The sequence below is a fragment of the Flavobacterium sasangense DSM 21067 genome, from assembly GCF_000686885.1.
GTDB classification, from domain to species: domain Bacteria; phylum Bacteroidota; class Bacteroidia; order Flavobacteriales; family Flavobacteriaceae; genus Flavobacterium; species Flavobacterium sasangense.
Genome location: NZ_JMLU01000008.1, coordinates 1 through 54,249, shown reverse-complemented (window position 1 = coordinate 54,249; position 54,249 = coordinate 1). Strand labels below are relative to the sequence as shown.

The 54,249-nt window shown below is 33.0% G+C and carries 70 protein-coding genes and 2 pseudogenes (1 of these 72 only partly in view); 32 read left to right on the top strand and 40 right to left on the bottom strand.

From position 1 onward, the window contains the following. The 5 genes from BP92_RS0107725 to BP92_RS15955 all read left to right on the top strand — a co-directional run. Positions 1-406 carry the 3' portion of a phage protein Gp36 family protein gene (locus BP92_RS0107725; protein WP_026725541.1) on the top strand. Its footprint begins 17 nt before the window's first position, so the window shows 406 of its 423 coding nt (coding positions 18-423); the start codon falls outside the window, past its left edge; it ends in the stop codon at positions 404-406. Further along, entirely contained in the window at positions 406-1,683 is a 1,278-nt protein-coding gene (locus tag BP92_RS0107720) for a phage portal protein family protein (RefSeq protein ID WP_026725540.1), read from the top strand. Before BP92_RS0107725 ends, BP92_RS0107720 begins: the two co-directional genes overlap by 1 nt. A gap of 269 nt (positions 1,684-1,952) precedes the next feature. Beyond that, positions 1,953-2,963 carry a phage minor head protein gene (locus BP92_RS0107715; RefSeq protein ID WP_084329691.1) on the top strand — a complete coding sequence of 337 codons (1,011 nt, stop codon included), beginning with the start codon at positions 1,953-1,955 and terminating at the stop codon, positions 2,961-2,963. Between the two features lie 112 nt (positions 2,964-3,075). Beyond that, the gene (locus BP92_RS0107710) at positions 3,076-3,600 is read left to right on the top strand and encodes a phage virion morphogenesis protein (RefSeq protein WP_026725538.1); all 525 of its coding nucleotides are present in this window, start codon (positions 3,076-3,078) and stop codon (positions 3,598-3,600) included. A 1-nt stretch (position 3,601) separates the two neighbouring features. Continuing rightward, positions 3,602-4,117: a hypothetical protein gene (locus BP92_RS15955; protein WP_035693102.1), complete on the top strand. Its 516-nt coding sequence runs from the start codon at positions 3,602-3,604 to the stop codon at positions 4,115-4,117. Here BP92_RS15955 and BP92_RS0107700 read toward each other — a convergent pair. The 23 genes from BP92_RS0107700 to BP92_RS0107580 form a co-directional block, all read right to left on the bottom strand. After that, positions 4,101-4,328: a hypothetical protein gene (locus BP92_RS0107700; RefSeq protein WP_026725537.1), complete on the bottom strand. Its 228-nt coding sequence runs from the start codon at positions 4,326-4,328 to the stop codon at positions 4,101-4,103. The two genes, BP92_RS15955 and BP92_RS0107700, sit on opposite strands and share 17 nt — an antisense overlap. Positions 4,329-4,424: 96 nt before the next feature. Beyond that, on the bottom strand, positions 4,425-4,976 hold the full coding sequence (locus BP92_RS0107695) for a hypothetical protein (RefSeq protein WP_150111891.1): 552 nt from the start codon (positions 4,974-4,976) through the stop codon (positions 4,425-4,427). Between the two features lie 4 nt (positions 4,977-4,980). Further along, the gene (locus BP92_RS0107690) at positions 4,981-5,178 is read right to left on the bottom strand and encodes a hypothetical protein (RefSeq protein ID WP_026725535.1); all 198 of its coding nucleotides are present in this window, start codon (positions 5,176-5,178) and stop codon (positions 4,981-4,983) included. Further along, positions 5,175-5,495 (bottom strand): hypothetical protein, encoded by a 321-nt coding sequence (locus BP92_RS0107685; protein WP_026725534.1) that lies wholly within the window; start codon positions 5,493-5,495, stop codon positions 5,175-5,177. Before BP92_RS0107685 ends, BP92_RS0107690 begins: the two co-directional genes overlap by 4 nt. Continuing rightward, positions 5,485-5,691: a hypothetical protein gene (locus tag BP92_RS0107680; RefSeq protein WP_026725533.1), complete on the bottom strand. Its 207-nt coding sequence runs from the start codon at positions 5,689-5,691 to the stop codon at positions 5,485-5,487. Before BP92_RS0107680 ends, BP92_RS0107685 begins: the two co-directional genes overlap by 11 nt. Before the next feature lie 78 nt (positions 5,692-5,769). Continuing rightward, positions 5,770-6,303, bottom strand: a complete 534-nt coding sequence (locus BP92_RS16730) for a hypothetical protein (protein WP_051604420.1) — start codon at positions 6,301-6,303, stop codon at positions 5,770-5,772. Beyond that, entirely contained in the window at positions 6,300-6,578 is a 279-nt protein-coding gene (locus BP92_RS0107670; protein ID WP_026725532.1) for a hypothetical protein, read from the bottom strand. Before BP92_RS0107670 ends, BP92_RS16730 begins: the two co-directional genes overlap by 4 nt. Positions 6,579-6,745: 167 nt before the next feature. After that, on the bottom strand, positions 6,746-6,976 hold the full coding sequence (locus BP92_RS0107660) for a hypothetical protein (RefSeq protein WP_150111890.1): 231 nt from the start codon (positions 6,974-6,976) through the stop codon (positions 6,746-6,748). A 10-nt stretch (positions 6,977-6,986) separates the two neighbouring features. Continuing rightward, positions 6,987-7,502 carry a hypothetical protein gene (locus BP92_RS0107655; RefSeq protein ID WP_026725529.1) on the bottom strand — a complete coding sequence of 172 codons (516 nt, stop codon included), beginning with the start codon at positions 7,500-7,502 and terminating at the stop codon, positions 6,987-6,989. 1 nt (position 7,503) lies between these two features. After that, positions 7,504-7,782: a hypothetical protein gene (locus BP92_RS0107650; RefSeq protein WP_026725528.1), complete on the bottom strand. Its 279-nt coding sequence runs from the start codon at positions 7,780-7,782 to the stop codon at positions 7,504-7,506. Next, positions 7,782-8,117 (bottom strand): hypothetical protein, encoded by a 336-nt coding sequence (locus tag BP92_RS0107645; RefSeq protein WP_026725527.1) that lies wholly within the window; start codon positions 8,115-8,117, stop codon positions 7,782-7,784. Before BP92_RS0107645 ends, BP92_RS0107650 begins: the two co-directional genes overlap by 1 nt. Further along, complete coding sequence (locus BP92_RS0107640) at positions 8,117-8,413, bottom strand: hypothetical protein (RefSeq protein ID WP_150111889.1); 297 nt, start codon at positions 8,411-8,413, stop codon at positions 8,117-8,119. The genes BP92_RS0107645 and BP92_RS0107640 overlap by 1 nt, the downstream gene beginning before the upstream one ends. Positions 8,414-8,699: 286 nt before the next feature. Beyond that, on the bottom strand, positions 8,700-9,170 hold the full coding sequence (locus tag BP92_RS0107630) for a hypothetical protein (protein ID WP_026725524.1): 471 nt from the start codon (positions 9,168-9,170) through the stop codon (positions 8,700-8,702). Further along, positions 9,157-9,456, bottom strand: coding sequence for a hypothetical protein (locus BP92_RS0107625; RefSeq protein WP_026725523.1), 300 nt, complete (start codon positions 9,454-9,456; stop codon positions 9,157-9,159). Before BP92_RS0107625 ends, BP92_RS0107630 begins: the two co-directional genes overlap by 14 nt. Positions 9,457-9,536: 80 nt before the next feature. Further along, positions 9,537-9,737, bottom strand: a complete 201-nt coding sequence (locus BP92_RS0107620; RefSeq protein WP_026725522.1) for a hypothetical protein — start codon at positions 9,735-9,737, stop codon at positions 9,537-9,539. A gap of 3 nt (positions 9,738-9,740) precedes the next feature. Next, positions 9,741-10,388 (bottom strand): DUF3164 family protein, encoded by a 648-nt coding sequence (locus BP92_RS0107615; RefSeq protein ID WP_026725521.1) that lies wholly within the window; start codon positions 10,386-10,388, stop codon positions 9,741-9,743. A gap of 2 nt (positions 10,389-10,390) precedes the next feature. Next, entirely contained in the window at positions 10,391-10,606 is a 216-nt protein-coding gene (locus tag BP92_RS0107610; RefSeq protein ID WP_026725520.1) for a hypothetical protein, read from the bottom strand. A gap of 140 nt (positions 10,607-10,746) precedes the next feature. Further along, on the bottom strand, positions 10,747-11,121 hold the full coding sequence (locus tag BP92_RS0107600; RefSeq protein WP_026725519.1) for a hypothetical protein: 375 nt from the start codon (positions 11,119-11,121) through the stop codon (positions 10,747-10,749). 3 nt (positions 11,122-11,124) lie between these two features. After that, positions 11,125-11,766, bottom strand: coding sequence for a P-loop NTPase family protein (locus tag BP92_RS0107595; RefSeq protein ID WP_026725518.1), 642 nt, complete (start codon positions 11,764-11,766; stop codon positions 11,125-11,127). Continuing rightward, complete coding sequence (locus BP92_RS15945) at positions 11,767-12,603, bottom strand: AAA family ATPase (protein ID WP_051604419.1); 837 nt, start codon at positions 12,601-12,603, stop codon at positions 11,767-11,769. Positions 12,604-12,619: 16 nt separating this feature from the next. Further along, positions 12,620-14,587 carry a hypothetical protein gene (locus BP92_RS15940; RefSeq protein WP_051604418.1) on the bottom strand — a complete coding sequence of 656 codons (1,968 nt, stop codon included), beginning with the start codon at positions 14,585-14,587 and terminating at the stop codon, positions 12,620-12,622. Between the two features lie 66 nt (positions 14,588-14,653). Then, positions 14,654-14,779 (bottom strand): hypothetical protein, encoded by a 126-nt coding sequence (locus BP92_RS17415; RefSeq protein WP_262486604.1) that lies wholly within the window; start codon positions 14,777-14,779, stop codon positions 14,654-14,656. Next, entirely contained in the window at positions 14,776-14,982 is a 207-nt protein-coding gene (locus BP92_RS0107580; protein WP_026725517.1) for a hypothetical protein, read from the bottom strand. Before BP92_RS0107580 ends, BP92_RS17415 begins: the two co-directional genes overlap by 4 nt. A 64-nt stretch (positions 14,983-15,046) precedes the next feature. Between BP92_RS0107580 and BP92_RS0107575 the strand changes: the two genes are divergently transcribed. Further along, on the top strand, positions 15,047-15,724 hold the full coding sequence (locus BP92_RS0107575; RefSeq protein ID WP_035693095.1) for a S24 family peptidase: 678 nt from the start codon (positions 15,047-15,049) through the stop codon (positions 15,722-15,724). A 583-nt stretch (positions 15,725-16,307) separates the two neighbouring features. Here the strand turns inward: BP92_RS0107575 and BP92_RS0107570 are convergent. Both BP92_RS0107570 and BP92_RS0107565 read right to left on the bottom strand, forming a co-directional pair. After that, positions 16,308-16,718 carry a BrxA/BrxB family bacilliredoxin gene (locus tag BP92_RS0107570; protein WP_026725515.1) on the bottom strand — a complete coding sequence of 137 codons (411 nt, stop codon included), beginning with the start codon at positions 16,716-16,718 and terminating at the stop codon, positions 16,308-16,310. A 102-nt stretch (positions 16,719-16,820) separates the two neighbouring features. Next, on the bottom strand, positions 16,821-17,960 hold the full coding sequence (locus BP92_RS0107565) for a lycopene cyclase family protein (RefSeq protein WP_026725514.1): 1,140 nt from the start codon (positions 17,958-17,960) through the stop codon (positions 16,821-16,823). 112 nt (positions 17,961-18,072) lie between these two features. Between BP92_RS0107565 and BP92_RS0107560 the strand changes: the two genes are divergently transcribed. After that, positions 18,073-18,720 (top strand): metal-dependent transcriptional regulator, encoded by a 648-nt coding sequence (locus BP92_RS0107560; protein WP_026725513.1) that lies wholly within the window; start codon positions 18,073-18,075, stop codon positions 18,718-18,720. Between the two features lie 2 nt (positions 18,721-18,722). Further along, positions 18,723-19,541, top strand: coding sequence for a ZIP family metal transporter (locus BP92_RS0107555; protein WP_026725512.1), 819 nt, complete (start codon positions 18,723-18,725; stop codon positions 19,539-19,541). Here the strand turns inward: BP92_RS0107555 and BP92_RS17020 are convergent. The 5 genes from BP92_RS17020 to BP92_RS0107530 form a co-directional block, all read right to left on the bottom strand. Then, positions 19,538-19,666: a FeoB-associated Cys-rich membrane protein gene (locus BP92_RS17020; RefSeq protein WP_150111888.1), complete on the bottom strand. Its 129-nt coding sequence runs from the start codon at positions 19,664-19,666 to the stop codon at positions 19,538-19,540. The genes BP92_RS0107555 and BP92_RS17020 overlap by 4 nt on opposite strands. A 3-nt stretch (positions 19,667-19,669) precedes the next feature. Then, a complete protein-coding gene (locus BP92_RS0107545) occupies positions 19,670-20,500 on the bottom strand; it encodes a hypothetical protein (RefSeq protein WP_026725511.1) in 831 nt (276 codons plus the stop codon). A gap of 38 nt (positions 20,501-20,538) precedes the next feature. Next, positions 20,539-22,641, bottom strand: a complete 2,103-nt coding sequence (feoB, locus tag BP92_RS0107540) for a ferrous iron transport protein B (RefSeq protein ID WP_026725510.1) — start codon at positions 22,639-22,641, stop codon at positions 20,539-20,541. A 5-nt stretch (positions 22,642-22,646) separates the two neighbouring features. Beyond that, positions 22,647-22,874, bottom strand: coding sequence for a FeoA family protein (locus tag BP92_RS0107535; RefSeq protein ID WP_026725509.1), 228 nt, complete (start codon positions 22,872-22,874; stop codon positions 22,647-22,649). Positions 22,875-22,953: 79 nt separating this feature from the next. Continuing rightward, positions 22,954-23,667, bottom strand: coding sequence for an SCO family protein (locus BP92_RS0107530; protein WP_026725508.1), 714 nt, complete (start codon positions 23,665-23,667; stop codon positions 22,954-22,956). Positions 23,668-23,798: 131 nt separating this feature from the next. Here BP92_RS0107530 and BP92_RS0107525 point away from each other — a divergent pair, with 131 nt between their 5' ends. Together BP92_RS0107525 and BP92_RS0107520 are read left to right on the top strand one after the other, a co-directional pair. Then, positions 23,799-27,212 (top strand): T9SS type A sorting domain-containing protein, encoded by a 3,414-nt coding sequence (locus BP92_RS0107525; RefSeq protein WP_026725507.1) that lies wholly within the window; start codon positions 23,799-23,801, stop codon positions 27,210-27,212. Positions 27,213-27,214: 2 nt separating this feature from the next. Next, positions 27,215-29,284, top strand: a complete 2,070-nt coding sequence (locus tag BP92_RS0107520; RefSeq protein ID WP_026725506.1) for a M13 family metallopeptidase — start codon at positions 27,215-27,217, stop codon at positions 29,282-29,284. A 131-nt stretch (positions 29,285-29,415) separates the two neighbouring features. Here BP92_RS0107520 and BP92_RS0107515 read toward each other — a convergent pair whose 3' ends face one another. Further along, positions 29,416-30,339 carry a DMT family transporter gene (locus tag BP92_RS0107515; RefSeq protein ID WP_051604417.1) on the bottom strand — a complete coding sequence of 308 codons (924 nt, stop codon included), beginning with the start codon at positions 30,337-30,339 and terminating at the stop codon, positions 29,416-29,418. Between the two features lies 1 nt (position 30,340). Beyond that, entirely contained in the window at positions 30,341-31,189 is an 849-nt protein-coding gene (locus BP92_RS0107510) for an SDR family oxidoreductase (RefSeq protein ID WP_026725504.1), read from the bottom strand. Between the two features lie 167 nt (positions 31,190-31,356). Here BP92_RS0107510 and BP92_RS0107505 point away from each other — a divergent pair, with 167 nt between their 5' ends. After that, the gene (locus tag BP92_RS0107505; RefSeq protein ID WP_026725503.1) at positions 31,357-31,878 is read left to right on the top strand and encodes a hypothetical protein; all 522 of its coding nucleotides are present in this window, start codon (positions 31,357-31,359) and stop codon (positions 31,876-31,878) included. A 1-nt stretch (position 31,879) separates the two neighbouring features. Then, positions 31,880-32,425 (top strand): hypothetical protein, encoded by a 546-nt coding sequence (locus BP92_RS0107500; RefSeq protein ID WP_026725502.1) that lies wholly within the window; start codon positions 31,880-31,882, stop codon positions 32,423-32,425. Between the two features lie 67 nt (positions 32,426-32,492). Here the strand turns inward: BP92_RS0107500 and BP92_RS0107495 are convergent, their stop codons facing one another. Genes BP92_RS0107495 through BP92_RS0107485 form a run of 3 tightly spaced genes read right to left on the bottom strand, consistent with a single transcriptional unit; the run spans position 32,493 to position 33,815 of the window. Then, positions 32,493-32,843, bottom strand: coding sequence for a hypothetical protein (locus BP92_RS0107495; RefSeq protein ID WP_026725501.1), 351 nt, complete (start codon positions 32,841-32,843; stop codon positions 32,493-32,495). A gap of 10 nt (positions 32,844-32,853) precedes the next feature. Further along, positions 32,854-33,315, bottom strand: coding sequence for a hypothetical protein (locus tag BP92_RS16725; RefSeq protein ID WP_026725500.1), 462 nt, complete (start codon positions 33,313-33,315; stop codon positions 32,854-32,856). A gap of 2 nt (positions 33,316-33,317) precedes the next feature. Continuing rightward, complete coding sequence (locus tag BP92_RS0107485; protein WP_026725499.1) at positions 33,318-33,815, bottom strand: DUF6265 family protein; 498 nt, start codon at positions 33,813-33,815, stop codon at positions 33,318-33,320. A 360-nt stretch (positions 33,816-34,175) separates the two neighbouring features. Between BP92_RS0107485 and BP92_RS0107480 the strand changes: the two genes are divergently transcribed. From BP92_RS0107480 to BP92_RS0107470, 3 genes are all read left to right on the top strand, one after another. Continuing rightward, positions 34,176-34,496: a single-stranded DNA-binding protein gene (locus BP92_RS0107480; protein ID WP_026725498.1), complete on the top strand. Its 321-nt coding sequence runs from the start codon at positions 34,176-34,178 to the stop codon at positions 34,494-34,496. Between the two features lie 120 nt (positions 34,497-34,616). After that, positions 34,617-34,940, top strand: a complete 324-nt coding sequence (locus tag BP92_RS0107475; protein ID WP_026725497.1) for a single-stranded DNA-binding protein — start codon at positions 34,617-34,619, stop codon at positions 34,938-34,940. A 7-nt stretch (positions 34,941-34,947) separates the two neighbouring features. Next, positions 34,948-35,385, top strand: a complete 438-nt coding sequence (locus BP92_RS0107470) for an HRDC domain-containing protein (protein WP_026725496.1) — start codon at positions 34,948-34,950, stop codon at positions 35,383-35,385. Positions 35,386-35,413: 28 nt separating this feature from the next. Here the strand turns inward: BP92_RS0107470 and BP92_RS0107465 are convergent, their stop codons facing one another. The 4 genes and pseudogenes from BP92_RS0107465 to BP92_RS15930 all read right to left on the bottom strand — a co-directional run bounded on the left by BP92_RS0107465 (position 35,414) and on the right by BP92_RS15930 (position 39,256). After that, on the bottom strand, positions 35,414-36,037 hold the full coding sequence (locus tag BP92_RS0107465; RefSeq protein ID WP_026725495.1) for a chloramphenicol acetyltransferase: 624 nt from the start codon (positions 36,035-36,037) through the stop codon (positions 35,414-35,416). Continuing rightward, complete coding sequence (locus tag BP92_RS0107460; RefSeq protein ID WP_026725494.1) at positions 36,034-36,720, bottom strand: HAD family hydrolase; 687 nt, start codon at positions 36,718-36,720, stop codon at positions 36,034-36,036. The genes BP92_RS0107465 and BP92_RS0107460 overlap by 4 nt, the downstream gene beginning before the upstream one ends. A 13-nt stretch (positions 36,721-36,733) precedes the next feature. Further along, the gene (gene metG / locus BP92_RS0107455) at positions 36,734-38,791 is read right to left on the bottom strand and encodes a methionine--tRNA ligase (RefSeq protein ID WP_026725493.1); all 2,058 of its coding nucleotides are present in this window, start codon (positions 38,789-38,791) and stop codon (positions 36,734-36,736) included. 87 nt (positions 38,792-38,878) lie between these two features. Further along, positions 38,879-39,256: pseudogene (locus BP92_RS15930) on the bottom strand (GxxExxY protein). 241 nt (positions 39,257-39,497) lie between these two features. Here BP92_RS15930 and BP92_RS0107445 point away from each other — a divergent pair. The 16 genes from BP92_RS0107445 (at position 39,498) to BP92_RS0107365 (ending at position 51,829) form a co-directional block, all read left to right on the top strand. Continuing rightward, positions 39,498-40,394, top strand: a complete 897-nt coding sequence (locus tag BP92_RS0107445) for a S66 peptidase family protein (RefSeq protein WP_245598366.1) — start codon at positions 39,498-39,500, stop codon at positions 40,392-40,394. Positions 40,395-40,407: 13 nt separating this feature from the next. Beyond that, positions 40,408-40,767 carry a YraN family protein gene (locus BP92_RS0107440; protein WP_026725491.1) on the top strand — a complete coding sequence of 120 codons (360 nt, stop codon included), beginning with the start codon at positions 40,408-40,410 and terminating at the stop codon, positions 40,765-40,767. Between the two features lie 62 nt (positions 40,768-40,829). Then, the gene (locus BP92_RS0107435) at positions 40,830-41,495 is read left to right on the top strand and encodes an aspartate kinase (RefSeq protein ID WP_026725490.1); all 666 of its coding nucleotides are present in this window, start codon (positions 40,830-40,832) and stop codon (positions 41,493-41,495) included. A 107-nt stretch (positions 41,496-41,602) separates the two neighbouring features. Next, the gene (gene porW, locus BP92_RS0107430) at positions 41,603-44,227 is read left to right on the top strand and encodes a type IX secretion system periplasmic lipoprotein PorW/SprE (RefSeq protein WP_026725489.1); all 2,625 of its coding nucleotides are present in this window, start codon (positions 41,603-41,605) and stop codon (positions 44,225-44,227) included. A 20-nt stretch (positions 44,228-44,247) separates the two neighbouring features. After that, on the top strand, positions 44,248-44,607 hold the full coding sequence (locus BP92_RS0107425; protein WP_026725488.1) for a bactofilin family protein: 360 nt from the start codon (positions 44,248-44,250) through the stop codon (positions 44,605-44,607). Beyond that, complete coding sequence (locus tag BP92_RS0107420; RefSeq protein ID WP_026725487.1) at positions 44,607-44,834, top strand: AtpZ/AtpI family protein; 228 nt, start codon at positions 44,607-44,609, stop codon at positions 44,832-44,834. Before BP92_RS0107425 ends, BP92_RS0107420 begins: the two co-directional genes overlap by 1 nt. Next, complete coding sequence (locus BP92_RS0107415; RefSeq protein ID WP_150111887.1) at positions 44,831-45,232, top strand: DUF6168 family protein; 402 nt, start codon at positions 44,831-44,833, stop codon at positions 45,230-45,232. The genes BP92_RS0107420 and BP92_RS0107415 overlap by 4 nt, the downstream gene beginning before the upstream one ends. Before the next feature lie 123 nt (positions 45,233-45,355). After that, positions 45,356-46,432, top strand: coding sequence for a F0F1 ATP synthase subunit A (atpB, locus tag BP92_RS0107410; protein ID WP_026725485.1), 1,077 nt, complete (start codon positions 45,356-45,358; stop codon positions 46,430-46,432). A gap of 41 nt (positions 46,433-46,473) precedes the next feature. After that, a complete protein-coding gene (gene atpE, locus BP92_RS0107405; RefSeq protein WP_026717725.1) occupies positions 46,474-46,674 on the top strand; it encodes an ATP synthase F0 subunit C in 201 nt (66 codons plus the stop codon). 73 nt (positions 46,675-46,747) lie between these two features. Further along, positions 46,748-47,239 carry a F0F1 ATP synthase subunit B gene (locus BP92_RS0107400; RefSeq protein WP_026725484.1) on the top strand — a complete coding sequence of 164 codons (492 nt, stop codon included), beginning with the start codon at positions 46,748-46,750 and terminating at the stop codon, positions 47,237-47,239. Positions 47,240-47,243: 4 nt separating this feature from the next. Further along, complete coding sequence (atpH, locus tag BP92_RS0107395) at positions 47,244-47,777, top strand: ATP synthase F1 subunit delta (RefSeq protein ID WP_026725483.1); 534 nt, start codon at positions 47,244-47,246, stop codon at positions 47,775-47,777. Position 47,778: 1 nt separating this feature from the next. Further along, positions 47,779-48,270 (top strand): hypothetical protein, encoded by a 492-nt coding sequence (locus BP92_RS0107390; RefSeq protein WP_026725482.1) that lies wholly within the window; start codon positions 47,779-47,781, stop codon positions 48,268-48,270. Between the two features lie 15 nt (positions 48,271-48,285). Then, a complete protein-coding gene (gene atpA, locus BP92_RS0107385) occupies positions 48,286-49,863 on the top strand; it encodes a F0F1 ATP synthase subunit alpha (protein ID WP_026725481.1) in 1,578 nt (525 codons plus the stop codon). 73 nt (positions 49,864-49,936) lie between these two features. Further along, positions 49,937-50,794 (top strand): ATP synthase F1 subunit gamma, encoded by an 858-nt coding sequence (gene atpG, locus BP92_RS0107380; RefSeq protein WP_026725480.1) that lies wholly within the window; start codon positions 49,937-49,939, stop codon positions 50,792-50,794. Positions 50,795-50,873: 79 nt separating this feature from the next. Next, positions 50,874-51,251, top strand: coding sequence for a hypothetical protein (locus tag BP92_RS0107375; RefSeq protein WP_026725479.1), 378 nt, complete (start codon positions 50,874-50,876; stop codon positions 51,249-51,251). Positions 51,252-51,400: 149 nt separating this feature from the next. Then, positions 51,401-51,829 carry a GNAT family N-acetyltransferase gene (locus BP92_RS0107365; RefSeq protein ID WP_026725478.1) on the top strand — a complete coding sequence of 143 codons (429 nt, stop codon included), beginning with the start codon at positions 51,401-51,403 and terminating at the stop codon, positions 51,827-51,829. On the opposite strand, the gene BP92_RS0107360 is transcribed toward BP92_RS0107365, so the two are convergent. Continuing rightward, positions 51,826-53,847, bottom strand: coding sequence for a prolyl oligopeptidase family serine peptidase (locus tag BP92_RS0107360; protein WP_262486606.1), 2,022 nt, complete (start codon positions 53,845-53,847; stop codon positions 51,826-51,828). The two genes, BP92_RS0107365 and BP92_RS0107360, sit on opposite strands and share 4 nt — an antisense overlap. Before the next feature lie 160 nt (positions 53,848-54,007). On the opposite strand from BP92_RS0107360, the pseudogene BP92_RS0107355 reads away from it, so the two are divergent. Continuing rightward, positions 54,008-54,249 (top strand): annotated as a pseudogene (locus BP92_RS0107355) (IS982 family transposase); the annotation flags it as partial.

Here is a 54,249-nt window from a genome sequence, read left to right as displayed (position 1 = left end):
GGATTATTTAATAAGTCAAGCTCAAGAAAGATTTATTGACGAGAGCTCGCAAAATGATGACGAAATAGTAGACAAAATTGAGTTAACTCAAATTGCTATTATAAAAACTTATCTCGGGACCAGGTATGATGTTAATACCATTTTTGACGAAGATAGTCCAATTGAAAACGAGGTCTTAAAAGAGATTTTGGCAAAATTGGTATTGTATAAACTTATCAGAAGAAATGCGGCTCGTAAAGTGCCAAATGACTATAAAGAGCAATTTGATGAGGCAATGAAAACGCTCAAAGAAATTGCAACGGGTATCATTCGACTTGACGGAGTTCCGCCTGCAGTTGATACTAATGGCTCGGTTGTGAGTAACTCCATTTCGGGCAATTTGTCTAATCCAAACTTTTACATCTAATGGAAAATCCTTTTAAAAAAATATACTCAAAATTTGAGAATAATGTTTTAAGAAATGCCGACCCTCGAAAGTTGAGAGTGTTTGCAGAATCAAAAGCAAGTAAAAATTACTCTGGTCAATTAGAGATGGAATCAGTTACTATGCAGTCTAAAAATCTTGCAGAGTGGAAAACTGCAATACAATTAGCTACTGATCCAGAGAACCCAGACCGCTCAAGTTTGAGAACATTATATGAAAACCTATTACTAGACAATCACCTTGCATCAGTAATCGACTCTCGTATTCTATTTTGTCAACGCTCCACCTTTAAAATTGTAAGTGAAAGCGGAGAAGAAAACGAGGAGTTAACCAAATTATTTGAGCGCACTTGGTTTGAGGAGTTGGTTCGCTTAATTCTTATGGCTCGATTTCAAGGAGCAACATTAATCGAGTTATTCGATGTTGACGAAGTAGGAGAATTAATGGACGTTAACGAGATACCTTTAGGTTATTTCAACCCGCAAAAAGGTATCATTACCAAAACACCTGGAGAAGACAAAGGATGGCCATATAAAGACGGAACAATGGCTAATTATTACCTGCAGGTTGGAAAGGATAGAGATTTAGGAATGTTGGCACAAGTAGCCCCAATTGTTTTAGCCAAAAAATTAGGTATTGGTGCGTGGCTTGACTTTGTTGAAAAATACGGAGTTCCGCCTTTATTCATAACCACAGACCGAGAAGACGACAACCGATTAAATCAACTATTTGAAGCGGCTCAAAGTTTCAAGTCCAATCACTTTATGGTTGGACGTGGAAACGAAAAGTTTGAAGTTCCATCGATAAGCTCCAACAATCCATCGGGCGCATTTGACCCTTTGGTGGAACGTGCTAACTCTGAAATATCAAAACGTTTTTTAGGTGGTACAGGTTTAACCGATGAGAAAGGTTTTGTGGGTTCGGTTGAAATTCAATTCAAGTTAGCAAAAGACCGTTTTGAAAGCGATAAGTTGATGATAAAAAATATAATGAATAAACAAGTATTTCCAAGACTTGTAAAATTATCGTCCATTTACTCCGCTTTGTCAAATCATTACTTTGAGTGGGACAATGCCGAAATTAGAACATCAAAAGAAACTGCAGAGCTTGTGGATATTTTAGGCAATCAATTTGAAATAGATCCCGAGTGGGTAGAGCAACAAACTGGAGTTCCAATTTTGGGACAAAAAACGGCAAATACTACAGTTGATCCTTTGGCATCTGCCGAGGCTAAAAAAAAAAGTCTGAAGCAAAAATAACGGCACTTTTTGAGCGATTAGAAAGCAATTATCACATTTGCAACCATAATCATATACCACAAATTGAAGCCGTTGATTTAAGCGATTATAACGCTATTATTGATAAGATTGCAAAGGATTTACACGATGGTAAAATAACCTCAAAGGATATTAACCAGGATCTAATTAATCAAACTTATAAAGACTTAACTAATGGCGTTTCCAAAGGTTTTGGCACTGATTTTACAAAGTTAGGAAAAGATGCCGGCAACGATACTGCAGTATTAGAAATGCACAAAAATATCTACCGATTTTCTCACGCAAAATCAATGGTTGAACTTCACGAAATTAACAAAGCCCTTTATGATGGAGAGCAAATGCGACAATTTCCAGAGTTCCGAAATGAGGTTGAAAAAATCAATGTTAGGTATAATAAAAATTATCTCGAGACGGAATATACAACGGCACGAAATGCGGCAGAACACGCCCGAAAATGGCAGGAGTACCAAGCAGATAAAAAGCTATTTCCAAACCTTAAATATATGACCGTTGCCGATGATAGGGTTCGAGATGAACACCAAGCATTGCACGGAATAATTAAGCCAATTGATGACGATTTTTGGAATAACTATTTCCCTCCTAATGGTTGGAACTGCCGATGCTATACAGTACAAACGGCGGAGAAAGCGGACGAGGGCAAATATGAGGATAAGACAGTTCCGCAAACCTTTATCGGAAACGTTGGCAAAACAGGGGTTATCTTTTCAAAAGGTCAATCGTTTTTTCAAATTGCTAAGGAGTTGGGGACAAATGAAACCAACAAAGCTTTCGAGCTTTCAAAGTTAGAAGTTCCACTAATTAAGCGATATAAGTCTCCAAGTGGTGCAAAAGTAAATGTTAGCCCTTGGACTGATACAAGACCAGACGAATTGTCCGGCAACTATAAAGTTGCTGTGGTTCTAGCTGATAAGGAAAAGTTAAACGTTGATTTATTGGCTCACTTGGACGGTTGGGTTGTAAAAGGTAAATCGAACCCAGAATATAGAATTAACGGAAAGATTGCAGACCGCAAAGCTCCTGAATCTACAAACTACAAAAAGAGTTTAAGTAGAGCCAATGAGCAAGGATGTGAAATAGTTGTAGTGGATTTATCTAAAAATAAAGACACCATCGAAAATGCAGAGGCAAAAATTGATAATGTGCTAAAATTGGATAATGTTCACACTAATATTAAGGAGGTTTATATTGTTTCTTCAGACAGAAAAACAGTAAAGCATTATAAAAGAAAAAAGCAGTCATAAATGACTGCCTTTCTGTGATGGACGACCAAGGCGTTTAATCCAAGACCTTAATCACATTGCAAATATATAAATATTTTTTAAACATTGATTAATAACGCTTTAAATTTTTACTATGGCAAAAAGGAGTGAAGATGAAGTGCCAGACTTTGTTGGGTTCGCAAAAGAACTCAAAAGGGATGTCGTGAGCTATTCTGCGGTTACTGCATTAAACTTTTTTATTGATAGTTTCCAAAAGCAAGGCTTCACAAATTCGAGTTTTGAACCTTGGCCAAAACGAAATAATGACACTCGCCCTGGAGGAGCTTTATTGGTAAAAAGTACCAACCTTCGAAATAGTTTAAAGATAATGGATAGATCCTCGGCGGCCATACTTTTTGGATCCAATTCTCCGTATGCTAAAATTCATAATGAGGGTGGAACTATAAACGTAACACTAACTAAAAAGGCTCGAAAGTTCTTTTGGTTTATGTATTATGCAACCAACGACTCAAGATACAAATGGATGGCAATTTCAAAAAAAGACCATCTCACAATTAAGATACCAAAACGCCAATTTATAGGGCATAGTGAAACCTTAATGAGTAATTTGGAAACTTGGTTTAAAAATGAAATAGAGCAACGATTTAAAAACATATAATATGAGTACACCGCAAAACTGGACAAAGGCATTATACAAAGAATTAGCCGAAAAAATCACAAATTCAATAGCAGCTATTGAGTGGGTAGATTTGTGGCATAATCAAGTTGGATTTTTAGAAGACGAACATCCGTTTCCAACACCTGCAGTATTTTTGTCTTTTAGATCTAATCAATTAAAAGACCTCTCTCAAAAAGTGCAACAAGTCATTTTACAAGTTGATTTTTACCTATACTTTGAAACGTTTACAGATACTTACAAAGGTTCGTATAATCAGGATGCGGCATTGAGTTTTTTGGATACAATAGACGAGCTTAATAAAATAATGCACGCATCATCTGGAGAGAATTATACAGGTATGAAACGTGTATCTTTTAACCCAGAGGACACAGGAAACGCAGGAAATTTATATCGTATCAGTTACGAATGTTTAAGTAATGACTACACCGCATTCGTGGAATACGAAAACGGAACTTTTGCCGATATGGAAGTTGAAAGGTTTATTGTTGAGCCGTAGCAAAAAGTGCTAATTGGCTAGTTGGGTGTTGTGTTCGGTTGAAAACGATGTTCTCAATAGTCTTTGGAGATTTATAATATTTATCTCCTAATTTGGCAAAAACCCACGGCAAAGAATACTTTTGCACACCAAATTCTTTGACGTTTGAGTACTTCTCAAAGTCACGTTTGATGTCGTTGTATAATTTATCTGTCAAGTCCCTAACTGCCATGTTACAAAACTATTGACTTTATTAATACTTTGCAAGTCGATTTTATGTGACCACAAGGCATAAAAAAACCGCTCAATTTTGAGCGGTTTTACTATTTTATTTTATCTCAAAGAGCATATACTCATACGCTGCCTTGCTGTGCATTATATATTCGTCTTTGCATTCTTTATATTTTTCTTCATCCACATATCCGAGTAGTTTATCTGAATTATCAAAGAAGTAATAATTAGTTACAGTCGCTTTAAAGTCGTTTTGCAACGGGTGTATTGAATATTTATGTTCAAAAATTTTATATGCAATTGCTTTTTTATCTTTCACAGACTGATAAGATTTCAATCGCTCTAATTTAAAGTTAAACAATTTGAATGTTTCCTTGTCATCTTCCTGTTGAGCTTTATCAATAACAAAATTAGTTCTATTTATAGCCTCCTCAATTGGTTCTGGAGTAATTTCTAATTCTTTAAAATAAGAATCCAAAATATCTTGATAAGTTACTTGAGATATTTCTTTTGTAGCAATCGGCTCATATTTTAAATCGTTACCCATTGCATTTTCAGAAATTTTAGCTTCGATTTGTTCCTGCTTTAAATCTTTTTTACTGCAAGAAATAAATAGTATTGCAGTTGATAGTAGTAAAAGTTTTTTCATTTTGTTATTTATTAAAATTATCAATTTGTATTTTTAGTTCGGCACAAAGCTCGTAATTTTCAACTTCTAAAGCATCATCTAATTGCTGTTTTAATTGCTCTATGGTGTAATTATGTTTGTATTTGATTTCAGTTATTCCAGTTATTTGAACACCTCCTATTGATACAATTACATCTTTCCACTGGTTTTTTTTATCACTCATAGTTCAAAAATTTTAGGTTGATCCAATCCCTCGTATAAATCAAATTTGGTGCAATATACTACAATTTCATTTTTGTAGTGTGGATAAACTTCAATATCGAAAAATTTTGCTTCCCGAAATTGCTCCTCTGCAGTTTGAAAATAAGTTGGTCGCCTGTAATAATTTTGCATTATGTATTTAAACGAATCAGGCATTAATACACGCATATCTTCTTTTCTTACATTTAACTCCTCGAATTGATATAAGGAGTGTCTAACAAAATTAAAAATCTGATCTAATTTATCAAATGTTACTTCTTTTAAAATTTTACCTTCCATCTGCTATAAGTTCTTTGATTACTTTTAATAAATATGGTCTTGGATGATATACTTCGTTGTAGCTTTCAACTCCAATATGTTTGGCAATTTCAAGCTCGCGTTTAACTCGATCCATCATAGCCTTTTTTCGGTAGATTGTTTGCGTAACCGAATCCAGTTCTTTAAACGCTTTGGTATTTTCTATTATTTGGTTCATCTTTTACAAATTGTGCATTTACCATTTTTGAATAAACGCATAGTGAAACATTTTTTGCAGTATTTAAACATCGTTTAATTAGTATTTTAAATCCGTCCAATGAATGATTTTACCTTTGAAGTTTTTATTGAAATAGGCAAATATCTCCTCTGGAGTGTCGAAACCATCATTGTTGGCAAAAATTGGAATCGTGTACGAGCTTGAGACAACCGAACCATTAAAAAAGTAAGCATCACCATAAAAACGGTCGTCAATCATAATCGTACAAGTTTTGTCAAAACTTGTGCCTAAACAAGTGAGGTTTTCAGTATTGTCTTTCCAAATGAATTCAATTTTTTGAGTGCTGACCACTGGCAGAACTGGAGCAAAGCGAAGCATATTTTTTTGACGAACATTTATAAAAAAGTCGATATTTATTCCTGGTCTCCATCGCTCTTTTAAATCCTCACGAACGGTGTGTAATTTTGGTTCACAATCCATATAAAATTGATAACTAAAATCTTTTGTTTTATATGGAACTCCTGTTTTTAATACCTCTCTGATTCCTTTGTGAATTCGCTCTACAAAGTATGTAGGTTTCTTTTTGATTTGTGTGCTAAATGGTAGTATCATTTTAATTCAATTTTTTGGTCGTTAAAAATGTAAGTCTTTCCGATTTCATAATTATTACTCATTTCAAAAGGTTCGGTGTCCGTTTGAGTTGTTCCGTCTTGTAACTGCCATCTATAATTATATTTTGCTTTACCATGTCGGTCTGATGTCACATACTTTTCAATCAATTTTTTTTTAACTGGAATATCAGTAATTTTAATGTTTGAATATAAATAATAGCCAATAGCAAAACCCAAAAGCCATAGAATATGTTTAATGCTTATTTGTATTTTCATCTTTCTTATTTATTTGTTTAAAACCGATTTCTTTCTCTCTAATTCGTGACTGGTATCTTTCGCTTTGAATTAATAGATCTAATTCTTTTAACTCATCATCCGAACAATTCTCAAGGAATCGTTCGGGAGTGATTTCGATTGTTATTACTTGAGTGTGTTTGGGCATATTATAAGTCTGAATAATGAATATAAAAGCCAACCTTTGTTTCATCATACCCTAGCTCTTTGAGTTTCTTAATAAGTTCCCACATTGTCTCTGAAACAATTTTATGAGCATTTTGTTGAACTTCATTCGGAGGTAATTTATCTCTAAAATTTACAGTCTCGTGGGTCATAAAGGATTCGTGATTAACATATCCTTTTTTTGGTTTTTTGGTTCTAAAAATTAGTTTTGACATATTCTTTTTTTTATGCTTTACTCCAGTCATCTTCGAAGTAGCGTTGGTTAATAAATGTTGATAGGTGTGCTTTTGCAACTCCTTTTCTCTGTAAGTATTTGTTGTATCCTGGTACTGCTAAAAAACACTTAATTATATCGGCTTCCTTTAGCTTTTTGAATGACTTCTCGGACTCGAATTTTTTTACTTTGTTATCGTACAAGTTCCAAAGTGCCTCAAAAGATAAATTAGCAACCGATTTTTCAATTTCAAATACTTTCAAATACTTTTTATCTTTCATCCAGATGGAGCGCATTATACTTTCATCTGCAGGGAAATTGGTTTGCAATTTTGAGAGTAGTTCTTTAACATCTTGGTATGTGGCATCCTGTGGCAAATAGCCCGTAAAAAGCCACTTTATTTGATTTTGGTTGAGTTCGCCCTCTGCAATTTCAAATAGCTTTAAATTACCTTTTAAATCATATTTAAACAGGAATACAAGCCCTATTTCTTTGCCTTTGGCTCGGTAGGTTGTAAATTGCTCCATATTAACTTCTATTAATAAATTCTAAAACAATACTCACAGTAGTACTGTACTTTTTGATATGCTTTAAAGTCATCACTTCATCGCCTTTAAAACTTAGTCTAACCTCTATATATTCAAAGTTGATAAAGTGGCAGATTATGTCATAATCATTATTTATTTTAATGTGTTTTTCTGGAGTGACTTTAACTTTCCAACTTGGTACTTTTTCCGCAATTTGTTTAAATCCTGACATTAAAAGTTGCCAGTCATTTATTAGTTTGTCTGATAATTCCTTTGCCATTATGCTAGTTTTTGGTTTAAGTCGTCAATTACAAGGTTTACTCTCAATCGAACATAGTGGTTATCGGTGTAAGTGAATAATTCCCTCAAAATGATTTCTAAAGCCCAAGCCTCGTGAAATTTTAAGGTAATTTTATGCTTCTTTTTTGCATCAAACAAAGTGGCTTTTTTAACTAATTGTTTGGCTTTACTATCGAATTTATCGGCTAAATCGTAACCGATGGAGCGATAAACATTTACTTTTTTATCGTTTGACCTTTCCATATCATATATGTAACTTAAAAGTTCATTTACGGCAATTATGGAGTCATTATTTAGTTTGAGTTCTACTTTCATTACATTATTTCAATTAATAGTTTAATATCCTCTTTGGTTAATATTTTGCCTTTTAATTGTTCGCCGTTAAACTCGACATAACCACCTAAACACTTTCCTTCTTTTGTGTATTCATAGGTTATAGTAATGTTACTATCATTTTTATCTAGTTGCCACCATCGGTAATAATCGCCGTTATCCAATGTATCGCCTTTAAGTTCTTTAAATCCAGTATTGGCAAACCATTCTATTGTAAAATATTGTTTCATCTGCAGTCTGTTTTTGGTTCTGTTATAATCTTTCCACAATAGTCGCATTGTAAGGCGGTTTTTTCGCAGTTTACCACGACTTCTATAACAACTACGCTCGTATCTTTATGTTCGCAGTTTTCATGCGTTATATCGGCAAAATCACACTTATAATTTTCGCAGTAAATAGGCCACTCACATTTTAATCGTGGGTTGTGTTTACAAGGTTTTATTATTGGTGTTGGATTGGTTGTAACATCATCAACAATAACTACTCCTTTGCACTCATCGGAGCGGCAATAGTCGTTTTCTAGTCGTAAGCAATAACCATCTTCAGTATGTTTGCACTTTAGCATTATTTAAACCTACTTTTTACGATGCCTCGCAAGGCAACTATTAACTTTTCGACTTCGTGAGTTTCCATATCTTTGAGCTTCTTTTTTACTGGAGACTTTTCGCTCTGTAAAAATTTGCTCAATCTATCCAAGTCGGGAACTTCTCCGTGCTTTTGTGATGGAGTAACCCATTGCATTTGGTAGAGTAGCGAAAGGACTATTTTGTGCTTTGGGTTTTTATTATCAAAAACCGCCCAGTTTTCTGTGGGCTGATTTATTGGAGTAGATCCTTCCTGTGCGCTTATAATTTTAACGGCTTGGTCTTGAGTTATCGACTTCAAGCTCGTGCGGTTCACATCACCCGTTACCCATTGCACCCATTCGTTTTTGGTTTCGACTTGGTAAGAGCAATTTTGCATTATTCTTTTGACTTGAAACGGAGTTATTTCTCCATTTGGGTCGTACTTCGGGATTTTTTTAGTTGCTGTCATAATGAGCCGTTAAAATTTGAAAGGTTAGAAAATGGAAACCGCTAATCATAAAACCATTTTTAGTGTACAAGTCAGAAAATGAAATTTGAAGCGGAGTACAACGACTGTAAACTTTATTAAGCTCGATTGATTTGTCAATTATTTGCTTTTTTAGTTTGTTGATATTTTTGGAGTCTATCAAATCGCCCTCGAGAGATTTTAGGTATTTGTTAAAATCTTCTTGCAGTCTGTTTTTTGTTTGAGTGGCGTGGCCTACATAAACAAAATAATGAGTAACTTTTTTCATACTGATTTATTTTAAAACTTTGCTCCCGGCAAAGACTCGAACTTTGACTGTATGCCATTCGGGAAACCCTCCTAACTAACCTAACCTTTGTATTCTGCTTTGGTGTGCTTTTTAAAGTTCTTATTATCTATAACCGCCTTTCTATAGTTTTGGAAGGCGTTACGTTCCTGCTGTGTAAACTCCTCTCGAGCTATCCAATTTCCGTTACTATCCTTGTAAATTTCTTTGCCGTTTACTTCGTAGAGCTCGTGGTCTGATATTGGGTTGATAACGATACTCATAACCTAGATGTTTGAAAATTGCAGGTTAATTGGTAGCCATTCTCCCTTATCATTTTTAACCTCAAAACCGATGTAGTCTTTTGAGTGAGAGAAAGAATAACTTTCTTTTAGTAACTCAATGCCACGCTTCCAGTTCTCGTCTTGGAATCTGTCCTCCATAGCATAAAGTTTTTGCACCAGGTTAATATCTAATTCGCCTTTTTTACGTTCTAATAAAGACATTACCAAATCTTTAGTATCAACATCATTTTCAAATTTTGAGTTGACAAAATCAATGATATGCTTTTCGGCTTGGTGCGAACGCTCGTCAAACGTTGGCTTTCCTTGACGTTTATAACTCACTCTGTACTTTCCGTGTTCAATTCTAAAGTTACCTTTGCCGTCAGCGTGTCTGGAACTGTACTCTTTTAACATTTCGTATATAGTTTGCATATCTTCAAACGCCTTTAATTTGAAAGCTTTAAGCGTTTCGTTAATTGTTAAAGCGCCAGTACAAAGCGATATAATTGTTTGTTCTTTTAGGTCTTCATACGCTTTGCGTTGGCGTTGCTTTCCCGCAATAATATCGGCGTTTCTTCTATCTAGTTCCGCCTGCAACTCCTCTGGAGATAGTTGCGATAAATCGATTGGTTTTTTTTCTTCTGATTCCATTTTTAAAATTTATTAGTTATTGTATTTTGAATTTTTTGTTCTAGTTGTGGATCTTGTTTGTAATCCTCAATTCCTTGTAAAAGTTTCGACCTTTCTTGATTGATAAAGATGCGCTCCCATTCGTCAAAAATTGGTTGTTTGCCTTTATCCTGTTGAGTACTGCAGGTTTTTAAAACTTCAAAAAGTATAAAGAACCTTTTTGTAATGTAATCACTCATATTTGTTTTTGTTCTTTACGAGTTGGTACTCCTCGAATGCCTTTCTTAAATCGGCTTCAATTTGTGGCCTTGCAATATGTTCCGAATGATTGTCTATTAACCATTGCTTTAGTTCCGCTATTTTATTTTGAAGTTGTTGTTTAGTTCGCATAGTAAATTGGTGTGTTGGTTAGAAAAATATTTGAAAACTCTTTGTTTCGGGTGATGCTATCAATTAGCGGCTGTGGATAAATAGCCATAATTTGAACGGTACAGGCCTTGTAATGGTCTCGCAAAGGCTCAACCTTGTTTGGTACAACTTCCGCCACTTTTAAGAACTGAAGCTCGCACTTTTCATATTCAGTTAAAAACCATTTATTGACTTGTGAGTTTGCCAACAATTGTTGGATTATGCTTGGATACTTACCGTAAATGTGGCACCAGTTCCAAATGGTTTGAAATAGCCTTTGATCGTACTCATCTGATGACCATTGAAGGCAATCCATTACTTGATTTTTTGTTGATACTGATTTCATAGTCTAACCTTTTTGTAATAATTTTAATTGTCGCTCGTTAAATCCTTGTTGCCAAATAACTCGTGAATCATAGGCCTCAAATCTGTTTTTTTCGATGTTTGCCTCAAAGTCTTTTACATTGACAACAATATCTGCATCGTAGTAAATATCCTCGGCTATTTTGCCTCTCGGTTTCTTTCCATCTGCACCACTTACCCAAATGAAAGTGGTATCTTTAAACTGGTTGATAAACTCAAAATAATGTTTGCTTTGCATCCCTCTAAAAAAATACTGAACCGAGTCGATGACTACTATTTTTGCCTGTCGTTTTCGGTTTAACCTTTCCGATAGTTGGCTAAAAGTTTCTTGATGGTAATTGAACCCTGAAACTCCTTTTAAGTTGTTTCGCTTTAGTGCCATTTTGAAAGACTTTTTAAGTCCCTCCTCGGCGGTGTTGTAATGTACTCTTTGACTATTTTGGCAAAGCATTTTAACGATTTGCAAAACGTATGAGGTTTTACCGTGTCCAGAATCTCCGAAAATCAACCAATGACTATTTCCTAATTGTGGTTCGCCTAAATGCGGTTTCCACTCCTCGTTGATTTCAATAGTCTTGAAGATTATCCTATTAATATCTTCGTAACTATATGCTCGTTTTACTGCCATTTATGCCGCTTTTTTTAAGAACTGTTTTTGAACATCTTTTTTAACTCGTCTCATATCATCCTCACAGTTATCGAAAATGCCTTCTATCGTATCCTCGTCAGTTATTCCATTTGCCACACAAATCGCTTTTATATCTTCAAGCGTTGCAGGTTTTAACTTTAACCACTTTCTACCAATACGGCTCCAACATTCGTGGTAACCGCTTCTGTCGTTATTTACACCTCGTTTGAAACGCTTTTCTAGCGCAGGGGTTCCAGACAATAAGAAACCACAATTCGGAAGGTTGTTAAAAAAGTCAATGAATAGATCTAGCGAGGCATCTTTCAATTTGTCTAACTGATCCAATATTAAAAATGGAGCATTTAAACCGCTAACGTGATCCATAAACCTTTCGATTAAATCCTCCGTTGTTCCGAAGTCGTCCAAACCACAAGCCGTATTTAATGCCTTTGCGAAACTCTTTTGTTTCCAAAAAGTCATACACTCAATGTGAATTACATTTGGATATGCTTTTGCAAAATTTTTGTAACATTCCGATTTACCTGCACCCGCTTTATCTGAAATTCCAAAAGACAAACTTTGTTCTTTGGCTTGCATCAAGTGTTTGTGGATGTAATCAAAATTTGTAGTATTAGCCGTGTTCCAGTTCAACTCAATTTTAAGTTTTACTAAAACTTTTTGCCACATTTCGTCTTTAATCAAATTCCAATTTTCGTTTATCATTTGGCTAATTGTCGCCGATGATACGCCAGCTCTAGTGGCTACTTTGTTTTGAGAAGTCAAGCTACATAAGTGTTTGATTTCTTTAACGATTTGGTGTTTTTGTAAATCTGTCATAGTCTTGTTAGTTAGGTTAAAAATCGTATTCGTTTGCTTCCGCTAATGCACGTTCTTTTTTAGTTGCATTGCCTCCCATTTTTATGGTTAATGCTTGGTCTGCTATTAATTGTTCTCTACTGATTCCAGTTCTAGCAACCAAATCGTTATATGCTTTTTGGTCTCTGTCTAATTCTTCTTGTTGTGTTTTGAAGTCTTTCCACCATTGCTCTTTTGCACCTTCCGCCATCAATACTGGTACACTTTCGTGAGCTCGTTTTGGTTCTGCCGCCGCAATGAAAATCATTTGGCCATCATTTGTACGTTCATAAAGTTGAATGTATGCGTCCAAATACTCTGGGTTATAGCGTACAATAAATTTTTTACCGATGTTCACTCGTCTAAACTCTAAATCAATATTTCCATTATAATCGTAAACCTCAAACTTGTATTTATCATCGCCCAGTCTCATTGTAAGGCCCTCACGTTTGTAAGTAATTGGTTTTGTTTCTGCAATCCAAACGGTTGACGCTATCTCAAGAACTGATAACTCCTCACGCATTAGCATTTCGTGTTCATAATAAACTTGGTCTCGGGTTTTACCTTTGAATAATGGATGCTCCGATTCGTTCCATTGCTTAACCGTAATCTCCCAAGCTTTAAGTAAATCCTCTTTTTTCAATAAGTTATCTGTATTCTCAGCGATAAAGTCTGCATTCATTTTATTGCGAGAGCTTCGAACCTTAATACTTTGCTTATCTGACCACCACCACATATTGGCGCATTGTTGCTGTAGGCGGTTGAATAATTGCTCCATTGGATTTGATTTCTGCCCGGCTTTGTGTGAATAATGAGTTCCGCCATTTCGTGCCACTACATTATCGTATAGCTCCTGCATTCTACCCATTTTATGACCTGATTGTTTATCGTAGGTTAAAAGGTACGGTCTAGTTTGGGCAGTGTTAAGAGCCATGTTTAAGGCTTTTATATGGTCAATGTGGCTTTCAGTTTCAGAGTACGACCAACCCAATATTTTTTCACTATACACGTCAACCAATGGGTTAATTTTAAGTTTAGCACCTCGCTTGTTTGAACTTTCGTCATCGTAATGGATCCAGTCTAATTTTGAACCATCAATAGCCCAGTAAACATTTGGAAACCATTTACTCTTATCTCTGTCGATTGAGTTTGCAAACTTGTTTCTCCATGCGTCTTTTCCGTCTCGAGCTAAAATCCATATTCTCATTTGCTCTGGTTCATAAAGCCAATTGTAAACTGCTTGCTCTGTTAAATCGTCCCACTCTTTTACATACTGTGCTTTTTTATACTCGGCCATTAATTGAGGGATTGAGTATTTAATTGGAAGGCTATATTGGGCCAATAAGAAATCGGCAATTTCGCCTTTGATTTTTTGAGCTCTTTTTAATCCTTCCGCTTTGTGAAGGAAAACTTCATAGCCATCTTGGAGATAGTCCTCATATTTCTTTTTTAATCGTCTCCAGTTGCCCGGTAAATCGAAGCTCCATTTTGTAGTATTGATTGCATTTACTGCCTCGCTTATATTTTGCCAAATTGCAGTGGTTTTACGTCCAAACATTTTAACCTGTGCGGATCTATCTTTTAACACCGATTGAATAGCGTTTAAAATCATTGCGTTGGTTGCCTTTTCTCTTTGGTCTTCTAATGATAAAGGCTTTCCATTTGGTTTTCGATGTTCCGCAAAAAACTGAATTGCTTTTGAGTCTGGAACAATATATCCCTCAAGTTGGTTACGAACTGCCACTTCTTTTGGATCCCCTAATTTTTCAACGCAAACCTTTTTTATATCAAATGGCAAATCATAAAAACTAATGTATGCAGTATTGCCCGCTCCTCGTCCTTCTTTAGTTCGTACCAGTTTGCCCCTTTGGCATTGAGTATGGTAAGTCTTATATGCCATCAATCCCCAGTCTTCATAAAGAAGCTTTGCAGGAATTGATAAAACGTTATTTTGATACTCGTACATATTATACTTTTTTTATTGTTCCCGCCGTGATGTCGAAACCACGCAAAGTCGTAGCGGGATGACTTATTAAATCGATTTTAATCTATTGATAACTGAACGTCTGATAACAAAGCCAAAAAGAGTAGTTACTTTTTCGCTGTAGGCAATTCTATCCATTGCCTCATTTAAGTGATGAATAATTTTTGTTTTCATAAATCGTTAATTTTTTCGTTAATAATTTTTTTTGAAGCGGCCTCAAGAGTTTTGTATTCTTCTTGAATTTTTAACGGATAAGTTCCAACACGCTCGCCACGGATGGACTTGTATATATAATCTCTTTTAAATCCATACTTTTCTATTAGAGCTTTAATGATCTCCTCATTGTAGTTTGTCTTTTTTTGTCTAAGTTTGCTCATTGTTAAATTTGTATTTATATAAGTACAAATATATAGATATATTTCTCAACTAAACAAATTTATTATGACAAATTTCTCAACTCAAAAAGAAAGAATACTTCAATTTATTGATTATAAAGGTATTAGTAAAAATAAATTTTATATAGAAAGCGGTATATCCAACGGTGTTTTAGATAAAAAGAGTGGGCTTTCGATGGAAACAGTTGAGAAATTTTACTCAACATTCCCAGAAATTAACCCAGAGTGGCTTTTAACTGGTAATGGATCTATGCTTAAAGAAAAAGAACCAACACGCGTTTATTTGCACGACAATATTGATGATGAGGATAATCCTATTGATAATATAATTCCATTGATACCAATTGGAGCGATGGCGGGTAGTGGCACAGGCGAAATGCAAATCGCAAAAAGAGATATAATTGATGGATATGTAATTCCAGAGTTCACTCAACGTGGAGTGGAATATATAATTCGAGTGAGTGGATCTAGCATGTATCCAAAGTATAGCAGTGGTGATTTATTAGGATGTAAAACGGTAACGGATCTATCTTTTTTCCAATGGGGTAAAATCTATGTTTTGGATACTGATCAAGGCCCAATGGTTAAACGTTTATTTCCAGTTCCTAATAATGATGATTTACTAGAATGTAGATCCGATAATAAAGAGTATCCTCCGTTCCCAATTAGTAAGAGTTCTATATATAAAGTTGCAATAGTTATAGGAGTTTTGAGAATGGAATAAGTTTAAATAATTGATTTAAAGGTTTTTATACTTGTTTTTATTGTTTAATATGTGTCGTTAGACCCCTATTTATAAAGTTATTTTTATCGCTTTAAATTACTTTTTTGTTGTTTTATATACTATTTTGAGTTAAATATTTATAGTTTTTTGAGTACCTAACTGAATACCTAACTGAATACCTAATCCCAATTTTATAAAATTATAAACTTTGGGGTTTGTTTCAAATCAAATACAAAAAAAGCCCTCAAAACGAGAGCTTAAATTGATTGTTTTAGCCAATAAATAGAGGTTCTAACGTTTATTTATTAGTTAATAGTAGTTAGTTGCTTAAATGTAAAATAAAAGGCGTTTTTAATGGAGGTTTAATGGAAGTTAATATAAGTAAAATGCACCTTTTAAATTTTTAAAGTTTTCGACCTTTTTTGGTCTAATTGGTTGATTTTATTGGACTTTTCGACCTTTTTTATATTATTAGTTTATGTACAATTTAATTTAGGGGGCTTACCTATTTGAGCAAAAGTAAGCTATAAAATAAAAAACCACCAATGTTTTGGTGGTTTTTATTGTATGCTAGCATAGTATCTTAGCAAAATTCGTTGTAAGCGTCTTTTAAATTTTCAGCAATTAATTCTGCAGGACGACCTTCAATATGATGACGCTCTAACATGTGAACTAATTCACCATCTTTAAACAAAGCCATACATGGTGAAGATGGTGGAAAAGGGAACATTTCTGCTCTTGCTGCATCTACTGCTTCTTTATCAACTCCAGCAAAAACCGTGATTAAGTTAGCAGGTTTTTTACCGCCTTCTAAACTCATTTTTGCTCCCGGACGTGCATTTCTAGCAGCACAACCACAAACCGAATTAATTACAACTAAAGTTGTGCCTTCAGCTTTGATAGCGTTTTTTACGTCATCTGCTGTATATAAATTTTTGAAACCTGCGTCTGTTAATTCAGCACGCATTGGGTTTACCATTTCTTCTGGATACATAATGTATAGTGTTATAAGTTAACGAGTGACAAAGTTACAAAGTTTTTTGATTGTTACAGAATTGGAATTCATAAAGATTTGTTATGATTTGATAGTTAGTCCTTATTTAAAAATTCTACCAATAAGCGCCTTTACAAAAATCATTTTTGGACATCTCCAAATCACTTGTAAATCTTCTGAAATGGAAGTTTCTTCATCTAAAAATTTGAAAATCATAGTTGAATTTCCACTTTTAAACATCGAGGAAAATATTTTGGAACCCAATTCGTTTTTAGAACCTAAAATATCCAACAGTAATAAATCATAAAACCAAAATTTATCTTTTTTATGGAATTTTGTAAAATCGGATTCTGATTTTAGAAATTGAACTAATGCTTTTGATTTTTTGGATGCGTTTTTAAAAGTATAACCCGTGCTAGCTTTTGTCCAACCGCCAGCCGAACCAATATTAATGATGTTTTTAGTGTTGTGTTTCCAGAAAGGGAAACACGTCATCGGAATATTGCCTTGTTCTTTTTCGATGATTTCGAATTCTGTAATTCCTAAATTTTCAATATATTTTTGAATTTCAGCTTCATATTCTCCTTTAGAAAGTAAGTTTTTTGAAAATAAGGTGTATTCCAATAAAGCTTCATTTTCTGATGTTGGTAAAACATACATAAATCTTGTGTTACCTTTTTGTTCCACCGAAAAATCCATGAAAGTAGCACAATTTGGAGTAAAAACCGCTTCTTTACTTTTGATAAACCAACCGATAAAATGTTGTTGAATTAACGGAAATTTGGTTTGCGATTTTACAACTTCTGGATTGTAAATTGAATTGAAAATTTTGTTACAAGTGAAGGTTTCGTTTTCTGTTTTTACAACGCAATGATTTCCTAATTCTGTAAAATCAACTACTTTTTGATTTAGAAAATGAATGTTTTTATGTTCGGAAATCTTTTTGAAAACCAATTCGTAAAAATCTAAACCATTAATTTTCTTGTATTGATAAGGCGTTAATTCTAAAATTCGATTGAATTTTTCATTAGCAAATATGGCTTGATTCCATTTTTTAGAAACGATTTCATCAAACAAATTGTCTTCGTCCCAAAAACACCAAGTTCTATCGTTTGCTTTTTTGGTATTCTCATCAATTAGCAAAATAGATTTATCATCAAATTTTCCAGATAAAAGCATTTCATAAACGGTCATCAAAGCCGATAATCCTGAACCTGTGAAAATGTAATGATAATGCTGCATTGTTCAAAGATAAATAATTTGTTGTAATAGTTTCAAATCGTTTTTTTTAGCCTTGTCTAAAAAAATATTTTGATATTTAAAAACTTTGTATATTTGTCAAAATAAAATGTTTATGACCATTTCGGAAGAAAATTATATAAAAGTTATTTATCATTTGTCGTTGGTGTCTCCAAAAGGCGTTAATACTAACGCTATAGCAGGAATGCTTGATACCAAAGCGTCATCGGTTACCGACATGATGAAGAAACTTTCGGATAAAGATTTGGTAAGTTATCAGAAATATCAAGGCGTTACGCTTACTGATAAAGGTTTACATTCTGCAAAAATGATTGTAAGAAAACACCGTTTATGGGAAGTTTTTTTGGTGGATAAATTAGGTTTTTCTTGGGATGAAGTGCACGAAATTGCAGAAGAATTGGAACATATCAAATCGGAACAATTGATTAATAAGTTGGATGCTTTTTTAGGATTTCCAGTAGCTGATCCACACGGAGATCCTATTCCAGATGCGAAAGGCGTGATTAAGAAAATTGAAAAACAATTGTTATCAGAAGTAGAAATTAACGCTTCATTTCATTGTGTTGGCGTAAAAGATTCTTCTACCGATTTTTTAAAATATTTAGATAAACAAAAAATTGCGTTAGGTTCTGTTGTAAAAGTAATAGACAAAGAAGATTTTGATGATACGTTAACCGTAGAAATCGATGGAAAACGCTTAACGATTTCCAATAAAATTGCTAATAATTTATACGTTCAATAAGTATGTTTGATTCAATTATTCATTTTTTTGAGAGTATTGATCCCATTTTGGCTGCATTTTTAGCCACAACATTTACTTGGGGTTTAACCGCATTTGGTGCTTCGTTTGTGTTCTTTTTTAAGAATATGAATCGAGTGGTTTTAGATGGAATGCTTGGTTTTACAGGTGGCGTAATGGTGGCAGCAAGTTTTTGGAGTTTATTAGCTCCTGCTATCGAAATGAGTCATGGTGATGGTTTTGTAAAAGTAATTCCAGCTGCGGTTGGATTTGCTTTGGGTGCTATGTTCATTTTTGGATTGGATAAAGTGTTACCTCATATGCATATTAACTTTAAGGAAACGGAAGGAATTAAATCGCCATGGCAACGCACAACGCTATTGGTTTTAGCCATAACTTTACACAATATTCCAGAAGGTTTAGCAGTTGGTGTTTTGTTTGGTGGAGTGGCAGCGGGAATTCCTGAGGCATCTATTGCTGGAGCAGTTACTTTGGCTATCGGAATTGGAATTCAGAATTTCCCCGAAGGAATTGCGGTTTCCATGCCGTTACGAAGAATGGGAATGAGCAGAAGAAAAAGTTTCATGTACGGACAATCGTCGGCTTTAGTAGAACCTATTTTTGGAGTTTTAGGAGCAGTTGCGGTTACTTTTTTCACGCCAATTTTACCTTATGCTTTGGCATTTGCAGCAGGAGCCATGATTTTTGTTGTGGTTGAAGAAGTAATACCAGAAACGCAACAAGATAAAAATACCGATATCGCAACTTTAGGTTTTATCGGTGGATTTATTGTGATGATGACTTTAGACGTGGCTTTAGGTTAATGACAAGCACAATCATCACCACAAGGTTTTGATTTCTTGGTGCGCTTTTTCCAAAAGAATTTTTTTACTAAAAAGCCTACTGCAACCGCTAGTGAAGCATAGACTAAAATTTGTTGTATATCCATATTTTAAAAATATATTCCAGTTCCTAAAGTTACAAAATTATAATTTGGTGAAGCAATTTTTAAGTGCTCATATCCCAAAGAGAAAAAGTAATTCTTTTTATGATATTTTCCTCTAAGTTCAAACGAATTTACAGGCAAACCATTTATTTTACTCCACATCATTGCGCTATTAAAACTGATGTTTTTTATTGCAAAAATATCAGTGTGTAAACCATAGGAGAAGCCTGCTTTTTGTACATCATTCCCAACGTAAGTAGCACCAAGCGTCCAACCTAAATTGAATTTTTTAAATCGAATTCTATCATAAGCCACGTTAAATTGAAACAATGATAGGTTTGAAAAACGATTTGTAAATAAGTTTTTTTCCAACAGTTCTCGGTAATCAGCTTGTACATAAAAATATTGAAATGGTCTAAATTTTGCTTTTAGATGATTTCCAAAGATATTGTTGTTGCTGTATAAAAAATGATTTTCAACATCAAATCTCATTACATTTCCATGTTGAATACTGTCGTTTTCTTTTTGAAAATTTCCTGATTCGCCATCGAAATAAGGATATTTAGAAAGCGAATTATACAAATGATTTTCGCTTCTATAATCGCCAATAGTGGAATAAAAACTCACATATAAAAAACCTTCAACAAGTAATCCTGCTAATCCAAAGTCATTTGAAGAAGAACTTCTGGAAGAACCAGAACTCGAAGAATTGCTATTTGAACTTGAAGAACGAGAAGAATTTCCCGATTTTAATTCGCTTTTAGACTTGTCGATTTTCTGAGAGAATGAACTATTTAAAGTTAAAATAGTAAACAGTACAAATAGTGTTTTTTTCATCAATTTTGTTTTTTGAAGACAATCAAAAATTATGCCTTTTATTTCAAGAATTGATATGCAATCAAAGAAGTTATGTAAGCAAATCCACTCATGAAAACCAACTGAATTATCGGCCATTTCCACGAATTGGTTTCTTTTTTCACAATCGCTAAAGTAGAAATACATTGCATCGCGAAAGCATAAAATAGCAATAATGAAATTCCAGTAGCAAAATTGAATATTTTATTTCCTGTTTCAGGATGAACTTCGGCAGCCATTCGATTTTTAATGGTTGTTTCTTCTTCGCTATGACTTCCTACGCTGTAAATGGTGGCTAAAGTTCCCACGAAAACTTCACGAGCAGCAAACGAACTTACCACAGCAACTCCAATTTTCCAATCGTAACCTAAAGGACGAATAGCTGGTTCGATAGCTTTTCCCATATAACCGATGTAGGAATTCTCTAATTTGAAAGAGTTTACTTGGTCTTCAAATTCTTCGGTGGTAATAGTTTTGTTTTGATTTTGTTGGGTAATAATTTTTTCAGCGTTATTAAAATCATCACTTAAACCATGTGAACCCAAATACCATAAAATTACGGATAAGGCCAAAATGATTTTCCCTGCACCAGTTACAAATGCTTTTGTTTTTTCTAAAACGTTAATCCCAACATTTTTAAACATCGGAATTTTATAGCTTGGCATTTCCACAACAAAATAGGATTTGCAACTTAGTTTTAAATATTTATTAAGTAAGAAAGCCGAAAAAACCGCCATTCCAAAACCTAGCAAATACAACGCCATTAAGGTTAAACCTTGTAAACTTAAGAAACCAAGAACTCTTTTTTCGGGAATAATTAAGGAAATTAAAATAGCATAAACTGGTAATCTTGCGGAACAAGTGGTGAATGGCGTAACTAAAATCGTAATCAATCGTTCTTTCCAATTTTCGATATTTCTTGCACTCATTATCGCCGGAATGGCACAAGCTGTTCCTGAAATTAAAGGCACAATACTTTTTCCAGATAAACCAAATTTTCGCATGATTTTATCCATCAAAAATACTACGCGACTCATATAACCGCTTTCTTCTAAGACGGAAATAAACAAGAACAAAAAGGCAATTTGTGGAATAAAAATCACAATTCCACCAATTCCTGGAATCAATCCTTCACTGATTAAATTGGTAAATTCTCCTACTGGAAGATGTTGTTTGGCAAGCGAACTTAAATTAGCAAACGTTTCATCAATGAAATCCATCGGAATGCTGCTCCAATCAAATAAAAATTGGAAAATCAACATTAAAATTCCGAAGAAAATCACGTAACCAAAAATTTTATGCGTTAGAATTCGGTCAATTTTTGCACGAATATCAGTTGCTTTCGAAACGTCTATTTTTTGACCTAATTTTAGAGTATCGTTTATAAATTGATAACGCTTTATAGTTTCTTTCTGTTGTAATTTTTTTAAATCGGAATGCGATTTGGTAAACGAACTTTTGATTTCGTTTCGGTCTAAATTTAAGAAATTCACATCTTGCGTAATCACCAACCAAAGTTTGTACAGCAATTGATTTGGAAATGCTCTTCTTAAATTATTGAAATATTCTGGATCAATTGAAGACGCATTTAAACAAGGTTCCGTTGAAAGAGCATTATAATTCAGAATTAAATCTTTCAAATAATCAATACCAATTTTTTTACGTGAACTAATTAAAGCAATCTTCGTTTTTAGTTCTTTTTCTAAAACCGGAATATCCAATTCAATTCCTTTCAATTTCATTCTATCCGCCATATTAATGACTAAAATGGTCGGAATTTCTAAATCTTTGATTTGGGTAAAAAGGAGTAAATTTCGTTTTAAGTTTTCCACTTCGGTCACCACAACGGCAACATCTGGAAAATCTTCGTCGTTTTTGTTGAGTAATAATTCAATCACCACATTTTCATCAATCGAACTGGCATTTAAGCTGTAAGTTCCGGGTAAATCGATGATTTTAGCTTTTATGGTTTCGTTTAATTTACAAACCCCTTGTTTTTTTTCAACGGTAATTCCTGGGTAATTCCCCACTTGTTGATTCAATCCTGTTAATTCATTAAAAACCGATGTTTTGCCCACATTTGGGTTTCCAATTAAAGCAACTTTGATAGGATTTTTACTCATGAGAATTACATTTTGGTAACCGTGATTTCCTTAGCCGTTTCTAATCGAATGGCTACATGCGAATCATTTACGTTAAAATAGAAAGGATCGCCTAAAGGCGCAATTTGAATTAAAGTAATGGAATTTCCAGGCAAACATCCCATTTCTAAAAGTTTTAGTGGGATTTCATCTAGATTGATGGAGGTTATTTCGGCAACTTCTCCAATTTTAAGTTCAGAAGAACAAATTTCCATTTCCTTATTTAGATTGAATTAAAATACAAAAGTAAAAATTATAATCGGACTAAAACTGATAATTGTCAACTTTAGTAAATTATTTGTAAAAATAAATTTTTTGGTTTTCACAAAGCCACAAAATATCTTCTAAAAGTTGTTTCATGTTCTTTGTTTTGGGATCATTCGTGGGTTGGTCTAAATTAGTACCATTGTAAAAACCGCGAATTCTTTTGTTTTTATCTACCAAAATGAAATTTTCGGTATGCACCATGTCATACAATTCTTTTGGCTTGCCTGTTTTTACAGCTAAATAGGATTTTCGGGCTAAATAATAGATGTCTTTTTTATTTCCAGTAACTAAATTCCAACGCGAATCATCAACACCTTTTTCGATGGCATATTTTTTTAAAACTTCAGGGGAGTCGATATCAGGCGTAACAGAGAATGACAATAGTTTTACTTCTGGATTATTCTTCAATTGATTTTGTAACCAAACCATGTTGTCGGTCATTTTAGGGCAAATCGTTGGGCATGTTGTAAAAAAGAAATCGGCTACATAAATAGTGTTTTCGTAGTCTTTTTGTGTAATTACTTTACCATTTTGATTCGTAAAAGCAAAATCCGCAATTTTATGATCGTTGCCAATGTGTTGCACTGTTGAATCTACTAATTCTGGATTAATATCTCTTGGCGAATAAATGGGAAGCATTTTTTCTGGAGATAATAAGTTGTAAATTCCTAAATAAATGATGATAGAAAGTATTCCAAAAATGATAAAAAACTTTTTGTAAGGAGCTAGAAAATCAAGCATATATTTTTTTTGCAAAATTAATCATAAATCAAATGAGTTTTGTTAAAACACCAGTAGACATTTGTTAAAATTATAATATGTTGATTATCTTGGTTATATTTGTGAAATCATACCATAAAACTACTAAAAATATGATTAAAAATTACCTGATTGTTAGTTTATTGTGTTCTTTTTTAGGATTTTCACAATACAATCCTTCTGCTCCATGGATGGCTGACATAAACACAACTAAAAAAGGAGAAGCAACTATTGATGAAATAGTTGAAGCTTTTAACACTTATTGGTCTATCAGAGATAAAAACGCTAAAGGATCAGGTTATAAACCTTTCATGCGTTGGGAATATTATTGGAGAAATTTAACCAATGAAGAAGGTTATATTATTTCATCTGAGCAATTTTGGAATGCATGGAGACAAAAAAATCAAGTTAAGGCTAACAGAAACAGTACGAGCAGAGCGCTGCCTCCAAGTAATTGGCAACCTGTTGGACCATTTACACATACAAATACAGGTTCGTGGTCTTCTGGACAAGGTCGTGTAAATATTGTTCATGTTGATCCATCCAATCCCAATACAATTTATTTAGGTTCGCCTGCAGGTGGAATTTGGAAATCTACCAATAACGGAACTACTTGGACGCCTTTAACAGATGAATTGCCTCAAATTGGAGTTTCTGGTATTGCAGTTGATTATTCGAACTCAAATACAATTTACATTGCAACTGGAGATAAAGATGCTGGAGATACGTATTCTGTAGGGGTTTATAAATCAACAGATGGTGGTCTAACTTGGAATGCTACTGGAACTATGGGAGGTTCAAACCCATCAAGAGCTGGAGATCTTATAATCCATCCAACAAATAATCAAATACTTTGGTGTGCTACCAATAATGGAATATACAAAACTATAAATGCAGGAACTTCATGGACTCGAGTGCAAACAGGTAGTTTTTCTCAAGGAAATATTCGTTTGAAACCAGGAGACCCTTCTACTGTGTATGCGGTAACTTCAAATGCCTTTTATCGTTCTACAGATACTGGAACCACTTTTACTCAAGTTTCAATTGGATTACCAGCTACTTCAGGAAGATTTATAATGGATGTTACTCCAGCAAATCCAGAATATATCTACATATTGAGTTCTAAATTAAGTTCAGATAATTACAATTTTCAAGGAATCTATAGGTCAACTGATGGAGGGACTACATTTACTGCTAGAAATACAACAACAAATATTTTTGAAAATACAACATCACCATCACAAGCTTGGTATGATTTAGCATTAGGGGTTTCTTCCACCGACGCAGAAGAAATTTATACGGGTTGTTTGAATGTTTGGAAATCAACCAATGGAGGAACAAACTTAACCAAAATTAATAGTTGGAGTAATCCTACAGGTCCTTCTTATACGCATGCAGATATTCATTATTTAGGTTTTCATGGAACAAAATTATTTGCTGGAACAGACGGTGGAATATATGTTTCAAGCAACAATGGAACCAATTTTACAGATTTAACCGCTGGTGCTCAAATTAGCCAATTTTATAAGATTTCGGTTGCTAAACAATCATCTGCAAACATGGTTGGAGGTTTACAAGATAATGGAGGTCATGCCTACAGTGGAAGCCAATGGAAAAACTATTATGGTGCTGATGGTATGGATACAGCAATTAACCCAACAAATCAGAATCAGTATTATGGATTTATTCAGTATGGTAATAGTCTTTATATAAGTAATAATGCAGGAAATTCTAATTCAGGATCAGTCTCTTCACCAGGAGGAGTAAATGGTAACTGGGTTACACCTTTAATAGCGAATAATTCAGGCGAATTGTTTTCTGGGTTTGCTGGTTTATACAAATTGGTAGGTAGTGCTTGGGTACAACAAAATGTATCGCCTTTAGGAACGGGTAATTTAGATGAAATTGCTGTTGATCCATCAAATGATGACATCATGTATGTTGCAAATGGTGTTGGTCTTTACAAGAGCACTGATAGAGGAGTGAATTTTACAAATGTATTCAATTCAGTAAATGGAAATATAACTTTTATCGAAGTTCATTCTACAGATAGCAACATCGTTTATTTAGTTACAGAAGGTGCTTCGGGAAAAGTTTTAAAATCAACAAATGGAGGAGTAACCTTTACTGATTTTTCAACGGGATTGCCAGCAATAGGGAAAAATTGTATTGCACATCAAGGCAGAAATACAGACAATCCATTATATGTAGGAACTAGTTTAGGCGTTTATTATCGTGATGATTCTATGTCTTCATGGTCGCCATTTGATACCAATTTGCCTAACGTATCAGTAACCGATTTAGAAATTAATTTAGAAGATGCAAAATTAGTTGCAGCTACTTATGGTAGAGGTGTTTGGCAAACCGATATTCCAGTTCAAGTACCTCCAATTGATTTGAAATTTGTTAGTATTCAAAATCCAGGAATCAATATCAATTGTGGTGGTAGTGTTGCCCCACAAGTTGAAGTAAAAAATAACGGAACAACTTCTATTTCTTCTGTAACAGTTAATTACACAATCGATGGAACTCCTTATAATTATGTTTGGAATAATGCTTTAGCTTCTGCTGCCTCTGCAGTAATTAATTTACCGTCAGCTACATTAACAAGAGGTACACACGTTTTAAATGTTACTGCAACAACTACTAGTGATGCTTATTCTGATAACAATTCAGGAAGTACAACGTTTTATGTTAATGATGGAGGAGTTGTTGGGGTGGTAAATCCATTTACCAATACAACTGATGCCTTAATTTCATATAATGAAGGAGGAACAGGTTCTTTATGGGTTAGAGGAACTAGAACCGGAGGAACAATGACTACATCAGGAAATACTGTTTACACAACAAATCTAACAGGTAACTATCCAAATGCTACTAAATCCTATTTAATTTCTCAATGTTACAATTTATCAAATGTTATAAATCCGCAAATTAGTTTTGCAATGAAGTTTGATTTAGAGCAAAATTGGGATGTAGTTTATGTTCAATACTCAACTAATTTTGGAGCAAGTTGGACAGTTTTAGGAACTATGGGTGCAGGATGGTATAATAGCAATAGAACGCAAGCTACAACAGGAAGTGACTGTTACAACTGTCCGGGAGCACAATGGACGGGAACAAACACTACGTTAACAACGTATACTTATCCATTAAACGCTCTTAATTCTGAAACAAATGTAATTTTTAGAATTGTATTCCATTCTGATGAATCGGCAAATCAATTAGGAGTTAACATTGATGATTTTGTGATTAATGGTACACTATCTAATCAAAACTTTGAATTACAAAATATTGTGTTATATCCAAACCCTTCAAAAGGGATATTCAATATCGCATTGGGTACTATTGAACCATCAGCAATTGATGTTTACGATGTAACGGGAAAAATCGTTTGGTCTAAAAAAGATTTTGCAATTTCAAATGCGGAAGTTTCATTAGATTTATCAGCCGTTGCACAAGGAATTTATTTTGTGAAAATTTCAGCAAACAATCAATCAACAGTTAAAAGAATTATTAAAGAATAACTATGAATAAATTCATCTTAAAAGGAAGTTTCGGCTTCCTTTTTTTGTCAGTAGTATTATATTCTTGTAAATCATCACAAGAGGTGGCATCTAAAAAAGAGACTATTGGAATCAACGTTGGCTACATGGATAAGTCCGTAAATCCAGCAGATGATTTTAATCGTTATGTAAACGGAACTTGGTTAGATAAAACCGAAATCCCAGCAGACAGAACGCGTTGGGGAAGTTTTGACGAGCTTCGTAAAAATACAGATGACGATGTAATGGCCATTTTGAAAGAAGCCATTAAAGACAAAACTATCGATCCAAATTCCGACCAAGCAAAAGCAATTAGTTTATACAAAACGGTTTTAGATACAGTAAGTAGAAATAAAGTAGGAATCGACCCCTTAAAACCTTATTTAGATAAAATTAATAGTGTTCAAAATGCTGACCAATTAGTAGCCTTATTAGCAGAAATGGAGCCAGAAATGGGATTAGGTTTTTTCGGAAGCTACATTGGTGCCGATGCTAAAAACAGTAACAAAAACGTAATTTATGTAGGAACAGGAAGTCTTGGTTTACCTGATAGAGATTACTACGTTTCCGATGCGCCAGACAATAAAGAAAAACGTGAAAAATACGTAGCTCACGTAACCAGAATGTTGCAATATTTAGGAGAATCTGAAGCTACAGCTAATGCAAATGCGAAGAAAATTTTAGCCTTAGAAACTAAAATGTCAACTGCTACTTTAGACCGTGTTCAAAGAAGAGACAGAAGAAATACATATAATCCAATGTCTTTTGCTGATTTGCAAAAATTAGCACCAACAGTAAAATGGGATGCTTATTTTCAATCTGTAGGAATTGGAAAAGTAGATTCGTTAGTAGTTTCGCAACCAAAATATATTCAAACGGTTGAAACCATTTTAAAAGAGAACCAAGTTGAAGATTGGAAAGCCTACATGCGTTGGACAGTTTTAAGAGGTTCGGCAGGTTTATTATCAACTGATATCGAAAATGCGAATTTTGATTTCTATGGTAAAACTTTAACAGGAGCCGTAAAACAACGTCCAGCAGAAGAAAGAGCTTTGGCTACAGTTAACGGAAGATTAGGTGAAGCGTTAGGAAAATTATATGTTGCAAAAAAATTCCCGCCAGAAGCAAAAGCAAAAGCGCAAGATATGATTGCAAATGTAATGCAAGCTTTCAATAACCGAATTGATAATTTACCTTGGATGACTAAAGCTACTAAGGAAAATGCAAAAATCAAATTGAATAAATTCCGAGTGAAAATCGGATATCCTGACAAATGGAAAGATTATTCAGCTCTTGAAGTAAAATCTCCAGAACAAGGCGGAACGTATTTTGAAAATTCAAAAATGTACGCTAAATGGAGTCACAAGAAAAACATCGAAAAAATGGGGAAACCTGTTGATAAAGAAGAATGGGGAATGTCGCCTCAGACGGTAAATGCGTATTTCAGCCCAACAAATAACGAGATTGTATTCCCAGCTGCGATTTTACAACCACCGTTTTATGATTATAGAGCGGATGAAGCAGTTAATTATGGAGGAATTGGAGCCGTAATTGGTCACGAAATTTCACACGGATTTGACGATTCAGGTTCAAGATATAACGCGGATGGAAACTTAGTAAACTGGTGGAGTGATGAAGATTTAAAACAATTCACAACATTAGGAAGCGCTTTAGCAGATCAATATTCCGCTTTAGAACCTTTACCAGGAATTTTTGTGGATGGAAAATTCACTTTAGGTGAAAATATTGGAGATTTAGGTGGAGTTAACGCTGCTTACGACGGATTACAAATCTATTTGAAAGCAAACGGAAAACCTGATTTAATCGACGGATTTACAGCTGAACAACGTTTCTTTATTTCTTGGGCAACCATTTGGAGAAGTAAAATGCGTGATGAAGCCATCAAAAATCAAGTAAAAACCGATTCACATTCTCCAGGAATGTATCGTGCTTATGTGCCGTTACAAAATGTGGAAGCGTTCTATAAAGCCTTCAATATTTTACCACACAACGGTATGTATTTGCCTTTTGAAAAACGCGTGAAAATTTGGTAATCAAATTCAAAATAAAATCAAATCCCATCTTTTAGGTGGGATTTTTTTGTTGATTAGTAAAGATTATCGCCACGGATTAAAAGATTAGAAGGATTACAATCCGTGAAAATCCTTTAATCTGTGGCTAAAAACTATTTCTTCTTAATCGCTCGATTCACTAAATAAAGTCCAATAATCGTTATCGTTCCGCCAACGATAATCGCTGTGGTCAAAGGTTCATTAAACAATAAATAACCAAAAAACAAAGCCACCATCGGATTGATGTACGCATACAAACTACTGATTTCTGTTGGTAGATTTTCCAAAGCATAAATAAACGCAATAAATGTCAACACCGAACCAAAAACTACCAAGTAACCAATCGACCACCAAGAAATCGCAGGAATTTCACTCAACGGAACTGAAGTACCATTAAATCCAATAACGCTCGAAATCACAATACTTGAAATCAACATTTGCAATCCCAAACTAAAATACGGATTGAAATTCGTCTTATTTTCCTTGATATAAATCGATGACAACGCCCAAGTAAACGTAGCAATTACTGAAAGTAAAATTCCAAATCGGAATTCAGGTTGTAAAAAATCGTTGAGGTAATCGTAGAAAATGACGCAAATTCCGCCGAAAGCGACAATCAATCCCACAACTGCTTTCCAAGACGTTTTTTGTCCACGAAACAAACTGATAATTACAATCCATAGCGGAAATATTGAACCAATAATCGCACCCAAACCACTTGAAATGTATTTCACGCCCCAAGTGCTCAAACCTTTACTTAGCATAAAATTCAAAACACTCAAAACTAAAATCGTGCGCCATTGACGTTTATTTGGCCAGGGATGTTTTTTGATTAAGAAATAAAGCAGATACAACAATCCACCAAAAAGTTGGCGCAGTGCAACCAATTGCATCGGAGGCATGTGTTTTACACCTTCTTTGGAAGCAATCCAAGTGGTTCCCCAGAAAAAGCTAATCCAAATTAATGCTAAAACAGGTAAACCAATTGCATTTTTCTTTTGCTTGATGTAATCGTGAAAAACACTGAAATAAGCCATTTTAAATTTCTTTTTTAAAGGAATAATCTAAAATCGTTTCCACTTTTTTACTGGAAATAATTTTGCCTTTCGATTCCGAATTTTCCGCAAAGGTAGGCAATGGCAAATTCAAAATCTGCGCTTTTTTGTTATAATATTCTTTGCGAGTTGGATGTTGAGGTGCGACAGCGTTAAAGGTTTTGTTCCAATTGTCATGCTGAACTTGTTTCAGTATCTTTTCAATAATTCCAATGCAATCTTCTCTCTGAATCATATTCACAGGCGCATCTGGATTTTCAACATTCGTTCTTCCAGCTAAAAATTTTACAGGATGACGATCATCGCCAAGCAAACCACCAAAACGAATAACCGTAGTTTTGAAATTCAGATTTGATTGTAAAAGCGTTTCGGCAATAACTAATTGTTTACCGCTTTCGGTATCGGGATTTGGTTGTGTTGCCTCCGTAATTTCTACAATGGGAAAACTATCGCCATACACCGAAGTCGAACTCACAAAAATGACTTTCTGAATTCCTGATTTTTCGATAAATGGAATTAGATTTTTGATTTTATTTACGAATGTCATTTCTTGAGAAGACGAAATTTCTCTCCTCAATCCAGGTGGAATATCAATCACTAAAACATCGGTTTCTTTCAGAAAATCTTCTATTTTTCCAATAATGTTATCATCTTCCAGTTGAATTTGGAAAGGCGAAATCCCAGCATTTTTCAACACTTCTAATTTACTTTCCGAAGTCGTAGAACCTTTTACTTCGTAACCTTTTGAAAGCAATGATTTGGATAATGGTAATCCGAGCCAACCGCAGCCGAGTATGGAGATTTTATTTATTTTTATTATAGATTTATTCATTTGTAATTATAAAACTTTTGGATTAAGTAAAGTGTTTTTTTATTAGATCAATTTCAAAGTTATTAAAAATACAGACTTAAAAAATATTTCAGTAACATCTTTTAAAATTTGCAAATTTGAATTCTTTGCATATATTTGTAAGAATATTAATAATTAAATTTTTAAAAATGAAAAAAAATTTTAAAAAAATCATTGCGCTTTTTAGTGTAACAGTTTTAGTTTCTTTTTTGTCAGTTTCATGTTCTAATGATGAGGCAATGACCAAAGAAAGCAGTGTTAGTCAAGTTGACTTTAATGAAAGTTATTTGCAAAAAATTAGAATAAAGTTTATGATTGGGCTTAGTGCCAATTTAGAAAGACCTAGTAAAGATTGTAAAGATGGTTTCGGCATATGTGAAGTGACAATTGGCATTGTAAATATTGGGGTTGAAAAAGCAGCTAATATTAATATGGGTGTGTCAGATGATAATTTTTTACATTTCGAAATTGATGGTAAAGATTTAGAGGAAAACTCAATAAAAATTGAGTCAGGAGATGAATTTATTAATATTGGACAGGAAGTAAAAGATTTTTTTAATAAGGAAGAATTGGATATTTCAAACATAAAGTTAGTTAAAGGAGAGTATAATGCGGTTCTTGATGTTGATTCGGGGAAATATTTAATTAAGATTCCATTTGAAAAAATATAATATGAGACTTTTATTTTTAATCCCTTTTTTAAGTTTGATTAGTTGTTCAATTAAAACTGGTTCTAACCAGAAAGTGGATTCTTACAAATATTTTGATTGTCAAAACAATATAATGCCAATAACAAAAACAGAAGAAGTACTAGTTTTGAAAGCCAAAGAATTAAGAACTTGTTTTTTAGAGAATAGTGAGAAAATAGTTTGGATTTCGTCATATTGGCAAGGTTGTTCGTCTCAAGATATTGTCAAGCAAAAGATTTTTTTTGAAAAATATAAAGATAAACTTGTTTTTGTAATTGTAAGTGAAACTTTTGACATTAAAGAGGTTAAAGAAATAGAGGAAAAAATTAATTATCCAATATTTTTTATTGATCCTTCTTACAGTAATGCAAGATTAAAGAATTCAGCTGAGTATATGAAAGATGTTTTAAAAGAAAACATAACAGATGAAGCTTTAAAACATACAAGTGTTTTTGTTAAAAATGGCAAAGTTCTTAAAGTCGCCTATAATGCAGATCTTACGGAAGATTTTTTTATGAGTTTATTTTAACTTGTATTTTAATAAAAGCTGAAATTTTTTTCAGCTTTTATCTTTTTAAAATATTTCGTCTATCTTCTTAACTATCTTTCTTCACCAACATATAAAAATCATCTTCCAAAGCACGATAGCCTTGGTCGTACAAAAAGAAATAGGTGTTGCCGGTTTTGGTTTGTAACATGCTTGTAAAAAACTCAAAATCGAAACCTTTGCTTAATAATTTGGTTTTCGTGGTTTTTCCTTTGTCTTCTGGGTTGAGTTCACACAAAATGCGGTAATTTTTACGCAATTTGTTGTTAATGTTGCGCATCAGATTGTTCTGATCTTTGTTCATTTTGTTGTTGTAGGCGTTTCGGCAGCCATCCGAACAAAACTTTTTGTCTTCGCGACCAATGATTTTATCGCCACATTCTAAACAGGTTTTATTCATATTTGTATTTTTAACCGTATCCATTAATTTTTAAACTTTCTAATTCATCCGTTTCTAAGTTATATTCGATATTCCAATAATAACTTCCACCATCTGAACCTATTATTATTTGTTGTAACCAATAGTTTTCTCTATTAGATTTACTCCAAAGTGAATTTATATAAAGAATTTTTTCGCCTTTGTCATTTATATAACCAAAGTATTGTCTTTTATATTTTTTTAAATTCTTGTGAATAATAGGCGAACTGGATTGATTAATCAGAGGATTGTTTAAGTATTTTAGTTTTGATTTTAGCGCATTTTCAGCTTTAAATATTTCTTCTTTTGTCGGTGTAAATCTATTTTGTTGCATTAAATCATTACTCGACTCTGGAAAAATTGCAACTTCAAATTGTTTGGTTTTGAAATGTTCCGCCACATTTTGAGCATGAATAAAACAACTAGATAGAAATAATAGGATAATGTATTTCATCTTTACTTCTTAAAATTAAACTTCATTTCCTTACCACTATCTTCAAAAACCACGTAAATATTGATTTCGTTATCCGAAATTTTCTCAAACGTAAATTTGTCGAAATACACATGTGTTGGTGTGACTTTTACCAATCTAAAATTCTCGCTAACTTCCTCTTTTTCCCAACCTTTTAATTCGCCATCAAAATGTTTGAGTTGTAACAAAAGGGTTTTGTCTTTCTCAATAATGTGTCCCAATTCATAGAAAGCGACTTTTCCATCCACCACTAATTTAAAACTAAACATCATCGAATTTCCAATCGGTTCGCTCCACGTTTCTTGACAAATGCCGCCTAAAGCTTCGCCTTTCCAATTGCCCACAATCCATTTTACATCTTGCAAAGTAGCTTTTGGCGAACCTTTTTCATCGTTATAATTCAGAGTGTTTTGTGCAAATGAGTTAAACGAACAAATAAAAAGTAAAAAATAAATACTTTTTAGGAAGAGAGATTTTTTCATCTGTAAAGTCTTATAGTTTAAGCGAATATACAAAAATAATTTCCATTTACAAACGCTTACAAATATTTACAACCGATATTAAATAGCTAAATACCGAATAACGTTTTTTTCTTGTCTCATCTTTGCACTGTCGAAATGAAACAACGCGTTCAAGTTCAAAAACAAGAGCAAGTTCAAATTTCAAAACTTTAGATTTTTTAAATTATACCAATTTCTTAAATCTGTGTTCCAAAAAAGAATCAATATTAATAATTATAAACATTTAAATTTTTACACGCCATGAAATGAGCATTTTCCTTAGGCAAAAACTAAACGAAATGCGAATTACATAAAACCTTAATAAATAAATATATAAGCCTTATGAAAAACAGAGTACAATTAATCGGACATGTAGGTCAAGAACCAGAAATCAAAAACTTAGAATCTGGAAGAGTAGCTAACTTCACAATCGCTACGAATGAAAATTACACCAACGCCAAAGGTGAAAAAGTAGAACAAACCGAATGGCACCGTGTTTCCGCTTGGGGAAAAACAGTAGATATCATCGAAAAATTATTAACCAAAGGAAGTCATGTTGCTATCGAAGGTAAACTAACTCACAGAAGTTACGACGACAAAGACGGAAACAAACGTTACATCACAGAAGTAGTTGCAAATGAATTGGTTTTACTAAGCAAATAGTCAAGTTCAAGAACAAATTCAAAAATCAAGTTCAACACATAGATTTTTTAAATTATTTCAATTTCATAAATCTGTGTTCCAAAAAATTAAATAAACACAAACATTAAATATTTATACGCCATGAAAAACTCAGTACAATTAATCGGACACGTTGGTCAAGAACCAGAAATCAAAAACCTTGAAGGAGGAAAAAAATTAGCAAACATCAGCATCGCTACAAACGAAGTGTATTATCGTGAAAACGGTGACAAAGTAGAACAAACGCAATGGCACCGAGTAACCGCTTGGGGAAAAACAGCCGATATTATCGAACGTTTTGTAACCAAAGGCAAAGAAATCGGAATAGAAGGGAAGTTAACCCACAGAAGTTACGACGACAAAGACGGAAACAAACGCCATGTTACAGAAGTAATTGCCAATGAAATTTTGTTAATCGGTAAATAAGGATGTTATGCAAGTTAGAGTATTTTCCATCCGTTTGGATAACGCATTTTTGGAGTACGACCAACAACAATTGAATGCTTTTTTGAATTCGGTAACGTTTAAAAAATCAAGTACACAATTTGTAGAAAGTGAAGAATCACATTGGTCGGTTATCGTTCATTATGAATCAGAAGAACAAGAAAAACCAGAGCGATTAGAACGTAAATCGTATGAAGATTTGAATCCGAAAGACAAGCAAGTTTACGGTTATTTGAATCAATGGAGAAACGAAAAATCGGAAGCTTTGAAACTGAAAAAGTATATGATTTGTCACAATTCAGAATTAATCGATTTAGCCATGTATAAGCCAAGCAACTTAGATGAATTACAACAAATCAAAGGTTTCGGGAAACAAAAATCGGAGCGATTCGGAGAAGATATTTTAGCAATTTTAAATGCCGTTTGAGAAAAGACCGCCAGCGAAAGTTGGTGGTTTATTTATTTAATTCCGTTTGTAATGCTTCAATAAATAGTCCAATATGATAACCATCAACCAAACCATGATGCACCGTAACAGAAAGTGCCATCGATTTTTTTCCATTTTCTTCAACCAGTTTTCCATAGGAAACTTTTGGACAACTATCTTTTAAAGTATACTTTCTAGAGTGAGTTAATCCAGTGAAATTTATCCAAGGAACAGCCGAAAAATGAATAATATTTTCAGGATATTCTGTCGTTAAAATCCCTGATGTCGTTTGGATTCTTTCAATTTCTTTTTGAACAATTGTATTAAATTCGTGAATGTCTTCATGAAATTTCATAAACGAAAATCCAAACGTTTTATCTTCTCTCATAATGGTAGCAGAAGCGTCAATTTCATTGTATAGAAACACATCTTCACCTTCGATTCTGTATCTAAAATTTTCAATTTGATTTACCGCTGCAAGAGTCTTATGAAGATAATATACAAAAAATGAAATTTGCATTGCCTTCGCTTTTTCATAAGCAATCGTACAATCAATGGTTGTTGTAATTCCGAAAAAAGGTTCTTGGAAAGCTGAGAAAAATTCCAAATGTCCTTTTCTGTTCCAAGTAGATATGTCTATTTTTTGTTTCATTTTAATAAAGGTAAAATCTCAGTAATATGGGTAAAAGATTTGAAATTTTTGTGTTTGATTTCGAAATCAATTTTCTCGTATTCCCAAGTCGTATGATACGGAATATGAATGGCGTGTCCGTCAATATTTAAAACTGGTAAAACGTCTGATTTTAACGAATTTCCAATCATTAGAAAATCTTCAGCTTTGCAATCCAAACGACCTAGCATTTTTTCATAATCTAATTCGGTTTTATCACTCATTACTTCAATATGATGAAAATAGGCACCAATTCCCGAATCGTGTAATTTGCGATGTTGGTCTTTTAAATCACCTTTTGTGGCGACAATTAATTTATGACTACCTTTTAATTGTTCTAAAACTTCGGTAACATTGGGTAATAATTCGACTGGTTTTTGCAGTAAATCTTTCCCAATAGCTAAAATTTGCTCAATTCCTTTTCCCGAAATTTTATGATTGGTCAATTGCAAAGCGGTTTCAATCATCGACAAAGTAAATGCTTTAATTCCGAAACCATACAAAGGCAAGTTTTTCACCTGATGATTCAATATTAGTCCCAAAATTTCCTGACTCGAAGCATAATCTTGAAACAAAACACAAAAGCGTTCTTGCGCTTCATCGAAATAAGGTTCGTTGTGCCATAAAGTGTCATCTGCGTCGAAAGCAATTATTTTTGGAGTCATTGTTGTTATTTAATTAAGAAATCATCGCGCCATTAATCACGCCTTCTGCATCTGGATTTACGAAAACTAATTTACCTTCTGCATTATTCGTTAATAACAACATGCCTTCGCTTTCTACTCCACGTAAAGCTCTTGGTGCCAAGTTTACTAAAACGGTTACGCGTTTTCCAATGACTTCTTCAGGTGTAAAATGCTCAGCAATTCCAGAAACGATGGTTCTAACATCAATTCCAGTATCTACTTTTAATACTAACAATTTATTAGCTTTTGGCATTTTTTCAGCTTCGATGATGGTTCCAATTCGTAAATCTACTTTGGCAAAATCTTCGAAGGTAATGATATCTTTTTGCGGTTCCGCTTTTGCATTTTCCACTTTATTGGCGGTTTTAGTTGCTTCTAATTTGTCTAATTGTTTTTGAATTTCAGCATCTTCAATTTGGGCAAACAAAATTTCGGCTTGACCGATTTGATGTCCAGCTGGTAACAAGTCTGTTTTAGTCGTTACATCGTTCCAACCTAAAGCATCGATTTTTAAAATATTCGATAATTTTTTAGCTGTAAAAGGTAAAAATGGTTCCGATAAAACTGCTAATGCAGAAGCAATTTGCAACGCCACATACATTTGCGTTTGTACTCTTGCCGGATTTTCTTTTACCATTTTCCATGGTTCTTCATCCGCTAGATATTTGTTTCCTAAACGCGCAACGTTCATTAATTCACCTAACGCTTCTCTAAATCTGTAACGTTCAATCGAACTTGAAATAACAGCTGGATACGCTTTTAATTCAGCTAAAGTTTGTTCATCAACTTCAGAAAATTCGTTTGGAGCTGGAACAATTCCATTGTAATATTTATTGGTTAGTACCACGACACGATTGATGAAATTTCCAAAAATCGCGGCTAATTCATTATTATTTCTTGCTTGAAAATCTTTCCAAGTGAAGTCATTATCTTTAGTTTCTGGAGCATTTGCCGTTAACGCATAACGTAATGCGTCTTGTTTTTCTGGGAAATCTTGCAAATATTCGTGCAACCAAACCGCCCAGTTTTTAGAAGTCGATAATTTGTTTCCTTCCAAATTTAAAAATTCATTTGCTGGAACATTGTCAGGTAAAATATAACTTCCTTCAGCTTTTAACATCGCTGGGAAAATGATGCAATGGAAAACGATATTATCTTTTCCAATGAAGTGAACCAATTTCGTATCGGCATCTTTCCAATACGGTTCCCAATCTTTTCCTTCGCGAGCCGCCCATTCTTTGGTTGATGAAATGTAACCTATTGGCGCATCGAACCAAACATATAGTTTTTTTCCTTCCGCACCTTCAACTGGAACATCGATTCCCCAATCTAAATCACGCGTTACCGCTCTTGGTTCTAAACCGCCATCAACCCACGATTTTACTTGTCCGTAAACATTTGGTTTCCAATCGTTTTTATGACCTTCTAAAATCCATTCTTTTAGGAATGATTCATAACGATTTAAAGGTAAAAACCAGTGTTTCGTTGATTTTAAAATCGGAGTTTCGCCAGTAATTGTCGATTTTGGATTAATTAAATCGGTTGCATTTAAAGTTGAACCGCATTTTTCACATTGATCTCCGTAAGCTTCGGGATTATCGCACTTTGGACAAGTTCCCGTTACGAAACGATCGGCTAAAAATTGGTCAGCTTTTGCATCGTATAATTGTTCGGTAGTTTCTTCAATGAAATCTCCGTTGTCGTATAATTTTTTGAAAAATTCTGAAGCCGTTTTATGATGAATCTCCGCAGAAGTTCTCGAATAATTATCAAAAGAAATACCGAAATCTAAAAACGATTGACGAATAATTCCGTCATATTTATCAATTACTTGTTGGGGCGTAATGCCTTCTTTTTTAGCTTTCATTGAAATCGCCACACCATGCTCGTCGCTTCCGCAAATGAAAGCCACATCTTTTCCTTGCAAACGCAAATATCTTGCATAAATATCAGAAGGAACATAAACACCAGCTAAATGTCCAATGTGAATTGGTCCATTCGTGTAAGGTAAAGCCGCAGTAATCGTATATCTTTTCGGGTTTTCTAACATAATTTTTTTGTTTAAAGCAAAGAAGCTAAATTTTTTGCAAAGCTTTGCAGAGAATTTTAAGTTTTAAAACTGCAAATGTCGTGAAAATTATAATTTATTCATAACTCGTCTGATACCTTCTTTTAAAAGAACGGAATTAAAATTTAAAAGTAAGCCCAATTTCAAGTTGCTATGTCTTAAATAAGTTAAAGTTTGAACATAATGAAGGTCAGAAAGTTCTTCAACACTTTTTAATTCTAAAACGAGTTTATCTTCTACTAGTAAATCGATTCTGTAACCGCAATCTAGTTTTACTTCTTCGAAAATCAATGGAATTGATTTTTCTTTTTCAACTTTAAATCCTGCTTAAACAAGTTTATAATAAAGACATTCTTTATATGTGTTTTCGAGTAAACCAGGACCTAATGCATTGTGAACTTCAATGGCAATTCCAATAACTTTATTTGATATTTCATTTTCTGTCATTTTTCCATTTTTGACTTTGCGAAAAACTTCAAAACTTTGCGTTAAATTTCGAACAACAGAAGTATTAATTTAAGAGAGCAAAGATTATTTTATTAAAAACTGAAACAAAAATAATCGATTAGTGACGAAATCCCGAATTTTAATTGGATTTTGTTTACTTTTGAGTTAATAAAATCTGACAATGTATAGATTTATTTTGATACTTATTTTAATTTCAAACTTTTCTCATTCGCAAAAGAAAATGAAAATTCCACCTTATCTTAAAAAAGGCGACACAGTTGCTATTGTTTGTACGGCTCGTAAATTTTTTCCAGAAGATGCAAAACCTGCTATAGAATTATTAGAATCTTGGGGATTGAAAGCCAAATTAGGCAGAACCATTGGTTTAGATAGTTGTCAATTGGGCGGAACTGATGCCGAAAGAACAGCCGATTTTCAAGAAATGATGGATGACGACAACATCAAAGCCATTTGGTGTGCTCGTGGTGGTTATGGAACGGTTCGAATTATCGATTCGTTAGATTTTACTAAATTCAAAAAGCATCCAAAATGGATAATGGGATTTTCTGATGTTACGGTTTTGCACAGTCAATTAAATGTGGAACGCTTTGCAACTTTGCATTCGATTATGCCATTTACAGTTCCAAAAGCGCCAGAAGAAGTGAAAGAAACCTTGCGAAAAGCACTTTTTGGAGAAGCTATTTCGTACACTATTCCGTCTAAATCGTATGATGTAAAAGGAACAGCATCAGGCGAATTAGTAGGAGGAAATATTTCGATTTTATATAGTTTATTGGGTTCAAAATCTTCTATTTATACCAAAGGAAAAATTCTTTTTATTGAAGATTTGGATGAATATTTGTATCACATTGACAGAATGATGTACAATTTAAAACGCAATGGTTATTTCGAAAATGTAAAAGGAATTATTGTGGGAAGTATGGCCGATATGCACGATAACGAAATTCCGTTCGGGCAAAACGAAGTGCAAATTATTACTGCAATTGCTAAGGAGTATAATATTCCAATTGCTTTTGAATTCCCAGCGGGACATCAAAAAGACAACCGAACATTGATTCTTGGAAAACAAGTAGATTTTGAAGTGAATGATAAAGAAGTGATTTTGTCTTTCAAATAATTAAATACTAAAAATGGCTGAACATAACGATTTAGGAAAGTTCGGAGAAGAATTAGCAGTTGATTTTTTAGAGAAAAACGGCTACGAAATCTTAGAAACCAATTGGGTTTTTGATAAAGCCGAAATCGATATTATTGCTCAAAAAAATGGAATACTAGCTGTTGTTGAAGTAAAAACGCGTTCGAGTATTGAATTTGGTTTGCCTCAAGATTTTGTTAAACCTAAGAAAATTCAATTGTTGGTAAAAGCTATAAATGAGTATGTTACTCAAAACGATTTAGATGTTGAAGTTCGATTTGATATCGTGGCTATTCATAAAGAAAACTCTGATTTTGTTATAGAACATATTGAAGAAGCGTTTTATTATTTTTAATGTTAAATTTATAACAATTTGTTTTTTGTTTTTATCTTTGCGCCAAACAAACAACTAAAAGCATGAAAACAATATCCTCAGTAGTAGAGCAATACATTAAATCGAAGCCTTTTTTATTAAGTTCACTTTCGCAAGGAATTATTAATTTAACTTCTTTAGCAAGAATAATGATGCCCGAATTAGAAGCACATTTAGGAAAAGATGTGAAACAAGGTGCTGTTGTAATGTCATTAAAAAGACTTTCTGAAGAGTTGGATTTCAAAATCAACTACAAAATTTCAAAGGTTTTAAAAAATATTGGTGAAATCACGGTTCGTTCTTCGCTTACCGATTTTACTTTTATTAGTTCGGATTCACTTTTGGATAATCAAGCTAAGTTGATTTCGGAAATTAACAAGCAACAAGATATTTTTTATACTTCTTCTCGCGGTGTTAATGAAACCAATATTGTAACAAGCACTTCAATTGAACCAATGGTGGAGGCTATTTTTAAAAACGAGAAGTTAACACACAAAATCGAAAATTTATCTTCTATAACAGTAAAATTGCCTCAAGAAAATATTTCGACTCCAGGTGTTTACTATTATATTTTTCAAAGATTGGCTTGGGAAGGAATTATCATTCACGAAGTAATTTCAACTACAAATGAATTTACCATTATTGTTAGTGACGACCAAATTGATGTAGCATTTAAGGTAATAAAAGACCTTAAAAATGTGTTCGATTAATAAAAAGTCTCCTATTTTTTTTCACATCAAAAAAAGAAACGTATTTTTACCATTCTATACATACTAAAAAGTAATTTTAGTAGTTTAAGTACAAAAACGTTTTTACATTGAAAAGCACTATAATTAAATACTCTCTTCTCGTAGGTTTTTTGTTTTTTTTAATAGCTTGTTCTGTTAAAAAAGATAAGTTTGTTAATCGTAATTTTCATGCTGTTACTACAAAATATAACGTTTTGTATAATGGTAATATTGCTTTAGAAAAAGGACTTGAAGAGCTTAAGCAAACCTATAAAGATAACTTTTGGGAAGTGCTTCCTGTTGAGCGAACATCTGATGCTGAAGAAGCTATTTTACCAGGACAAACAAAAAATAAAAATTTTGAGCGTGCTGAAGAAAAAGCGGTAAAGGCTATTCAAAAACATGCTATGAATATCGCCGGAACTGAAAAAAATCCGCAAATGGATGAAGCTTATCTTCTGTTGGCTAAATCCCGTTATTATGAAAATCGTTTTATACCTTCTCTAGAGTCACTAAATTACATTCTGTATAAATATCCACTTAGTGATCGAATTTACCATGCTAAAGTATGGCGTGAAAAAGTAAACATTCGATTAGATAACGAAGATGTGGCTATCAAAAATTTAAAACGACTTTTAAAAGACTCAAAAATTCAAGGTCAGGACTTGGCTGATGCAAATGCAATGTTGGCACAAGCTTACATGAATATTCAAGTTAAAGATACGGCTATTGTGGCTTTAAAAGTGGCTAAAGAAGCAACAAATAATAACGAAGAAAAAGCAAGATATACCTTTATTTTAGGGCAACTTTACGAGCAAATGCAATATAATGATAGTGCATATGCTGCTTTTGAAGAAGTAATTCAAATGAATCGAAAAGCACCACGTCGTTATGTAATTCAGGCTCATGCCAAACAAGCTCAACAATTTGATTACACTAAAGGAGATACGTTAGCTTTTTTAGAAAAATTTAATAAGTTAATTGAAGATAGAGAAAACCGTCCTTATTTGGATGTTTTGAATCATCAAGTTGGTGTTTTTTATGATAAAAATACTAAGAATAAATCGGCCAAAAAGTATTATAATAAATCGATAAAATCAGTTTCTAATGATAAATATTTAGTAGCGTCTAATTATAGAAATTTAGGTGAGATTTACTTTAGAGAAGCAGATTACAAATCGGCAGGAAAATATTATGATAGTACACTTATAAATTTGAACGAGCGTACAAGAGAATACAGAAAGATAAAAAAGAAACGAGACAATTTAGAAGATGTAATCAAATATGAAACTATTGCACAAAAAAATGATAGCATTTTAGATGTTGTTGCCATGTCTGACTCTGAGAGAAAAGCATATTATGAGGATTACATCGTTAAATTAAAAGCTGAAGACGATAGAAAGGCTAAAATAGCAGCTGAAAAAGCTCAAAAAGAAGCTAATTTGCAAGCCAATAATAACAATTCTAATGGTTTAGGTTTAGTAAATCCAAACACAAAAAGCAAAGATATTCAAGCACAAAACCCAATTAATTCTTCTATGTTGCCGCCTGGTATGGGAACAGACAATTCTAGTTTTTATTTTTATAATCCTGTAGCAGTTGAATTTGGTAAGAAAGATTTCCAAAACAAATGGGGGAAAAGGGCATCAAAAGATAATTGGAGATGGTCTTCTGAAAAAGGAGCTAATGCTGATGCTGATTCCGAAAATGGTGATGAAAATAAAACGGATAAAGATTCAGTTGCGGTCGTTGAAAATCCAAAATATACTAGCGATTTTTATTTAAATCAAATTCCAACAGATTCAAAGCTTTTAGATAGTTTGGCAAAAGACAGAAACTTAGCTTATTATCAGTTAGGATTAATTTACAAAGAAAAATTCAAAGAATACGAATTAGCGGCTTCTCGTTTAGAGCAATTATTAAAAAACAAACCAGAAGAACGTTTGGTGCTTCCGGCGATGTACAATTTGTACAAAATTTATCAGCAAATTTCGCCTTCTAAAGCGACAGATATCAAACAACAAATCTTGGCTCAATATCCAGATAGCCGTTATGCGCAAATTTTGAACAATCCAGAAGTTGAGATTACCGATAATGACAATCCAGAATTGGTTTTTAATGCTTTGTATAAGAAGTTTGAAAGCAATGAATTAAGAGAAGTTTTTGTAGAGGTCGACGAAGCAATTTTTAAATTTGCAGGAGAAGAATCGCTTCCAAAATTTGAAATGCTAAAAGCAAAAATAACGGGACGATTAAAAGGTGTTGAAGAGTATAAAAAAGCATTAAATTTCGTTGCTTTAACGTATCCAAATACAGAAGAAGGAAAACAAGCTGAAAAAATGGTGCAAATGGAAGTGCCATTAATTGAAGCACTTGATTTTGGATTAGCTCAGCCAACAAGCTATAAAATTATCTTCCCTAAAACGTATCCTTACGGAAAAGAAGTTAAAAATCTAACAGATAAAATAGCGAAGTATATTAAAGACACCAATGCAGTAGCATTAAAATCATCTGAAGATATTTACACCTTAACCGATAATTTTATTGTTATTCATGGTTTTGACAATAAAGATGCGGCCATATCAGTATTGTCTGTGTTACAATTGCATAAAAATTACAAACTAACCGACAAAGTTTATATCATTTCAACTGAGGATTACAAGATTGTACAAATGAAGAAGAAGTTGCAAGAATGGATTTTGTTGAATAAATAATAACCCCAAAACCTCATAAAATGTTTGATAAAGTTAAAAACCAAGATCATTTATTAGGAAAAACTAACAGAATTGTTGAAGGAACTACTATAAACGGTGATATTACAACCTTTGCCGATTTTAGATTAGATGGAAAACTAAAAGGTAATTTTACTTCCGAAGGAAAAATTGTAATTGGTCCTACAGGAGAAGTAATTGGAGATATCATTTGCAAAAGTATCGATATCGAAGGTGTTTTTTCCGGAAAACTGCAAGCAGAAGGTATGCTTAATGTAAAATCAAAAGCACATATAACAGGAGAAGTAATCGTAGGTAAGTTAGCCGTAGAACCAGGAGCTCGATTTGAAGCTAGTTGCGAAATGAGAAACCAGAATAAATAATGGATTCAAATAAGAAACAAGCTAATAAGTGGTTGGTTTTCATGAATATCCCATTTCAAATGGGATTGATTATTTTTTTAGGAGTAATGATTGGGCAATGGTTGGATGAAAAATTTAAAATTGAAGGTTCTATATTAACGATAGTTTTTTCATTATTAGCCGTTTTCATAGCGCTTTACAATGTAATTCGACAGGTTACTAAAATGAGTAATGATAAAAAAGAATGAGTAAGAAAATTGCGCGACTGTTTGTTTATTTAGTTCCAATAACTGTAATGTTTTACTTTTGTCAGGAATATATTTTAAGTACTTATTTTAATCAAATCGAATTTAAAATAACAACGTTTTCAATTTATTTGTTTCATTTTTTAACAGTTGCTGTTTCGTACACTTTATTAGTGCTAGTAAATAAGTATTTTTTTCAACAAACCGGATTTGCTTTTTTAGCGTTTGGAATCATCAAAATGGGGCTTTCAGTGTTCTTTTTAATGCCAGTTATTGATTCTGACGTTGCTAATAAAATTCCAGATGTGTTGTCTTTTTTTATACCGTTTTTTATTTTTTTATTGTTAGAAACTATTTTTTCGGTTAATTTACTGAATAGTTCCGATTTGAAAGAAAACTAGTAAAATGGTTTTTTAGCTTACTTTTTTTAAAAATTATAATAATAAGTTTTCATTTTTTAATTAAAAATGTACCTTTGCACAAAATTTAGAGGAAATAAATTTTACTATTATTAGTATAAGTATATGAGAATAGCAAATCGCACAATTCAATTTTTGTTTTCATTATCATTTTTGATTTTACCATTAATGGCTTCTGCGAGCGGAGGACATTCAGAATCAGCTGATAAAGAGTTTAGCGCTACAGAACTTATTAATTCACATATTGGAGATTCTCACGAGTTTCACATAGCGGATTGGAATGGTCACTCAATTTCGTTGCCATTACCTATTATTCTTTGGACAGATAACGGATTAGAAATTTTTTCTGCTTCAGAATTTCATCACGACAATACAGGTCATCATGTGGCAAAAGAAAAATTTGTAAGATATAATGAAGTAATTTTTTATGCTGACAAATTTGAAACATTAAAAGAAGAAGATAAAAGTGCTTTTAATTTTGCAGCTCGTCCTTTAGATTTTTCAATCACGAAGAATGTTTTCTCAATGTTAATGTCTGTAATTATTCTTTTAGTATTGTTTATTACAGTAGCTCGTTCTTATAAGAAAAATAGCATGGCTCCAAAAGGCTTAGCTGGTTTCTTAGAACCATTAGTGATTTTTGTTAGAGATGATATTGCAATCCCTAATATTGGAGAAAAGAAATATGGAAAATACATGCCATATTTATTAACTATCTTTTTCTTCATCTGGATTAATAACTTAATTGGTTTAATTCCTTTCTTCCCATTTAGTTCTAACTTAACTGGAAATATTTACTTTACTTTTGTAATGGCATTTATTACATTTTTGATTACAACTTTAAGTGCGAATAAAGCATATTGGGGGCATATTTTTGCACCACCAGTGCCAAAAGCTTTATATCCAATTATGTGGCCAGTTGAAATTATTGGGATGTTTACAAAACCATTCGCATTAATGATTCGTTTATTCGCTAACATTACTGCAGGTCACATTATTATTTTGAGTTTAATTTCATTGATATATATATTCAAAACAGTTGCAATTGCTCCAGTTTCAGGTGCTTTCGTGTTGTTTATGAGTGTATTAGAAATGTTAGTTGCTGCTTTACAAGCGTATGTATTTACGTTGTTATCAGCATTATTTATTGGTCAGGCTGTAGAAGAGCACGACCATCACTAGAATTGAGTTTTATTAATTATTAACTATATAAATATTTTATTATGGTATTAGCTGGAATCGGTGCTGGATTAGCTGTTATTGGAGCTGGAATCGGTATTGGAAAAATTGGTGGATCTGCTATGGACGCTATGGCAAGACAACCAGAAGTTGCTGGTAAAATTCAAACTGCAATGATTATTGCTGCTGCTCTTATCGAGGGTGTTGCTTTATTCGCTGTAGTAGTTGCATTAATTGCAAAGTAATTAAACATAAACTTCTTACAGCGGTTGGCTGTAAGAAGTTTTTATTAAGAAACTAAATTAACAATATAGATATATGAACTTTACTTCACCAGAAAGCTTAGTATTTTGGACAACCTTAATCTTCGTTGTATTTTTTCTATTAATGAGAAAATTTGCATGGAAACCTATTTTAGGAGCAGTTAAAGGAAGAGAAGACTCTATTAATAACGCTTTATTAGCGGCTGAAAACGCTAAGAAAGAAATGTTAAACTTGAAGTCTGATAATGAAAAATTATTAGCTGAAGCAAGAGCTGAAAGAGACTTGATGATGAAAGAAGCAAGAGAAATCAAAGAAAAAATGATTGCTGATGCTAAATCTGAAGCACAAGTTCAAGGAGCAGCAATGATTGAATCTGCGAAAGCAACAATCGAAAGTGAGAAAAATGCAGCTATGGCAGAATTGAAAAATCAAGTTTCTTCTTTGTCATTAGAAATCGCTGAGACATTATTAAAAGAAGAATTATCTAACAAAGAAGCTCAAACTAAATTAGTTGAGAAAATGTTAGGTGACGCTAAATTAAACTAATATCATGGCAGGAACTAGAGCAGCAATTCGATACGCTAAGGCCATTATGGACATTGCCCAAGTAAACAACAGCACACAAGCTGTAAATTCAGACATGACTGCTATTGCTAAAGCAATTAAAGAAAGTGCTGAGTTAAAAGACTTTTTGCAAAGCCCAGTTGTTAAAGGGGAAATTAAATTTTCGTCTTTAAACGAAATTTTTGCTTCTGCTCAAAAAGAGACAAAAGGATTATTTCAATTGCTTTTAGCTAACAAAAGATTTGAATTATTAAATGATGTTGCTTTACAGTTCAATGCTTTATACGATGAACTTAACGGAATTGAAGTAGCTAAAGTTACAACTGCTTTCCCAATTACGCCTGAGTTAGAAGCTAAAGTATTGGCAAAAATTGCAACGTTTTCAAATAAAAATATTACCATTCAAAATATTGTAGATCCAGCTATTATTGGAGGATTTATTTTAAGAATGGGAGACAAACAATACAATGCATCTGTAGCAAGCAGATTGCAAAATTTAAAAAGAGAGTTTAGTAATTAATATGAAAAGAATAATTTTAATATTATTATTATGTTCTTTTTATGGATTTTCGCAAGACATAAAATTAAAGAAAGGCATTGTTACTGTTGATAATGTCAATTGGTTAAAATATGATGGTTGCGGAGGCTGGGATCAAGTTTGTACAGTTTATAATTTAAATGGTGAAGAAATCATTTACATGAAATTGTTAAGCAAACCTGATACTGTTGATCAAAAATATTGGAAAGTTAATTTTTTAGGTATAAATAAGTCAGTCGATTTGGATTTTTCTGAAGGATTTGGTTTAATAAATGGTAAATTGCTTAAAAAATTTTACGACGCTAAAGTAGTAAACGAAGACGGAACTTTAAATGAAGAGCGTGTGCAACGTATGGTTGAAAAATACGGGACACCTTTTACAGATAAAGCAAATGCTCCGTCAACAACAATTATAATTAATAATAATGATCAAACGCCTAAAAGATCTGGCGTTAATATTAATATAGGAGGATAATAATCACACATAGTTATGGCGGAAATTAAACCTGCTGAAATTTCAGCAATATTAAAACAACAATTATCAGGTTTTGAATCTGGTGCATCGTTAGAAGAAGTTGGAACAGTACTTCAAGTTGGAGACGGTATCGCTCGTGTTTACGGATTATCAAACGCTCAATACGGAGAGTTAGTACAATTCGAAAACGGATTAGAAGCTATCGTATTGAACTTAGAAGAAGACAATGTTGGGGTGGTTCTTTTAGGGCCATCTACAGGAATCAAAGAAGGTTCTACAGTAAAAAGAACACAACGTATTGCTTCTCTTAAAGTAGGAGAGCAAATGGTAGGTCGTGTTGTAGATACTTTAGGTAACCCAATTGATGGTAAAGGTCCAATCGGTGGTGAGTTATTCGAGATGCCATTAGAAAGAAAAGCTCCTGGAGTTATCTTCCGTCAACCCGTAACTGAGCCATTACAAACAGGAGTAAAAGCAGTTGATGCAATGATTCCAGTTGGTAGAGGTCAACGTGAGTTGGTTATTGGTGACCGTCAAACTGGTAAATCAACAGTTTGTATTGATACCATCTTAAATCAGAAAGAATTTTACGATGCAGGAAAACCTGTATTCTGTATATATGTTGCAATTGGGCAAAAAGCTTCAACTGTAGCAGGAATCGCAAAAATGTTAGAAGAAAAAGGTGCAATGGCTTATACAGTTATTGTTGCTGCAAATGCTTCTGATCCAGCTCCAATGCAAGTATATGCTCCTATGGCAGGTGCTGCAATTGGTGAGTATTTTAGAGATTCTGGTCGTCCAGCTTTAATTGTTTATGATGATTTATCTAAACAAGCTGTAGCTTACCGTGAGGTGTCTTTATTATTAAGAAGACCACCAGGGCGTGAGGCTTATCCTGGAGACGTTTTCTACTTACACTCTCGTTTATTAGAAAGAGCTTGTAAAGTAATTAACAACGACGAAATCGCTAGAAACATGAACGATTTACCAGATTCTATCAAAGGAATCGTTAAAGGTGGTGGTTCGTTAACAGCGTTACCAATTATCGAAACTCAAGCAGGTGACGTATCTGCATATATCCCAACAAACGTAATTTCGATTACAGACGGACAGATCTTCTTAGATGGTGATTTATTCAACTCTGGAGTACGTCCTGCAATTAACGTAGGTATTTCTGTATCACGTGTTGGAGGTAATGCACAAATTAAATCAATGAAAAAAGTATCAGGTACTTTAAAATTAGACCAAGCACAATTCCGTGAATTAGAAGCTTTCGCTAAATTTGGTTCTGACTTAGATCCTGTAACTTTAAACGTTATTGAAAAAGGAAAAAGAAACGTTGAAATCTTAAAACAAGGTTTAAACTCTCCTTTTACAGTAGAAGATCAGGTGGCTATCATTTATGCAGGTTCTAAAAACTTGTTAAGAAATGTACCAGTTGTAAAAGTAAAAGAATTTGAAAAAGATTTCTTAGAATACTTAAACGCTAAACACAGAGATACATTGGACGCACTTAAAGCAGGTAAGTTTGATGACGCTATCACTGACGTTTTAGAAAAAGTAGCGAAAGAAATTTCAGCAAAATATAATTAAAAAGTATTAAGTAATAAGTATCAAGAATTAAGACATCTTGATACTTAATACTTAAATCTTAATACTCAAAAACATGGCAAACTTAAAGGAAATACGTAATAGGATTACTTCTGTTTCATCTACGATGCAAATTACATCGGCGATGAAAATGGTTTCTGCTGCAAAATTAAAAAAAGCGCAAGATGCTATTACAGCAATGCGTCCGTATGCAGAAAAACTTACTGAGCTATTACAAAACTTAAGTGCAACTCTTGAAGGAGAAGTTGGTGGTGCTTTTACAGCTCAAAGAGAAGTAAATAAAGTACTTATCGTTGCAATTACTTCAAACAGAGGTTTGTGTGGTGCGTTTAATACGAATGTAATTAAACAAGCAAAAGCAGTTGCTGATACATATGCAGGAAAACAAGTAGATATTTTTGCTATTGGTAAAAAAGGAAACGACGTTTTGCGTAAAACAAACAACGTAATCGAAGTTAACAATGTTATTTTTGACAAATTAACTTTCGAAAATGCTTCTGATATTGCACAACAATTAATGGATAAATTTGTGAAAGGTGATTACGATAAAATCGAAATCGTTTATAACGAATTTAAAAATGCTGCAACTCAAATTGTAAGAACACAACAGTTTTTACCGTTAGCTCCAATTGTTGGTGGCGAAGTAGTAGCTTCTGATTATATTTTTGAACCATCTAAAGAAGAAATTGTGTTGACTTTGATTCCAAAATCATTAAAAACACAATTATACAAATCAATTAGAGATTCATTTGCAGCAGAACACGGAGCACGTATGACAGCAATGCATAAAGCAACCGATAACGCTACAGAATTAAGAGACCAATTAAAATTAACATACAACAAAGCACGTCAAGCAGCTATTACAAACGAAATCTTAGAAATCGTTGGTGGAGCAGAAGCTTTGAATAACTAATTTTAATTCAGATATTATAAAGAGTCCCGATTTATTCGGGACTTTTTTGTTTTATATTTGTAGGAATAAATTAGTGTTTATGAAATACATTTTAACCATTTTTCTTATCTCATTAACTTTTCAAAGTTGTCTTCATAATAATAAATTAGATGGTTTTGTTGAAGTTCAAAGCGAAATAAAATCAGACACAATTAAATCGGTTACAATTAATAGAGGTATATTAACTTTAGACAAAAAATATACCTTATTTAGTAATTGTTTTTTAATTTACAAAGACAGTTTTCCAAAATGGATAGAAGATTATGGAGAGCCTGATATCAAATCCAATGATTATGTATTTAATCCTTCTATAACAGACATTAAAACACCTTACGTTTTATATAAATTTAAGGATGAAAAATATTTTTATGTAGTTAAGAATAATGATACACTAAAATTTGAGTTGGGTGATTTTTAAACCCAATAGCGCGGAATTGCATTCCGTGCCCACAAAGAAATTCCACAAACCACATATTCATTTAACAAAACCTTTTTTCCCTCATTTACTTTTATTGGTATATTTGTAAGTAACAAATTAATTCAACAAAAATCTATTACAAAAATAAAATGCCACAGTTAATTGAATTAGGAACAAAAGCCGAAATGTTGGAGCAATTATCCATAATCCAACAATTATATCCCGATTATACGCTTGAAATTTATGGCGATTTGCTGGACAAAATGATTCCGCACAATTACAAACAATTAATTGTAGTGGAAAACGGAGTCACTATGGGTTTAGCTGGGTTTTGGATTGGAACAAAGCTTTGGTCTGGTAAATATTTAGAATTAGATAATGTGGTGGTGCATGAAGATTTTCGTTCTAAAGGAATTGGAAGTATCATGACCGAATATCTCAATCAAAAAGCAATCGATGAAGATTGTAATATGATTGCTTTAGATGCGTATACGACCAATTTTGGAGCCCAAAAATTCTACATGAATCACGGTTTTGTTCCCAAAGGATTTCATTTTGTGAAATATTTGAAGGATTAATTATTCAAGTATTCCCAAATAAAACTATAAAATTCACTCTGCTGTTTTACTCTTTTTTCGTAGCTTGAAATGTTGCCAGAATGACCAGCCGTTTTATTAACTTTCAAATAAATAGGATTCTTCTGTGCAGTTCTATTTTGTAATCTTGCTGCAAATTTATAAGATTGAAACGGCGGCACTCTATCGTCGTTTTCAGAAGTAATAATTAAACAAGTTGGGTAATTTACATCTTCTTTAATCGTGTGATAAGGCGAATAAGAAATCAATGATTGAAACTCTTCTTTATTATTTGGATTTCCATATTCATCAAAATGATGAATTCCAGAAGTATATTTATCAAGAGTAGCCATATCTAATCTTCCCATTTCAGAAATTACAACTTTGAATAAATCAGGACGCTGGGTCATGGCAGCTCCAACCACTAATCCACCATGCGAACCACCATTAATAGCTAATTTGTTTGGATTGGTATATTTTTCTCGAATTAAAAACTCTGCAGCATCTACAAAATCATTAATCGAATTGATTTTCTTTAATCCTTTTCCTTCTTTGTGCCAGTTTTTTCCTTTTTCGCCTCCGCCTCTAACTTGTGCAAAGGCATAAACGCCACCTTTTTCTAAAAAGTGTAATAATCCAGTATCGTAATTTGGACTGCTAACACTTCCAAAACCACCATAAGCTCTTAGTAGAGTAGGATTATTTCCATTAAGTTCAATACCTTTTTTGTGAATAATAACGATTGGAATATCTTTATTGTCTCTGCTTTTATAGGTTATGATTTTGGTTTCAAAATAGTTGAATGGAAATAAAGTTGGTTTTGGCTGAATGAAATCATTAAAATAAATATCATTCGCTCCAGTTGTAATATTTAACTTGTAATTTAATGAAGAAATGGTGTACGAATAAAATGTAACAAAAAGTTCATTTGTTTTTTCGTCATAAAATCTAATTTGAAAATCCATATTGTGTGGTGCTTCAAATTTTCGAATAAATTTTCCAGTATAATCGTAAACAGACATGTAATATTTGCCCATGTTGTTATACTTGCAAATAATATAATTTTCTAAAAATGTAGTTCCAATAAGCAAATGAGAATATACTTGAGGGATTAAAACCGTGTTTTCTGTTCGATTGTTTATATCAAAATAACTGATATTTCCCCATGGATATTTTTCATCTGAGAAATAGCATTTGTCGTTAATAATATTTAAAAGATTTAGATTCGTTTTATCGTCTTTTATGAAGTTATTAAATTGAAATTGTTCGTTTTCAATTGTAGTATAATAGTAGTTTTTTGTGGTTTCATCTTCGCTTGTTTCAATAACAAACAATTTATTTTGTTTGGTAAAAAAAATGAAATTAGCTTTTGATTTTGAAGTATCAAACACCAATTGGTCTTTACTTTGAATATCTCCAATTTTATGATAGTATAACTGATAAGTAGAGTCTTTTTCAAAGAATTCTTTGTTTGAATTTTTCTTATAAAGGATACCTCTGTCTCCATTCCAAGCAACATTTGAAAATTTAACATCCGTAAGAACATCGTCAAGATATTTTTTGTTGGCAAAGTCTTTAAATTTAATTTCTTGTCTATCGCTTCCGTTCGGACTAATTTTAAAAGCCAAATATTTAGTGTTTTTAGAAGGAAAATATCCAGATAAAACTACATTCGCATCTTTATAAACATCAAACGGATCAACCAAAGGTTTGCCTAAATCATTTAGACTTTCTCTGTAATATAAAACGCTTGGTTTATTTTTTTCAACTCTATAGGTATTGTAAAAGTACTTTCCTTTTTTAGTTGGTAATCCATTCGTAGACAAATAATCATAATCTTTTATTTTGAATGAAAAATTATAATTTCTAACTAATTCTGATAGTTTTTCTTCGCTAATATTGTTTTGTAGAGTTACCCAATCAGCAACTTCTTTTTCAGTAGTGTTTTCCAACCATGCATAATCGTCTTGTATGGTAATTCCATGTTTTGAAAGCGTTGAGGGAACTTTTTTGGTTTCAATTTTTTGTTGAGAAAAAACAAAGTTTAAACCCGAACTAATTAAAAAAATAAATAATAAAACTAACCCGTTGGGTGAAATTATTTGAAGTAAAATAAATTGAAAAAATGTTGGTCAAGATACTGAAAATCAGTATCTTGAAGTCGCAAAACAACCAACATTTATGACAAATATAGTTAAAAATTATTTTAGAGTATTAGAAGTTATAAGTTCTTTGAATTTTGAGTTGGATTTTAAATCAGGAATTGGCAGAAAGCCAAAAATGTCTGACATAGAAGTAGTTGCCTTGAGTTTGACAGCAGAATTTATGTCAATAGACAGCGAAAATTCACTTTTCAAACAGCTACTACCAGGTGAAATTTCCAATCTAATTGAGCGTAGTCAATTTAATAAAAGACGAAAAAA

What these genes read in the sequence shown, in the direction of transcription:
- BP92_RS0107720 (WP_026725540.1), top strand. Translation starts at nt 406, where the DNA reads ATGGAAAATCCTTTTAAAAAAATATACTCAAAATTTGAGAATAATGTT.
- BP92_RS0107715 (WP_084329691.1), top strand. Translation starts at nt 1,953, where the DNA reads ATGCACAAAAATATCTACCGATTTTCTCACGCAAAATCAATGGTTGAA.
- BP92_RS0107710 (WP_026725538.1), top strand. Translation starts at nt 3,076, where the DNA reads ATGGCAAAAAGGAGTGAAGATGAAGTGCCAGACTTTGTTGGGTTCGCA.
- BP92_RS15955 (WP_035693102.1), top strand. Translation starts at nt 3,602, where the DNA reads ATGAGTACACCGCAAAACTGGACAAAGGCATTATACAAAGAATTAGCC.
- BP92_RS0107700 (WP_026725537.1), bottom strand. Translation starts at nt 4,328, where the DNA reads ATGGCAGTTAGGGACTTGACAGATAAATTATACAACGACATCAAACGT.
- BP92_RS0107695 (WP_150111891.1), bottom strand. Translation starts at nt 4,976, where the DNA reads ATGAAAAAACTTTTACTACTATCAACTGCAATACTATTTATTTCTTGC.
- BP92_RS0107690 (WP_026725535.1), bottom strand. Translation starts at nt 5,178, where the DNA reads ATGAGTGATAAAAAAAACCAGTGGAAAGATGTAATTGTATCAATAGGA.
- BP92_RS0107685 (WP_026725534.1), bottom strand. Translation starts at nt 5,495, where the DNA reads ATGGAAGGTAAAATTTTAAAAGAAGTAACATTTGATAAATTAGATCAG.
- BP92_RS0107680 (WP_026725533.1), bottom strand. Translation starts at nt 5,691, where the DNA reads ATGAACCAAATAATAGAAAATACCAAAGCGTTTAAAGAACTGGATTCG.
- BP92_RS16730 (WP_051604420.1), bottom strand. Translation starts at nt 6,303, where the DNA reads ATGATACTACCATTTAGCACACAAATCAAAAAGAAACCTACATACTTT.
- BP92_RS0107670 (WP_026725532.1), bottom strand. Translation starts at nt 6,578, where the DNA reads ATGAAAATACAAATAAGCATTAAACATATTCTATGGCTTTTGGGTTTT.
- BP92_RS0107660 (WP_150111890.1), bottom strand. Translation starts at nt 6,976, where the DNA reads ATGTCAAAACTAATTTTTAGAACCAAAAAACCAAAAAAAGGATATGTT.
- BP92_RS0107655 (WP_026725529.1), bottom strand. Translation starts at nt 7,502, where the DNA reads ATGGAGCAATTTACAACCTACCGAGCCAAAGGCAAAGAAATAGGGCTT.
- BP92_RS0107650 (WP_026725528.1), bottom strand. Translation starts at nt 7,782, where the DNA reads ATGGCAAAGGAATTATCAGACAAACTAATAAATGACTGGCAACTTTTA.
- BP92_RS0107645 (WP_026725527.1), bottom strand. Translation starts at nt 8,117, where the DNA reads ATGAAAGTAGAACTCAAACTAAATAATGACTCCATAATTGCCGTAAAT.
- BP92_RS0107640 (WP_150111889.1), bottom strand. Translation starts at nt 8,413, where the DNA reads ATGCGACTATTGTGGAAAGATTATAACAGAACCAAAAACAGACTGCAG.
- BP92_RS0107630 (WP_026725524.1), bottom strand. Translation starts at nt 9,170, where the DNA reads ATGACAGCAACTAAAAAAATCCCGAAGTACGACCCAAATGGAGAAATA.
- BP92_RS0107625 (WP_026725523.1), bottom strand. Translation starts at nt 9,456, where the DNA reads ATGAAAAAAGTTACTCATTATTTTGTTTATGTAGGCCACGCCACTCAA.
- BP92_RS0107620 (WP_026725522.1), bottom strand. Translation starts at nt 9,737, where the DNA reads ATGAGTATCGTTATCAACCCAATATCAGACCACGAGCTCTACGAAGTA.
- BP92_RS0107615 (WP_026725521.1), bottom strand. Translation starts at nt 10,388, where the DNA reads ATGGAATCAGAAGAAAAAAAACCAATCGATTTATCGCAACTATCTCCA.
- BP92_RS0107610 (WP_026725520.1), bottom strand. Translation starts at nt 10,606, where the DNA reads ATGAGTGATTACATTACAAAAAGGTTCTTTATACTTTTTGAAGTTTTA.
- BP92_RS0107600 (WP_026725519.1), bottom strand. Translation starts at nt 11,121, where the DNA reads ATGAAATCAGTATCAACAAAAAATCAAGTAATGGATTGCCTTCAATGG.
- BP92_RS0107595 (WP_026725518.1), bottom strand. Translation starts at nt 11,766, where the DNA reads ATGGCAGTAAAACGAGCATATAGTTACGAAGATATTAATAGGATAATC.
- BP92_RS15945 (WP_051604419.1), bottom strand. Translation starts at nt 12,603, where the DNA reads ATGACAGATTTACAAAAACACCAAATCGTTAAAGAAATCAAACACTTA.
- BP92_RS15940 (WP_051604418.1), bottom strand. Translation starts at nt 14,587, where the DNA reads ATGTACGAGTATCAAAATAACGTTTTATCAATTCCTGCAAAGCTTCTT.
- BP92_RS17415 (WP_262486604.1), bottom strand. Translation starts at nt 14,779, where the DNA reads ATGAAAACAAAAATTATTCATCACTTAAATGAGGCAATGGATAGAATT.
- BP92_RS0107580 (WP_026725517.1), bottom strand. Translation starts at nt 14,982, where the DNA reads ATGAGCAAACTTAGACAAAAAAAGACAAACTACAATGAGGAGATCATT.
- BP92_RS0107575 (WP_035693095.1), top strand. Translation starts at nt 15,047, where the DNA reads ATGACAAATTTCTCAACTCAAAAAGAAAGAATACTTCAATTTATTGAT.
- BP92_RS0107570 (WP_026725515.1), bottom strand. Translation starts at nt 16,718, where the DNA reads ATGTATCCAGAAGAAATGGTAAACCCAATGCGTGCTGAATTAACAGAC.
- BP92_RS0107565 (WP_026725514.1), bottom strand. Translation starts at nt 17,960, where the DNA reads ATGCAGCATTATCATTACATTTTCACAGGTTCAGGATTATCGGCTTTG.
- BP92_RS0107560 (WP_026725513.1), top strand. Translation starts at nt 18,073, where the DNA reads ATGACCATTTCGGAAGAAAATTATATAAAAGTTATTTATCATTTGTCG.
- BP92_RS0107555 (WP_026725512.1), top strand. Translation starts at nt 18,723, where the DNA reads ATGTTTGATTCAATTATTCATTTTTTTGAGAGTATTGATCCCATTTTG.
- BP92_RS17020 (WP_150111888.1), bottom strand. Translation starts at nt 19,666, where the DNA reads ATGGATATACAACAAATTTTAGTCTATGCTTCACTAGCGGTTGCAGTA.
- BP92_RS0107545 (WP_026725511.1), bottom strand. Translation starts at nt 20,500, where the DNA reads ATGAAAAAAACACTATTTGTACTGTTTACTATTTTAACTTTAAATAGT.
- feoB (WP_026725510.1), bottom strand. Translation starts at nt 22,641, where the DNA reads ATGAGTAAAAATCCTATCAAAGTTGCTTTAATTGGAAACCCAAATGTG.
- BP92_RS0107535 (WP_026725509.1), bottom strand. Translation starts at nt 22,874, where the DNA reads ATGGAAATTTGTTCTTCTGAACTTAAAATTGGAGAAGTTGCCGAAATA.
- BP92_RS0107530 (WP_026725508.1), bottom strand. Translation starts at nt 23,667, where the DNA reads ATGCTTGATTTTCTAGCTCCTTACAAAAAGTTTTTTATCATTTTTGGA.
- BP92_RS0107525 (WP_026725507.1), top strand. Translation starts at nt 23,799, where the DNA reads ATGATTAAAAATTACCTGATTGTTAGTTTATTGTGTTCTTTTTTAGGA.
- BP92_RS0107520 (WP_026725506.1), top strand. Translation starts at nt 27,215, where the DNA reads ATGAATAAATTCATCTTAAAAGGAAGTTTCGGCTTCCTTTTTTTGTCA.
- BP92_RS0107515 (WP_051604417.1), bottom strand. Translation starts at nt 30,339, where the DNA reads ATGGCTTATTTCAGTGTTTTTCACGATTACATCAAGCAAAAGAAAAAT.
- BP92_RS0107510 (WP_026725504.1), bottom strand. Translation starts at nt 31,189, where the DNA reads ATGAATAAATCTATAATAAAAATAAATAAAATCTCCATACTCGGCTGC.
- BP92_RS0107505 (WP_026725503.1), top strand. Translation starts at nt 31,357, where the DNA reads ATGAAAAAAAATTTTAAAAAAATCATTGCGCTTTTTAGTGTAACAGTT.
- BP92_RS0107500 (WP_026725502.1), top strand. Translation starts at nt 31,880, where the DNA reads ATGAGACTTTTATTTTTAATCCCTTTTTTAAGTTTGATTAGTTGTTCA.
- BP92_RS0107495 (WP_026725501.1), bottom strand. Translation starts at nt 32,843, where the DNA reads ATGAATAAAACCTGTTTAGAATGTGGCGATAAAATCATTGGTCGCGAA.
- BP92_RS16725 (WP_026725500.1), bottom strand. Translation starts at nt 33,315, where the DNA reads ATGAAATACATTATCCTATTATTTCTATCTAGTTGTTTTATTCATGCT.
- BP92_RS0107485 (WP_026725499.1), bottom strand. Translation starts at nt 33,815, where the DNA reads ATGAAAAAATCTCTCTTCCTAAAAAGTATTTATTTTTTACTTTTTATT.
- BP92_RS0107480 (WP_026725498.1), top strand. Translation starts at nt 34,176, where the DNA reads ATGAAAAACAGAGTACAATTAATCGGACATGTAGGTCAAGAACCAGAA.
- BP92_RS0107475 (WP_026725497.1), top strand. Translation starts at nt 34,617, where the DNA reads ATGAAAAACTCAGTACAATTAATCGGACACGTTGGTCAAGAACCAGAA.
- BP92_RS0107470 (WP_026725496.1), top strand. Translation starts at nt 34,948, where the DNA reads ATGCAAGTTAGAGTATTTTCCATCCGTTTGGATAACGCATTTTTGGAG.
- BP92_RS0107465 (WP_026725495.1), bottom strand. Translation starts at nt 36,037, where the DNA reads ATGAAACAAAAAATAGACATATCTACTTGGAACAGAAAAGGACATTTG.
- BP92_RS0107460 (WP_026725494.1), bottom strand. Translation starts at nt 36,720, where the DNA reads ATGACTCCAAAAATAATTGCTTTCGACGCAGATGACACTTTATGGCAC.
- metG (WP_026725493.1), bottom strand. Translation starts at nt 38,791, where the DNA reads ATGTTAGAAAACCCGAAAAGATATACGATTACTGCGGCTTTACCTTAC.
- BP92_RS0107445 (WP_245598366.1), top strand. Translation starts at nt 39,498, where the DNA reads ATGAAAATTCCACCTTATCTTAAAAAAGGCGACACAGTTGCTATTGTT.
- BP92_RS0107440 (WP_026725491.1), top strand. Translation starts at nt 40,408, where the DNA reads ATGGCTGAACATAACGATTTAGGAAAGTTCGGAGAAGAATTAGCAGTT.
- BP92_RS0107435 (WP_026725490.1), top strand. Translation starts at nt 40,830, where the DNA reads ATGAAAACAATATCCTCAGTAGTAGAGCAATACATTAAATCGAAGCCT.
- BP92_RS0107425 (WP_026725488.1), top strand. Translation starts at nt 44,248, where the DNA reads ATGTTTGATAAAGTTAAAAACCAAGATCATTTATTAGGAAAAACTAAC.
- BP92_RS0107420 (WP_026725487.1), top strand. Translation starts at nt 44,607, where the DNA reads ATGGATTCAAATAAGAAACAAGCTAATAAGTGGTTGGTTTTCATGAAT.
- BP92_RS0107415 (WP_150111887.1), top strand. Translation starts at nt 44,831, where the DNA reads ATGAGTAAGAAAATTGCGCGACTGTTTGTTTATTTAGTTCCAATAACT.
- atpB (WP_026725485.1), top strand. Translation starts at nt 45,356, where the DNA reads ATGAGAATAGCAAATCGCACAATTCAATTTTTGTTTTCATTATCATTT.
- atpE (WP_026717725.1), top strand. Translation starts at nt 46,474, where the DNA reads ATGGTATTAGCTGGAATCGGTGCTGGATTAGCTGTTATTGGAGCTGGA.
- BP92_RS0107400 (WP_026725484.1), top strand. Translation starts at nt 46,748, where the DNA reads ATGAACTTTACTTCACCAGAAAGCTTAGTATTTTGGACAACCTTAATC.
- atpH (WP_026725483.1), top strand. Translation starts at nt 47,244, where the DNA reads ATGGCAGGAACTAGAGCAGCAATTCGATACGCTAAGGCCATTATGGAC.
- BP92_RS0107390 (WP_026725482.1), top strand. Translation starts at nt 47,779, where the DNA reads ATGAAAAGAATAATTTTAATATTATTATTATGTTCTTTTTATGGATTT.
- atpA (WP_026725481.1), top strand. Translation starts at nt 48,286, where the DNA reads ATGGCGGAAATTAAACCTGCTGAAATTTCAGCAATATTAAAACAACAA.
- atpG (WP_026725480.1), top strand. Translation starts at nt 49,937, where the DNA reads ATGGCAAACTTAAAGGAAATACGTAATAGGATTACTTCTGTTTCATCT.
- BP92_RS0107375 (WP_026725479.1), top strand. Translation starts at nt 50,874, where the DNA reads ATGAAATACATTTTAACCATTTTTCTTATCTCATTAACTTTTCAAAGT.
- BP92_RS0107365 (WP_026725478.1), top strand. Translation starts at nt 51,401, where the DNA reads ATGCCACAGTTAATTGAATTAGGAACAAAAGCCGAAATGTTGGAGCAA.